This window comes from uncultured Modestobacter sp. (assembly GCF_947486615.1).
In the GTDB taxonomy this organism is placed as follows: domain Bacteria; phylum Actinomycetota; class Actinomycetes; order Mycobacteriales; family Geodermatophilaceae; genus Modestobacter.
In genome coordinates, this window is the sequence record NZ_CANKUD010000004.1 from 394,322 (window position 1) to 449,623 (window position 55,302).

Annotated in this window: 56 protein-coding genes (2 of these 56 only partly in view); 28 read left to right on the forward strand and 28 right to left on the reverse strand. The window is 74.6% G+C overall.

The window, feature by feature from the left end:
* On the reverse strand, positions 1-2,721 hold the 5' portion of the coding sequence (locus tag Q1A09_RS10580; RefSeq protein ID WP_299954449.1) for a nitrate reductase subunit alpha. It extends 993 nt beyond the left edge of the window; 2,721 of the gene's 3,714 nt are visible here — the first part of the coding sequence; it begins with the start codon at positions 2,719-2,721; its stop codon lies off the left edge, out of view.
* Positions 2,722-2,950: 229 nt separating this feature from the next.
* Here Q1A09_RS10580 and Q1A09_RS10585 point away from each other — a divergent pair, with 229 nt between their 5' ends.
* On the forward strand, positions 2,951-3,307 hold the full coding sequence (locus Q1A09_RS10585) for a LuxR family transcriptional regulator (RefSeq protein ID WP_299954452.1): 357 nt from the start codon (positions 2,951-2,953) through the stop codon (positions 3,305-3,307).
* A gap of 99 nt (positions 3,308-3,406) precedes the next feature.
* Here the strand turns inward: Q1A09_RS10585 and Q1A09_RS10590 are convergent, their stop codons facing one another.
* The 3 genes from Q1A09_RS10590 to Q1A09_RS10600 all read right to left on the reverse strand — a co-directional run bounded on the left by Q1A09_RS10590 (position 3,407) and on the right by Q1A09_RS10600 (position 5,186).
* Positions 3,407-3,742: a carboxymuconolactone decarboxylase family protein gene (locus Q1A09_RS10590; protein WP_299954455.1), complete on the reverse strand. Its 336-nt coding sequence runs from the start codon at positions 3,740-3,742 to the stop codon at positions 3,407-3,409.
* 94 nt (positions 3,743-3,836) lie between these two features.
* Complete coding sequence (locus tag Q1A09_RS10595) at positions 3,837-4,331, reverse strand: hemerythrin domain-containing protein (protein WP_299954457.1); 495 nt, start codon at positions 4,329-4,331, stop codon at positions 3,837-3,839.
* A 159-nt stretch (positions 4,332-4,490) separates the two neighbouring features.
* Complete coding sequence (locus tag Q1A09_RS10600) at positions 4,491-5,186, reverse strand: SDR family NAD(P)-dependent oxidoreductase (RefSeq protein WP_299954460.1); 696 nt, start codon at positions 5,184-5,186, stop codon at positions 4,491-4,493.
* Positions 5,187-5,287: 101 nt separating this feature from the next.
* On the opposite strand from Q1A09_RS10600, the gene Q1A09_RS10605 reads away from it, so the two are divergent.
* A complete protein-coding gene (locus tag Q1A09_RS10605) occupies positions 5,288-6,130 on the forward strand; it encodes a helix-turn-helix transcriptional regulator (protein WP_299954463.1) in 843 nt (280 codons plus the stop codon).
* An 18-nt stretch (positions 6,131-6,148) separates the two neighbouring features.
* Here the strand turns inward: Q1A09_RS10605 and Q1A09_RS10610 are convergent, their stop codons facing one another.
* The gene (locus Q1A09_RS10610; RefSeq protein WP_299954466.1) at positions 6,149-7,855 is read right to left on the reverse strand and encodes a SpoIIE family protein phosphatase; all 1,707 of its coding nucleotides are present in this window, start codon (positions 7,853-7,855) and stop codon (positions 6,149-6,151) included.
* Between the two features lie 86 nt (positions 7,856-7,941).
* Here Q1A09_RS10610 and Q1A09_RS10615 point away from each other — a divergent pair, with 86 nt between their 5' ends.
* The 12 genes from Q1A09_RS10615 (at position 7,942) to Q1A09_RS10670 (ending at position 18,980) form a co-directional block, all read left to right on the forward strand.
* On the forward strand, positions 7,942-8,337 hold the full coding sequence (locus Q1A09_RS10615; protein ID WP_299954469.1) for a helix-turn-helix transcriptional regulator: 396 nt from the start codon (positions 7,942-7,944) through the stop codon (positions 8,335-8,337).
* A gap of 409 nt (positions 8,338-8,746) precedes the next feature.
* A complete protein-coding gene (locus tag Q1A09_RS10620; protein ID WP_299954472.1) occupies positions 8,747-10,522 on the forward strand; it encodes a lytic murein transglycosylase in 1,776 nt (591 codons plus the stop codon).
* Between the two features lie 122 nt (positions 10,523-10,644).
* Positions 10,645-11,127 (forward strand): class I SAM-dependent methyltransferase, encoded by a 483-nt coding sequence (locus tag Q1A09_RS10625; RefSeq protein ID WP_299954474.1) that lies wholly within the window; start codon positions 10,645-10,647, stop codon positions 11,125-11,127.
* A 93-nt stretch (positions 11,128-11,220) separates the two neighbouring features.
* Positions 11,221-11,919: an A24 family peptidase gene (locus Q1A09_RS10630; RefSeq protein WP_299954475.1), complete on the forward strand. Its 699-nt coding sequence runs from the start codon at positions 11,221-11,223 to the stop codon at positions 11,917-11,919.
* A 146-nt stretch (positions 11,920-12,065) separates the two neighbouring features.
* Complete coding sequence (locus Q1A09_RS10635; RefSeq protein WP_299954478.1) at positions 12,066-12,287, forward strand: Flp family type IVb pilin; 222 nt, start codon at positions 12,066-12,068, stop codon at positions 12,285-12,287.
* 72 nt (positions 12,288-12,359) lie between these two features.
* Entirely contained in the window at positions 12,360-12,773 is a 414-nt protein-coding gene (locus tag Q1A09_RS10640; RefSeq protein WP_299954480.1) for a TadE/TadG family type IV pilus assembly protein, read from the forward strand.
* Complete coding sequence (locus tag Q1A09_RS10645; RefSeq protein ID WP_299954482.1) at positions 12,764-13,735, forward strand: pilus assembly protein TadG-related protein; 972 nt, start codon at positions 12,764-12,766, stop codon at positions 13,733-13,735. Before Q1A09_RS10640 ends, Q1A09_RS10645 begins: the two co-directional genes overlap by 10 nt.
* 5 nt (positions 13,736-13,740) lie before the next feature.
* Positions 13,741-14,445, forward strand: a complete 705-nt coding sequence (locus Q1A09_RS10650) for a Flp pilus assembly protein CpaB (protein WP_299954485.1) — start codon at positions 13,741-13,743, stop codon at positions 14,443-14,445.
* Positions 14,442-15,620 (forward strand): AAA family ATPase, encoded by a 1,179-nt coding sequence (locus Q1A09_RS10655; RefSeq protein WP_299954488.1) that lies wholly within the window; start codon positions 14,442-14,444, stop codon positions 15,618-15,620. The genes Q1A09_RS10650 and Q1A09_RS10655 overlap by 4 nt, the downstream gene beginning before the upstream one ends.
* Positions 15,617-17,158: a CpaF family protein gene (locus Q1A09_RS10660; protein ID WP_299954490.1), complete on the forward strand. Its 1,542-nt coding sequence runs from the start codon at positions 15,617-15,619 to the stop codon at positions 17,156-17,158. The genes Q1A09_RS10655 and Q1A09_RS10660 overlap by 4 nt, the downstream gene beginning before the upstream one ends.
* Positions 17,155-18,093: a type II secretion system F family protein gene (locus tag Q1A09_RS10665; RefSeq protein WP_299954493.1), complete on the forward strand. Its 939-nt coding sequence runs from the start codon at positions 17,155-17,157 to the stop codon at positions 18,091-18,093. The genes Q1A09_RS10660 and Q1A09_RS10665 overlap by 4 nt, the downstream gene beginning before the upstream one ends.
* The gene (locus Q1A09_RS10670; RefSeq protein ID WP_299954495.1) at positions 18,093-18,980 is read left to right on the forward strand and encodes a type II secretion system F family protein; all 888 of its coding nucleotides are present in this window, start codon (positions 18,093-18,095) and stop codon (positions 18,978-18,980) included. The genes Q1A09_RS10665 and Q1A09_RS10670 overlap by 1 nt, the downstream gene beginning before the upstream one ends.
* 98 nt (positions 18,981-19,078) lie before the next feature.
* On the opposite strand, the gene Q1A09_RS10675 is transcribed toward Q1A09_RS10670, so the two are convergent.
* The 4 genes from Q1A09_RS10675 to Q1A09_RS10690 form a co-directional block, all read right to left on the reverse strand.
* Positions 19,079-20,209 (reverse strand): Cache 3/Cache 2 fusion domain-containing protein, encoded by a 1,131-nt coding sequence (locus Q1A09_RS10675; RefSeq protein WP_299954497.1) that lies wholly within the window; start codon positions 20,207-20,209, stop codon positions 19,079-19,081.
* A gap of 332 nt (positions 20,210-20,541) precedes the next feature.
* Complete coding sequence (locus Q1A09_RS10680) at positions 20,542-20,937, reverse strand: PPOX class F420-dependent oxidoreductase (protein WP_299954499.1); 396 nt, start codon at positions 20,935-20,937, stop codon at positions 20,542-20,544.
* A gap of 84 nt (positions 20,938-21,021) precedes the next feature.
* Entirely contained in the window at positions 21,022-21,978 is a 957-nt protein-coding gene (locus tag Q1A09_RS10685; protein ID WP_299954502.1) for a sensor histidine kinase, read from the reverse strand.
* A 119-nt stretch (positions 21,979-22,097) separates the two neighbouring features.
* A complete protein-coding gene (locus Q1A09_RS10690; RefSeq protein ID WP_299954503.1) occupies positions 22,098-24,200 on the reverse strand; it encodes a SpoIIE family protein phosphatase in 2,103 nt (700 codons plus the stop codon).
* 230 nt (positions 24,201-24,430) lie between these two features.
* On the opposite strand from Q1A09_RS10690, the gene Q1A09_RS10695 reads away from it, so the two are divergent.
* Positions 24,431-26,059, forward strand: coding sequence for an APC family permease (locus Q1A09_RS10695; RefSeq protein ID WP_299954505.1), 1,629 nt, complete (start codon positions 24,431-24,433; stop codon positions 26,057-26,059).
* Between the two features lie 82 nt (positions 26,060-26,141).
* Here Q1A09_RS10695 and Q1A09_RS10700 read toward each other — a convergent pair whose 3' ends face one another.
* Positions 26,142-27,701: a DHA2 family efflux MFS transporter permease subunit gene (locus tag Q1A09_RS10700; RefSeq protein WP_299954507.1), complete on the reverse strand. Its 1,560-nt coding sequence runs from the start codon at positions 27,699-27,701 to the stop codon at positions 26,142-26,144.
* Between the two features lie 90 nt (positions 27,702-27,791).
* On the opposite strand from Q1A09_RS10700, the gene Q1A09_RS10705 reads away from it, so the two are divergent.
* Positions 27,792-28,388: a TetR/AcrR family transcriptional regulator gene (locus Q1A09_RS10705; RefSeq protein ID WP_299954509.1), complete on the forward strand. Its 597-nt coding sequence runs from the start codon at positions 27,792-27,794 to the stop codon at positions 28,386-28,388.
* A 146-nt stretch (positions 28,389-28,534) separates the two neighbouring features.
* On the forward strand, positions 28,535-28,717 hold the full coding sequence (locus Q1A09_RS10710) for a hypothetical protein (protein WP_299954511.1): 183 nt from the start codon (positions 28,535-28,537) through the stop codon (positions 28,715-28,717).
* Between the two features lie 120 nt (positions 28,718-28,837).
* On the opposite strand, the gene Q1A09_RS10715 is transcribed toward Q1A09_RS10710, so the two are convergent.
* Positions 28,838-30,052 (reverse strand): DUF2786 domain-containing protein, encoded by a 1,215-nt coding sequence (locus Q1A09_RS10715; RefSeq protein WP_299954514.1) that lies wholly within the window; start codon positions 30,050-30,052, stop codon positions 28,838-28,840.
* A gap of 122 nt (positions 30,053-30,174) precedes the next feature.
* Positions 30,175-31,365 (reverse strand): formate-dependent phosphoribosylglycinamide formyltransferase, encoded by a 1,191-nt coding sequence (gene purT / locus Q1A09_RS10720; protein WP_299954516.1) that lies wholly within the window; start codon positions 31,363-31,365, stop codon positions 30,175-30,177.
* Positions 31,366-31,463: 98 nt separating this feature from the next.
* Between purT and Q1A09_RS10725 the strand changes: the two genes are divergently transcribed.
* From Q1A09_RS10725 to Q1A09_RS10750, 6 genes are all read left to right on the forward strand, one after another.
* Positions 31,464-32,246: an isocitrate lyase/phosphoenolpyruvate mutase family protein gene (locus tag Q1A09_RS10725; protein WP_299954518.1), complete on the forward strand. Its 783-nt coding sequence runs from the start codon at positions 31,464-31,466 to the stop codon at positions 32,244-32,246.
* Positions 32,247-32,302: 56 nt separating this feature from the next.
* Positions 32,303-32,830 (forward strand): DUF6226 family protein, encoded by a 528-nt coding sequence (locus tag Q1A09_RS10730; RefSeq protein WP_299954521.1) that lies wholly within the window; start codon positions 32,303-32,305, stop codon positions 32,828-32,830.
* Between the two features lie 23 nt (positions 32,831-32,853).
* Positions 32,854-33,210, forward strand: a complete 357-nt coding sequence (locus tag Q1A09_RS10735; RefSeq protein ID WP_299954523.1) for a hypothetical protein — start codon at positions 32,854-32,856, stop codon at positions 33,208-33,210.
* Between the two features lie 375 nt (positions 33,211-33,585).
* Positions 33,586-34,224, forward strand: a complete 639-nt coding sequence (locus tag Q1A09_RS10740; protein WP_299954525.1) for a bifunctional 2-polyprenyl-6-hydroxyphenol methylase/3-demethylubiquinol 3-O-methyltransferase UbiG — start codon at positions 33,586-33,588, stop codon at positions 34,222-34,224.
* Between the two features lie 127 nt (positions 34,225-34,351).
* Complete coding sequence (locus tag Q1A09_RS10745; protein ID WP_299954527.1) at positions 34,352-35,530, forward strand: acyl-CoA dehydrogenase family protein; 1,179 nt, start codon at positions 34,352-34,354, stop codon at positions 35,528-35,530.
* A 116-nt stretch (positions 35,531-35,646) separates the two neighbouring features.
* Positions 35,647-36,351 (forward strand): response regulator transcription factor, encoded by a 705-nt coding sequence (locus Q1A09_RS10750; RefSeq protein ID WP_299954529.1) that lies wholly within the window; start codon positions 35,647-35,649, stop codon positions 36,349-36,351.
* 113 nt (positions 36,352-36,464) lie between these two features.
* On the opposite strand, the gene Q1A09_RS10755 is transcribed toward Q1A09_RS10750, so the two are convergent.
* From Q1A09_RS10755 to Q1A09_RS10795, 9 genes are all read right to left on the reverse strand, one after another.
* On the reverse strand, positions 36,465-37,283 hold the full coding sequence (locus Q1A09_RS10755) for a response regulator (protein ID WP_299954532.1): 819 nt from the start codon (positions 37,281-37,283) through the stop codon (positions 36,465-36,467).
* Positions 37,277-37,747: a hypothetical protein gene (locus tag Q1A09_RS10760; RefSeq protein WP_299954534.1), complete on the reverse strand. Its 471-nt coding sequence runs from the start codon at positions 37,745-37,747 to the stop codon at positions 37,277-37,279. Before Q1A09_RS10760 ends, Q1A09_RS10755 begins: the two co-directional genes overlap by 7 nt.
* Positions 37,744-38,394, reverse strand: a complete 651-nt coding sequence (locus Q1A09_RS10765) for a signal peptidase I (RefSeq protein WP_299954537.1) — start codon at positions 38,392-38,394, stop codon at positions 37,744-37,746. The genes Q1A09_RS10760 and Q1A09_RS10765 overlap by 4 nt, the downstream gene beginning before the upstream one ends.
* A gap of 47 nt (positions 38,395-38,441) precedes the next feature.
* Complete coding sequence (locus Q1A09_RS10770) at positions 38,442-39,074, reverse strand: TasA family protein (protein ID WP_299954540.1); 633 nt, start codon at positions 39,072-39,074, stop codon at positions 38,442-38,444.
* A gap of 335 nt (positions 39,075-39,409) precedes the next feature.
* Positions 39,410-40,855 carry a cell wall metabolism sensor histidine kinase WalK gene (locus Q1A09_RS10775; protein ID WP_299954542.1) on the reverse strand — a complete coding sequence of 482 codons (1,446 nt, stop codon included), beginning with the start codon at positions 40,853-40,855 and terminating at the stop codon, positions 39,410-39,412.
* Entirely contained in the window at positions 40,852-41,256 is a 405-nt protein-coding gene (locus Q1A09_RS10780) for a response regulator transcription factor (protein ID WP_299954544.1), read from the reverse strand. Before Q1A09_RS10780 ends, Q1A09_RS10775 begins: the two co-directional genes overlap by 4 nt.
* 180 nt (positions 41,257-41,436) lie before the next feature.
* Positions 41,437-42,069, reverse strand: a complete 633-nt coding sequence (locus tag Q1A09_RS10785) for a DUF3618 domain-containing protein (RefSeq protein ID WP_299954546.1) — start codon at positions 42,067-42,069, stop codon at positions 41,437-41,439.
* A 34-nt stretch (positions 42,070-42,103) separates the two neighbouring features.
* On the reverse strand, positions 42,104-42,772 hold the full coding sequence (locus Q1A09_RS10790) for a phage holin family protein (protein WP_299954548.1): 669 nt from the start codon (positions 42,770-42,772) through the stop codon (positions 42,104-42,106).
* The gene (locus tag Q1A09_RS10795; protein WP_299954551.1) at positions 42,769-43,596 is read right to left on the reverse strand and encodes a hypothetical protein; all 828 of its coding nucleotides are present in this window, start codon (positions 43,594-43,596) and stop codon (positions 42,769-42,771) included. Before Q1A09_RS10795 ends, Q1A09_RS10790 begins: the two co-directional genes overlap by 4 nt.
* A gap of 369 nt (positions 43,597-43,965) precedes the next feature.
* On the opposite strand from Q1A09_RS10795, the gene Q1A09_RS10800 reads away from it, so the two are divergent.
* Positions 43,966-44,829: a siderophore-interacting protein gene (locus Q1A09_RS10800; RefSeq protein ID WP_299954552.1), complete on the forward strand. Its 864-nt coding sequence runs from the start codon at positions 43,966-43,968 to the stop codon at positions 44,827-44,829.
* 17 nt (positions 44,830-44,846) lie between these two features.
* Here the strand turns inward: Q1A09_RS10800 and Q1A09_RS10805 are convergent, their stop codons facing one another.
* Genes Q1A09_RS10805 through Q1A09_RS10815 form a run of 3 tightly spaced genes read right to left on the reverse strand, consistent with a single transcriptional unit; the run spans position 44,847 to position 47,127 of the window.
* Positions 44,847-45,512 (reverse strand): NADPH-dependent F420 reductase, encoded by a 666-nt coding sequence (locus Q1A09_RS10805; RefSeq protein WP_299954553.1) that lies wholly within the window; start codon positions 45,510-45,512, stop codon positions 44,847-44,849.
* Positions 45,513-45,553: 41 nt separating this feature from the next.
* A complete protein-coding gene (locus tag Q1A09_RS10810; protein ID WP_299954554.1) occupies positions 45,554-46,480 on the reverse strand; it encodes a neutral zinc metallopeptidase in 927 nt (308 codons plus the stop codon).
* Positions 46,477-47,127, reverse strand: a complete 651-nt coding sequence (locus Q1A09_RS10815; protein ID WP_299954557.1) for an SIMPL domain-containing protein — start codon at positions 47,125-47,127, stop codon at positions 46,477-46,479. The genes Q1A09_RS10810 and Q1A09_RS10815 overlap by 4 nt, the downstream gene beginning before the upstream one ends.
* Before the next feature lie 127 nt (positions 47,128-47,254).
* Between Q1A09_RS10815 and Q1A09_RS10820 the strand changes: the two genes are divergently transcribed.
* Both Q1A09_RS10820 and Q1A09_RS10825 read left to right on the forward strand, forming a co-directional pair.
* Positions 47,255-47,701 (forward strand): nitroreductase family deazaflavin-dependent oxidoreductase, encoded by a 447-nt coding sequence (locus Q1A09_RS10820; RefSeq protein ID WP_299954560.1) that lies wholly within the window; start codon positions 47,255-47,257, stop codon positions 47,699-47,701.
* Positions 47,605-48,522, forward strand: coding sequence for an SDR family NAD(P)-dependent oxidoreductase (locus Q1A09_RS10825; RefSeq protein ID WP_299954561.1), 918 nt, complete (start codon positions 47,605-47,607; stop codon positions 48,520-48,522). The genes Q1A09_RS10820 and Q1A09_RS10825 overlap by 97 nt, the downstream gene beginning before the upstream one ends.
* A gap of 11 nt (positions 48,523-48,533) precedes the next feature.
* Here the strand turns inward: Q1A09_RS10825 and Q1A09_RS10830 are convergent, their stop codons facing one another.
* On the reverse strand, positions 48,534-50,081 hold the full coding sequence (locus Q1A09_RS10830; RefSeq protein WP_299954563.1) for an FUSC family protein: 1,548 nt from the start codon (positions 50,079-50,081) through the stop codon (positions 48,534-48,536).
* 112 nt (positions 50,082-50,193) lie between these two features.
* Here Q1A09_RS10830 and Q1A09_RS10835 point away from each other — a divergent pair, with 112 nt between their 5' ends.
* Positions 50,194-51,159 (forward strand): ABC transporter substrate-binding protein, encoded by a 966-nt coding sequence (locus Q1A09_RS10835; RefSeq protein WP_299954566.1) that lies wholly within the window; start codon positions 50,194-50,196, stop codon positions 51,157-51,159.
* A 38-nt stretch (positions 51,160-51,197) separates the two neighbouring features.
* Here Q1A09_RS10835 and Q1A09_RS10840 read toward each other — a convergent pair whose 3' ends face one another.
* Positions 51,198-52,169, reverse strand: coding sequence for an aldo/keto reductase (locus Q1A09_RS10840; RefSeq protein ID WP_299954568.1), 972 nt, complete (start codon positions 52,167-52,169; stop codon positions 51,198-51,200).
* A gap of 37 nt (positions 52,170-52,206) precedes the next feature.
* Complete coding sequence (locus tag Q1A09_RS10845; protein ID WP_299954569.1) at positions 52,207-53,256, reverse strand: winged helix DNA-binding domain-containing protein; 1,050 nt, start codon at positions 53,254-53,256, stop codon at positions 52,207-52,209.
* A 244-nt stretch (positions 53,257-53,500) separates the two neighbouring features.
* Here Q1A09_RS10845 and Q1A09_RS10850 point away from each other — a divergent pair, with 244 nt between their 5' ends.
* Entirely contained in the window at positions 53,501-55,120 is a 1,620-nt protein-coding gene (locus Q1A09_RS10850; RefSeq protein ID WP_299954572.1) for an ABC-F family ATP-binding cassette domain-containing protein, read from the forward strand.
* 47 nt (positions 55,121-55,167) lie between these two features.
* Here Q1A09_RS10850 and Q1A09_RS10855 read toward each other — a convergent pair whose 3' ends face one another.
* Positions 55,168-55,302 carry the 3' end of an oxidoreductase gene (locus Q1A09_RS10855; protein WP_299954574.1) on the reverse strand. 756 nt of this gene lie beyond the right edge of the window, so only the last 135 of its 891 coding nucleotides appear in the window; its start codon lies beyond the right edge, outside the window; it ends in the stop codon at positions 55,168-55,170.

Consider the following 55,302-nt stretch of genomic DNA (forward strand, 5'->3'; position numbering starts at 1 on the left):
GCCCAGCGCCGCCCACTTCTCGGCCACGGCCGCGTAGTCCCGCTCGATCACGGTGATCTTGGGCATCGTCTTGCCGGGCACCGGCGCGCACTCGCCGGCCTTCCAGTCGCGCACCACCCCGCGGGGGTTGGCCATCTCGTCGGGGGTGTCGTGCATCAGCGGCAGCGCGACGAGGTCCTTGCGCACGCCGAGGTGGGTGGCGGCCAGCCGGCTGAACACCTTGGCGATCGACCCGAAGGCGGCGAAGTCGCTGCGGGTCTCCCAGGGCGGGGAGATCGCCGGGTTGAACGAGTTGACGAACGGGTGCATGTCGGTGGTGCTGAGGTCGTACTTCTCGTACCAGGTGGCGGCCGGGAGCACGACGTCGGAGAACACCGTGGTGCTGGTCATCCGGAAGTCCAGGGTGAGCAGCAGGTCGAGCTTCCCCTCGGGCGCCTCGTCCCGCCAGACGACCTCGGCCGGGCGCATCTCCGGTGGCGCCTCCTCCGCCCGCAGCGAGGAGTCGGTGCCCAGCAAGTGCTTGAGGAAGTACTCGTTGCCCTTGCCCGAGGAGCCCAGCAGGTTCGCCCGCCAGACGGTGAGCACCCGCGGGAAGTTCTCCGGTGCGTCCGGGTCCTCCCCGGCGAAGCGCAGGCTGCCGTCGGTCAGCCCGTCCACCACGTGCTGCCCGGGCTCCTTGCCGGCCGCCTCCGCCTCGTCGGCCAGGTCCAGCGGGTTGCGGTTGAAGGTCGGGTAGGACGGCATCCAGCCCATCCGGGCCGACTGGGCGAGCACGTCGGCCGGGGACTTCCCGGCGAACCGGCCCGTGCCGAGCGGGGAGGCGAAGCCGTCCAGGTGGGTCTGGTCGTAGCGCCACTGGTCGGTGTGCAGGTACCAGTAGGCGGTCTGGATCATCTGCCGCGGCGGCCGCGCCCAGTCCAGCGCCGAGGCCAGCGCCTGGTAGCCGGTGATCGGGCGGACCTTCTCCTGGCCCACGTAGTGCGCCCAGCCGCCGCCGTTCACGCCCTGGCAGCCGGTGAGCGTGGTCAGGGTCAGGAAGGCCCGGTAGATGGTCTCGGAGTGGAACCAGTGGTTCGTGCCCGCGCCCATGATGATCATGGAGCGGCCGCCGGAGTCCTCCGCGTTCTGCGCGAACTCCCGGCCGATCTTGGTCGCGACCGCCGCCGGGACGCCGGTGTGCTGCTCCTGCCAGGCGGGCGTGTACGGCTGCGAGGCGTCGTCCAGCCCGGTCGGCCACTCACCCGGCAGCCCGTCCCGGCCCACGCCGAACTGGGCCAGCAGCAGGTCGAACACGGTGGTCACCAGGTGCTCGCCCACCTGCCGGACCGGGACGCCGCGGCGCAGCACGGCCCCCTCGCCGCGGGGGGTGTCGAAGCGGGTCAGGTCGACCGGCACGGTCGGCGCCCCGTCGGCGTAGAGGCTCAGCCGCGGGTCGACGTCCCCGAGGTCGAGGTTCCAGTTGCCCTTGCCGGCCTCGGTGAACCGGTGGCCCAGCGACCCGTTGGGCACGTGCGGGGAGTCGGTGACCGCGTCGACCAGGACGGTCCTGAACTCCGCGCCCTCCGCGGTGTCGCCCAGGTCGGCGGCGGTGAGGAACTTGCCCGGCACGTAGCCGTCGCCGCGCGGGGTCAGGGTGAGCAGGAAGGGCAGGTCGGTGTAGCGCTTCACGTAGTCGATGAAGCGGGGCACCTGCCGGTCGAGGAAGAACTCCTTGAGCACCACGTGGCCCATCGCCATCGCCAGGGCGCCGTCGGTGCCCGGGTGCGGGGCCAGCCAGTCGTCGGCGAACTTCGTCGCGTCGGAGTAGTCCGGGCTCACCACCACGACCTTCTGGCCGCGGTAGCGGGCCTCGGTCATCCAGTGCGCGTCCGGGGTGCGGGTCACCGGGACGTTGGAGCCCCACAGCATCAGGTAGGAGGCATCCCACCAGTCGCCGGACTCCGGGACGTCGGTCTGGTCGCCGAACACCTGCGGGGAGGCCACCGGCAGGTCGGCGTACCAGTCGTAGAAGGACAGCATCGGGGCGCCGATGAGCGACATGAACCGGGAGCCGGCCGCGTGCGACACCATCGACATCGCCGGGATGGGGGAGAAGCCGGCGACCCGGTCGGGGCCCCACTTCTTGATCGTGTGCACGTGGGCGGCGGCGACCATCTCGGTGGCCTCGTCCCAGCTGGCCCGCACCAGGCCGCCCTTGCCGCGCTGGGACTTGTAGGTCCGCGCCTTCTCCGGGTCGTCGACGATGTCGGCCCAGGCGAGCACCGGGTCACCCAGGCGCTTCTTCGCCTCGCGGTACATCTGCAGCAGCGAGCCGCGGACGTAGGGGTAGCGCACCCGGGTGGGGGAGTAGGTGTACCAGGAGAACGCCGCGCCGCGCGGGCAGCCGCGGGGCTCGTACTCCGGCCGGTCCGGCCCGGTCGTCGGGTAGTCGGTCTGCTGCGCCTCCCAGGTGATGATCCCGTCCTTGACGTAGACCTTCCACGAGCACGAGCCGGTGCAGTTCACCCCGTGCGTGGAGCGGACCACCTTGTCGTGCGCCCAGCGGTCCCGGTAGAAGGCGTCGGCGTCCCGGCCGCCGATCTGGTGCAGGGAGCGCAGGTCCGGGCTGACGTCCCCCTTCCGGAAGAACCTCGACGTCTTGACCAGCGCCTCGGAGAGGTCGCCGTCCAGTCGTGCCGGCCCACCGGTGGTGCTGGTGCTGCCCTTGCGTGCGGGGGTCACGGTTCTCCTCGATCGAGCGGACGCGGCTCCCCACCCGTCGAGCGGGGGACCGCCGGTGCGCAGCGGCTCAGCGCGGGACCAGCTCTGATCTCACGCTGTCGGGCGCCGCCCGGGCAGGGTCGGAAGTCCCTGGCCCGGGACCGTGCGACCCGAGCAGCGTCGGGAGCCCCGGGTACGCCGAGGAACGGGCGCCGCCACGGTGGCGGGGCCCGGAGCGGAGGAGGCAGGGATGCACGGAACGGACACGCACGGATCGGGCACGGACCTGGGGGCGCTGGTCACCGAGCTGCTCGGCACGGCGGGGACCGCCGGCAGCGGCCGGGCCGCAGCCACGGTGCACGGCGGGCACGAGGCGACGTTGCGGCAGACGGTCATCGCGCTGCGCGCGGGCGCCGAGCTGGCCGAGCACGAGAACCCCGGTGAGGCGACGCTGCTGGTGCTCACCGGGCGGGTGCGGCTCACCGCCGCGAGCGGTGCGGTGGAGGCGGGCGAGGGGGTGCTGGTCGTCGTGCCCGGGGAACGGCACGGGCTGACCGCGCTCGCCGACGCCGCGGTGCTGCTCACCGTCGCCAAGCTCGCCGGCTGACCGGTCCTGGGGCCTGCGGGCGCGATCGGGTACCGCGGGGCCGAGTGCCGGACGGCGGGGTCGGGGGCCTGCGGGGTCGCTCCGGCAGGCCCCCGCGGCTCAGTCGGTGCGGTCGTCGTCCTCGGCGGTGAGCACCTCGTCGATCCAGCGCAACCCCGCCATCGCGGTCGGGAAGCCGCAGGTGGTGATGGCGGCCAGCGCCACCGCCTGGATCTGGTCCGTGGTCGCCCCGTGCTCCCGTGCCTTGCGCACGTTGGAGCGCACCGCGCCCTCGGCCTGGGCGCCGATGGCCAGCGCGAGGGTGAGCAACCGCTCGGTGCGCTCGTCGAACGGGCTGCGCTCCCGGATCGCCCGCGCCAGCGTGCCCTGGGCCTCGGCGACGTCGGGGAACTGTTCGGTGAAGTCGAGGTAGACGCGCGGCAGGTGGGTGCTCATGGGGTCTCTTCTCGTTCGGTGCTCCGGGACGGTGACGCCAGGCGTCAGTGTCCGCCGCCGGTCGGGCGGTGCGCCGCGCGACCGGGTTCGACCGTCACGCCCGGGACTGGACCGGGGTCGTCGCGGTGCCGCCGTGCTCGCGCTCCCAGCGGTCCACGGCGTCCCAGTCGTCGCCGTCCAGGGTGGCGATCGCGGCCGGGAACAAGCCGAAGTCCTCCTTGAACATGTGCTGGTCCAGGTGCCGCAGCAACTCCAGCACCCCCGCCCGCCACGCCGGGAGGTCCGCCTCCGCCGCGGGGTCGGTCAGGTCGTCGACGGTGTCGTAGAGGTCGGCGTGCTCGCCCTCGAGGACGTCGACGTGCTCGGCCAGCTCCTCCTCCCCGCGCAGCATCGGGAACAGCGCGCGGTCCTCCTTCGCGGTGTGCGGCCCGAGCACCACCAGCACCTCGGAGAAGAGGCTGCGCGCCGTCGCGTCGTCCTGCCGGGCCAGCGCGTGCTGGATCCGGCCGGACAGCTCACGGAGCTGGTCGTGCTCGGCCATCAGCCGGGCGACGGGGGTCAGGGTCCGGCAGCCGCAGTGGTCGCACATGGTCGGTCTCCTCTCGCCGGGGCGGGCGCTCCGTCACCGGCTCCTCCCATGAACCACCTCCCCGGCTCGCGCATCCAGAGGCGAACGTCCTCCGGTGCCCGGCCGAGGACCGGCTCCGCGGCTGTCAGCAGTCCCAGGGCCTGAGCCCGCGCCCGAGCATCACCAGCCGACGGCGCCGTGCCGGTCGGTGAAGGTGCCGGTCGGGCCGTCGGCGCCGATGGTGGCCATCACGACGATCGCGTCGGTGCCCTCGGTGACGGTCTGCGGGCCGGAGTGGCCGTTGAAGTCGGTCGCCGTGTAGCCCGGGTCGACCACGTTGATCCGCACGTCCGGGACGAACTGGGCGTAGACCGACGTCAGCATGTTCACCGCCGCCTTGCTGGCCGAGTAGCCGACCGTGGGCAGCGTCGACTCGATCCGCGAGGAGTCCCCGCGCACGGTGAACGAGCCCAGCCCGCTGGTCACGTTCACGATCACCGGCGCCGCCGACTCGCGCAGCAGCGGCAGGAAGGCGTGCGTCGTCCGGACGATGCCCACGGTGTTGGTGTCCAGCACCGCCAGCACGCCCGGCCCGTCGAACTCCTCGATCGCGGCGAACGGTCCGGAGATCCCGGCGTTGTTGACCAGCACGTCCAGCCCGCCGAACCGCTCGCGCACCGCCTTCGCCGCCATGGCCACCGACTCGTCGGAGGTCACGTCGATCTCCACCCACTCCACGCCGAGTTCCTCGGCCGCGCGCTGCCCGCGGCCGGCGTCGCGTGCCCCGATGACCACCCGGTGCCCGTGCTCCTTCAGCCGCCGGGCCGTCTCGAAGCCCAGGCTCTTGTTGCCACCAGTGATCAATGTCGTCGTCATGGCACCGACCCTGCGCCCGTCCGGGCGACGTCGGCTGGTGCTCGTCGACCGTATGACCGGCAGTACCACCCATCCCGGCCGCGGTGGACGACGATGAGCCCATGACCGATCGAGGCGACTTCGCGGCGCTGCTGCGCGCATGGCGGGAACGCCTCCAGCCGGCCGCGGTCGGCTTCCCCACCGGGCAGCGCCGCACCAAGGGGCTGCGCCGCGAGGAGGTCGCCCTGCTCGCCGGCGTCTCGGTCGACTACCTGGTGCGGCTGGAGCAGGGGCGCGCCGACCACCCCTCGGCGCAGGTCGTCGCCTCCCTCGCCCGGGTGCTGCAGCTGTCCGACTTCGAGCGCGACCAGCTGCACCTCGCCGCCGGCCTGCCCGCGCCCCTGCCGCACGCCGTCCCGACGCACGTCCCGGCCAGCGTGCAGCGGCTGCTGGCCCGCCTCCCGGACGTCGCGGTCGGCGTCTGGACGGCGCACTGGACCCTGCTCACCGCCAATGCGACCTGGCGTGCGCTGCTGGGTGACATGCCGGCCGGCCTGAACCTGGTCGCCGCGGAGTTCGCCGGCCGCGCCCCGCAGGTCGTGTGGAGCGACGGTGACCTGGAACGACACCAGCGGGCGCTGGTCTCCGACCTGCGCAGCGCCCAGATCCGCTACCCGGACGACCCGTCGGTGCGGGCGCTGCTCGCCGATCTGCAGACCAACGCCCGGTTCGCACAGTTGTGGGCCGAGGGCACCGTGGCCGAGCACCGGTTCCAGGCGAAGACCTTCGTGCACCCGCAGGTCGGTCAGGTGACGCTGGACTGCGACGTGTTCACCGTGATCGGCACCGACCTGCGCATCGTCACCTACACCGCGGAGCCGGGCAGCGAGGACGCGTCCCGGTTCGACCTGATCCGCACCCTCGGCACGGTCGAGGTGGCGTCCACCGGGCCGGCCGGGGACTGAGCGCGGTCGGAGCGGGCGTCAGCTGCTGGCGGGGTCTGCCGGCACGGTCGGCGGCACGGTCCTCGGACCGGCTTCGTCCGGTCGCGGCCGGTCCTGCCGGTGCAGGCGGATGGCGACCAGGGCGACGTCATCCTCGGGCGTGGTGTCCACCAGCCGGTCGATGAGCTGGTCGCACAGCTCGGCCAGCGGCCGGTCCGCGAACTCCGCGGCGGCGGCGCGCAGCCGGCCCATGCCGTCGTCGAGGTCGGCGTCCCGGCGTTCGATGAGCCCGTCGGTGTAGAGCAGCACGGTGGTGTCGCGGTCGAGGCTGACGACCGAGTCGTCGCGCCGCGCGGTCGGGTCGACGCCCAGCATCAGGTCACCCCGCCAGCTCGCCAGCTCGGCGATCGTGCCGTCGGGGTGGATGACCAGCGGTGGCGGGTGGCCGGCGTTGGCCCAGCGCATCCGGGTGACGCCGCGCTCCAGGTCGGCCGGGCTCTGCTCGAACCGGGCGAGCGCCGCGGTGGCGTAGGTGTGCAGCTGCAGCTGGGTCATCGCGGCGTCCAGCTGGCCCAGCAGCTGCGCCGGGCTCGCGTTCCCGCTGACGGCGATGCCCCGCAGCATGCTGCGCAGCTGCCCCATGGACGCCGCGGCGATCGTGTCGTGGCCGACGACGTCCCCGATGACCAGGACGGTGGCGCCGTCGGGCTGCAGGAACGCGTCGTACCAGTCCCCGCCCACCCGGGCGGCCTCGGCGGCCGGCAGGTACCGGACGACGACCTCGGCGTGGTCGGGCTCCGGGGGTGCGGTGAGCATGCTGCGCTGCAGCTCCTCGGCCAGCCGTCGCTGCTGCTCGTACAACCGGGCGTTGTCCAGCGCCAGCCCGGCGCGCTCGGCGACCTCGGTCGCGGTGGCGACGTCGGCGGGGTCCACCGGCCGGTGCCGGTCGTGGCCCAGGGTCAGGGCGCCCAGCACCCGGTCCCGGCCGGGGATCGGCAGCACGGTCATCGCGCCGGGGGCGAGCACCTGCAGCATCTCGCGGGCGGCGCCGGTGGCCACCGTGCCCAGCACCGGGCCGGTCAGCTCCGCGCCGGTGACGTGGACCGGGGTGCCGGTGGTCAGCGCGCGGAGCACCGGCGCGGTCGTGGGGGACGATTCCTGGGCGGCGCTGCCGTAGCGGCGCACCAGCGGCGTCCGCGCCGGGTCGGTGTGCCAGCCGCTGGCGTCCCGCAGCCCGCCGTCCTCGCCGAGCAGCGTGACCGTCGCCCAGCTGGCCAGCCCGGGCACCAGCACCCGGGGGATGCGCCCGACGGCGGTCGGCGCGTTCAGCGTGCCGACCAGCTCGTGGCTGACCCGGGCCAGCAGGGCCAGCCGCTCGCTGGCGCTGCGCCGCGCGGTGACCTCGGTGACGTACAGCCACAGGCCCTGGGGGGTCGGTACGGCCTGCACCTCGAACCACTGGTTCAGCGGCTCGGGGTAGAAGGCCTCCACGCTCTGCGGCTCGCGGGTGTCGACCGCCCGCCGGAAGGCGCGGCCGAACTCGTTGTCCACGTTGGCCGGGAACGCCGCCCAGTAGGAACGGCCGAGCAGGTCGTCGCGGGAGTACCCGACCATCCGTTCCGCCGCGGCGTTGACGAACCGGACGGTCCACTCGGGGTCGAGCTCGATCAGCCCGATGGGCATGGTCTCCAGCGTCTGGGCGTCGTCGTCCTCGACCTCGCCGCCTGTGCGCCACCAGCGCGCCATCGCACCTCGTCACCCGATCGCGTCGTGTTGCGTACTTGATGAACTTATCAAGTCGTTCTCTTCGTGTTCGCTCGTACGATGACGGCATGCCGTTCACTCCCGGTCGACCACTGGCCGAGGCCAAGGCGGACCTCTTCAAGGCACTCGCTCACCCCGCCCGGATCCGGGTGCTCGAGCTGCTGGCAGAGGGGGAGCAGACGGTGGGCGCGCTGGCCGAGGCCACCGGTCTGGAGCTGTCCCACCTCTCGCAGCAGGTCAGCGTGCTGCGCAGGGCCGGCATCGTGGACAGCCGGCGAGTGGGCAACAACGTGTTCTGCACGCTGTGCGACCCGCAGACCGCGGAGCTCCTCGGGGTCGCCCGCCGGATGCTGACGGTCCACCTCCGGCAGGGGCAGGCGCTGCTCCAGGCGCTGGACGGCGCGGACGACGCGGTGGCACTGGCCGACTCCGGTCGGGGGACGTCGCCCGCGGCGCAGGTCTGACCGGCCTCGCCGGTGCACGGGACTCCGGGGATGGTGCGCATCGACCGCTCTGGCCGACTGCTGCCTTCCCAGTCGCCCGCTTCGACTGACTGGTGCAGCCCGCTGTCCGATGCGGGCAGCCGGTCACCGGAGGCGGGACGGGGGCGGCGCCTGGGCCGGGCTGCGCGGCGACACGCCGTGCCGACGGCGACGGCGGCCGATACGCCTGGAGTTCACCGGCTGGGCATGGTGCTGAGGGGGCCGGCGGCCTAACGTTCCCCTCGTCCGCGGTCATCGGCGCCCTCGGGTCCCGAGCGGCGCGGGCGTGGACAGCTCGACGGCCACAGGGGGAACTGGTGCCTGACCCAGCGTTGCGGCGACAGCCACGCACGCGAGAGAGCCGGCGGACAGCGTGCCGGGGAGCCGGGGCATGAGCCCGCGGCACCGTCGTCCCTTCCCGAGCGGCCGCGGGATCGCCGTGACCGCCGGCGTCACCACCGCGCTGGTCGCCTTCCTGCCCGCCGCCGCTGCCGCCCCCGGCATGCACCCCGACTGGGAGCCCGTGGTGGCCGGCGCCGAGGTCGACGAGTCCCAGGGCTCGATGTCCCGGTTGTCCGGCGGATCCACCCGGGTCGCCGGCCCCGCCGACCCGGACCTGGACACCATGAGCTCGACCCCGAACGGTGACGACGACGGGTACGGGAGCACCGACCTCGATCAGGACCCGTCGGCCTTCGACCGGTCGGGCTCGCGATCGGGCGCGAGCTCCCCGCTCGCGTCCAGCGGCATCCCGTCCACGGCGATGGAGGCCTACACCGCCGCCGCCGAGGCGAACGCCGACTGCGGCATCTCCTGGACGCTGATCGCCGCCATCGGCCGGGTCGAGTCCAACCACGGCCGCTTCGCCGGCGCCACCCTGCACACCGACGGGCTGTCGAGCCCGCCGATCATCGGCATCGCGCTGACCGGCAGCGGTGACACCGCCCGGATCACCGACTCCGACGGTGGTCGCCTCGACGGCGACACCGTGCACGACCGCGCCGTGGGCCCGATGCAGTTCATCCCGACCACCTGGGCGATCTACGCCGCCGACGGGAACGGCGACGGACGCCGCGACCCGTTCAACATCCACGACGCCGCCGCGGCCGCCGGGGAGTACCTGTGCGCCGCCGGGAAGGACCTGTCGACGCCGGCCGGGCAGGCCCGCGCCGTCTTCGCCTACAACCACTCCGACAGCTATGTCGCGTCGGTGCTCTCGCTGGCCGCCACCTACGCCGGGACGACGCCGCCGCGGGTGCCGACCCCGGCGGGACCGGCGCCCGCTCTGCCGCCGGTCGACCCGTCCCGGCCGCCGGCACTGCCCAGGCCGCCCGTGTCCGCGGCCGAGCGGCCACTGGTGCCGGCACCGCAGGCACCGGCCCCCGTCCCGCAGCGGCCGGACGTCGAGCAGCCTGCGCCGGAGAAGCCGGCCGCCGAGCAGCCCGCGCCGGAGAAGCCTGCGCCGGAGAAGCCGGCCCCCGAGCAGCCCGCGCCGGAGAAGCCTGCGCCGGAGAAGCCGGCCCCCGAGCAGCCGGTGCCGGAGCAGCCGGTGCCGGAGCAGCCGGTGCCGGAGCAGCCCGTCCCCGAGCAGCCTGCCCCGGAGCAGCCGGTCGAGGAACCGGCTCCCGCGCCGACCCCGTGCGAGACCGCGGACCAGTCGGCGGCGGCGCTCACCGTCGACGTGGTCAACGGCACCGGTTCGGCGGAGGCCGGCGCCGAGGTGGTCGCCCGGCTGACGGACGGCGGCCTGACGATCGGCGAGGCACGCGACTCCGCGGACGGGCCCGCCTCCGGCATTGCGTACCCGGAGAGCGCAGCCGCCGACGCCCGGTCGCTGGCCGAGGCGCTGGGCATGGCCGACCTGCTGCGGGTCGAGCCGGTCGGGCGGATCACCGTCGTGCTGGGCAGCGCCGACTCCGCCGCGCTGGTCGAGGCCGTCCGGGCGTTCACCGGCCTGCCGTGCCCGACCGCCGAGCCGGCCGCTGAGGGCGAGGCGGCGACCACCGAGGAGACCGCAGCCACCGAGACAGAGACCGCCGAGGCAGCCACCACGGAGGCAGCGACCGCCGAGGCAGCGACCACGGGGGCAGCGACCACCGAGTCGGCGACCACCGAGCCGTCGACCGCACCGGCCACGGACGCCGAGCCGGCCGGCGCGAACGGCTGACCGGCATCGGGCCGGCGACGGCGGGGGAGAGCCGGGCGTTCTTCGGTACTCGCGCCGCCTCGTGGGAGGAGAGGTTCCCCGACGACGGGCCGCGGTTCGAGCGGGCGGTCGGTGAGCTGGGCGTGCGGCCGGGCGACGTCGTCCTGGACGCCGCCTGCGGCACCGGCCGCGCGCTGCCGGTGCTGCGGGCCGCCACCGGACCTGCGGGCGCCGTGGTGGGCCTGGACCTGACCCCGGAGATGCTCGCCGAGACGCAGCGCAGGGGCCGCGACCGGCTCGCCGCGCTGGTGCAGGCGGACGTGACCGAGCTGCCGTTCGAGCCCGCGACGTTCGACGTCGTCTTCGCCTCCGGGCTGGTCTCGCACCTGCCCGACCCGGCCGCGGGCCTGCGGGAGCTGGCGCGGGTCGCGACCCCCGGGGCGCGGCTCGGGCTGTTCCACCCGGTCGGCCGGGCGGCGCTGGCGCGGCGGCACGGCCGCGAGCTGACCCCGGACGACGTCCGGGCCGAGCCCCGGATCCGGGCGCTGCTGGCCGACGCCGGCTGGACGTGCAGCGACGTCGACGACGCCGAGGACCGCTGGCTGGTGCGCGCCGTCCGAACCTGACGAAGGGTGAGACTCCACCCGGACCTGCCCGGCTGGGCGGCCGCTGCGTGTCACCCTGTCCGGCGTGCGCCCCCCGATCGACCCCCGGCTGACGTGACCGGCGCCCTGCTGGCTGCGCTGGTCGCCGGGCTGGGCGGTGCCGTCGCCGGCCGCGTCGTCGACTCGCTGGCGCTGGTCGCCCCGCGGCGGCCGGCCCCCGAGGGCGGCGGAGTCGCGGTGCGCCTCGACTGGCGGGCACGGGCCGCCGGGGCTCCGTGGCCGGAGGTGGCCGGGGCGCTGTGCGCGGCGGCGGTCACCCTCCGGTTCGGCGCGAGCGTGCAGCTGGTCGCCTGGCTGTGGTTCGTCGCGGTCGGCCTGCTGCTGGCCGTCGTCGACCTGCGCGAGCAGCTGCTGCCCAACCGGGTGCTGCTGCCGGGCGTGGCCGGTGGGGTGGCGCTGCTGGCGCTGGCTGCCGCCGTCGACGGCGACTGGCCGGCGTGGGGGCATGCCCTGCTGGCCGGGGCAGCCGCCTTCGCGGTGCTGCTGGTCATGGCGCTGATCAGCCCGAGCGGCCTGGGCATGGGCGACGTCAAGCTGGCCGCGTTCCTCGGCCTCTTCCTGGGCTGGCTGGGGTGGCCCGTCGTCCTGGCCGGGTTCTTCCTCGGCTTCCTGCTGCAGGCGCTGGTCGGGCTGGGCCTCCTCGCCGCCCGGCGGGTGGGGCGCAGCACCGGGCTGCCGTTCGGGCCCGCGCTGCTCGCCGGCGCACTGTTCGCCGCGCTGCTCGCGGGGGAGTGGGCGCTGCCGTTGTCCTGACCAGCGGAGGCGGGCGTCACCCGGGCGGGTGACGCCCGCCCTGCTGGCCTGGTCAGCCGGTCGTGCCCGGCCGATCAACGGGGGGAAGACCGCGACCCGGGTCAGCCGACCCGACCAGCCGACGGTCGGTCCCCCAGGAGATCACGTTGGTCAGCCTGTTCCAGACGCTGCACACCCTGTCCTTCGTCACCGCCGACCGGCTGCGGAGCGTCAAGGAGGAGAAGGGTGCCTCCGCCGTCGAGTACGCGATCCTCGTCGGCGCCATCGCGCTGGCCGTCGTCATCGCCGTCGCCTTCTTCAGCGACAACCTCAGCGACCTCTTCAAGAGCATCACCCTCAACCCGACCGCGCCCGCCAAGGCGAGCTGACCGGAGCCACCGTGGGCGGCGACGCCGTCCCTCGTCGCTGACCTTCTCCGCCCCCAGGACAGGAGCACCTCCGTGCCCGGACGCCCCGCCCGGCTCCGTCGCCGTCCCGTTCGCCGGCTCCTCGGCGAGCGGGGCGCTGCGGCGGTCGAGTTCGCGCTGGTCGTGCCGGTCCTGCTGCTCCTGCTCCTGGGGATCATGGAGGTCAGTGCCGCCTTCAACACCCAGGCGACGCTGTCGGCGGCGGCCCGGGAGGGCGCCCGCTCGATGGTCTCCTCCGGCACCGTGGCCTCGGCGCGGTCGGCCGTGCAGACCGCGGCCGGCTCGCTGTCGCTGACCTCGGTGAGCATCACCCCGGCCAGCTGCGTGGGCGCCGCGGCCGGCACCACGGTCACGGTGACCGTCACCGCCCGCCGCACGTTCGTCGCCGGCGTCCTCGGGTCGGCCGGGGTCACGCTCACCGGGACGGCGGCCATGCGATGCGGCTGACCGCCCGGGTGCTGCGCCGCCTCGGCCCGCGGCGGCTGGCCGACGAGCGCGGCGCCGTCGCCGTGCTGGTGGCGCTGATGCTCGTGCCGCTGCTCGGCTTCGCCGCCATCGCGGTGGACGTCGCCTCGCTGTACGCCGACCGCGAGCAGCTCCGCAACGCCGCCGACTCCGCGGCGCTCGCCGTCGCCACCGACTGCGCGCGGGGTGCCTGCGCCAACCCCGTCGCGACGGCGAGCTCCGCGCTGACCGCGAACGCCGGCGCCGCCGACGCGGCCGGCGCCACCCTGCGCACCCCCGACGTCGCCCTCACCGGGAACACGGTCACCGTGACGGTGAGCGCCGACCAGGCGCACTGGTTCGCCCCGGTGCTCGGCATCGACTCAACCCGGGTCACCGCCACCGCCACGGCCACCTGGCGGGCGATGTCCACCGGTGTCGCCCAGCTGCCGCTGGCGATCTCCTGGTGTGAGTACCGGGAGCAGATCGCGAAGTACCCGCTGACCAGCACGGTCTCGCACCGGCTGGAGTGGGAGCCCGGCTGGCTGAACCTGTGCACCGGCCCGAACGGCGGCATCTCCTTCGGCGGGCACGCGCTCACCGGCACCGACTCCTCGACCGTGTGCCGGTCGACGTCCTCGGTGGGCCAGTACATCGACATCAGCATCTGGAGCAGCGTGCTGCCCAACCGCTGCTCGGCGACACACCTCGACAGCCTGGTCGGCAGCGACCTGCAGATCCCGGTCTGGGACGACGTCCAGATCCGGATCTTCAGCGCCAGCCGCGCGCACGTCTACGGCTACGCGCTCTTCCACCTCACCGGCTACCAGCTGACCTCCAGCGAGCCGGTCTTCTACGGCTACTTCACCCGCGCCGTCGTCCCGGGCGCCCCGGCCAGCAGCACCGGCACCGCGCCGGCGGCCGACCTGGGCGCCACCTCCATCAGCCTCTCTCCTCAGGGATGACCACCATGCGTCGTGTCCTCGCCGCTCTCGCGGCCCTCGCTCTGGCGGCCTTCGGTGCCGTCGTTCTGATCAGCTACGTCCGGGGCGCCGACGCCCGCGCGGAGGCCGGCGCCGTCCTGGTCCCGGTGCTCGTCGCCGCCGACGTCATCGAGGCCGGTACACCGGTCGAGGAGGTCGCGGACCTGGTGACGACCGCGGAGGTGCCCAGTCGGCTGGTCGTGGGCGGTTACGTCGAGGACCTCGCCGACGTGGCCGGCCTGACCACCACCACCAAGATCATCAAGGGTGAGCAGCTGGTGTTCGACCGCTTCGCCGACCCGTCCGTGCAGGCGGCCGTCGACGGCGAGGTCGAGCTGCCCGAGGGCACCGAGGAGGTCAGCCTCACCCTCGAGCCGCAGCGCGCGGTCGGTGGGGTGCTGGCCGCCGGAGACCTGATCGGGGTGTTCATCAGCCAGGGCGACCCGACCACCACCGACCTCGCGGTCGGCGAGGTGCTGGTGACCCGGGTGGACGGCGGCGACGCCGGGACGGCGGCACTGACCGGTGCCGCGCAGACCGTCACGGTCACCCTCGCCCTCACCCCGGCAGACGCCGCCGTGGTCATCGCCGGGATGGAGCGGAGCGCCGTGTGGCTCTCGCTCCAGGAGTCGGTCGCACCTGCCGACAACTCCCCGGACAGCAGCGCCACGACCACGGGAGCAGACCAGTGAGCACCGTCCTGACCATCGGTGCCGACGCCGACCTCGTCGCCCGGTTCGCCGAGGCCGGCGGCGGCGACGTCGTCGCCCTCGGGGTCGACGCGCTGGCGCAGGGCGCCCTGCTCCGCCACCTGGCCGGCCCGGATGCCCCGCAGCTGGTCGTGCTGGGGCCCGAGGTCCCGCTGGAGGAGTCCTTCGCCATCGCCGGGCAGGTCGACGGCGCGGCCCCGGACACCAGCGTCGTCGTCGTCGCCTTCGCCGACCCCGAGCTCTGGCTCGAGGCCATGCGCGCCGGCGTCCGCGACGTCCTCTCCCCGCACGCCGGGCCCGCCGACGTCGCCGCCGTCCTGGAGCGGGCAGCCGCCCGGGCCGAGACCCGCCGGGTGGCGTCCACGGCCGTGAGCAGCCTGCCCGACCGCCGGGTGGTGGTCGTCGCCTCGCCCAAGGGCGGGGTCGGCAAGACCACCGTCGCCACCAACCTGGCCATCGGCCTGGCCGCCGCCGAGCCGGGCTCGACCGTGCTGGTCGACCTGGACGTGCAGTTCGGTGACGTCGCCAGCGCACTGGCCCTGGCGCCGGAGTTCACCCTCCCGGACACCGTGCGCGGCGCGGCCGGCAACGACCCGCTCGTGCTCAAGACCTTCCTCACCCGGCACTCCTCGGGCCTGCACGTCGTCGCCGGCAGCGACTCACCGGCAGCAGGCGACGCGGTCACCCCGGCCGAGGTCGCCCGCCTGGTCGACATGCTCAGCGGTGAGTTCCGGTACGTGGTGCTCGACACCGCCCCGGGGCTGACCGACCACACGCTGACCGCCCTGGAGCGGGCCACCGACCTGGTGCTCATCGGCAGCATGGACGTGCCGGGGGTGCGCGGGCTGCGCAAGGAGCTCGACGTGCTCGGCGAGCTGCAGCTCGTGCCCGCCGGCCGCCACCTCGTGCTCAACGGCGCCGGCTCCTCCGGTGGCCTGGCCCTGGCCGACGTCGAGCGGACCGTCGGTGCCCCGCTGGACCTCGTCCTGCCCCGGCACGACGCCGTCCCGCTGTCGACCAACACCGGCGTCCCGCTGCTGGTCAAGGGCGGCAAGGACCCGGTCACCCGCGGCCTGCAGTCCCTGGTCGCCCGGCTCGCACCCCAGACCGCGGCCGGGCAGGGCCGGCGCGGACGCCGCCGGGCCGGTGCCCGGTGAGCCTCAGCGCCCGCCTCGCCCTGGTCCGCGGTGCGGCCGCGGGGCAGCCCGACGACGCCGGGGCCCGGCCCGAGGACGACGTCGTCGTCCGGGTCGTGGGCCGCCCCGCCCCGCCGCCCACGGGGCTGGCGTCCCGGCTCGCCGGCACGACCGGCAGCCACGCCGACGCCGCCGCCCGCCCGGCCGGCGTGGACACCCTGACCCAGCTCAAGGACCGGGCCAGCCGCGCCCTGTTCGAGCGGCTCGGCGGCAAGCTGTCCGACGCCGACATCCCCGACGAGCAGCTGCACGCCCTGGTGCGCGCCGACCTCCAGCGGGTCATCGCCCACGAGCCGACGCCGCTGTCGGCGGAGGACCGGCGGCGGCTGATCCACGAGCTCACCGACGAGGTGCTCGGCTACGGGCCGCTGCAGCCGCTGCTGGACGACCCGGACGTCACCGAGGTGATGGTCAACGGCCCGGACACCGTCTACGTCGAGCGCAGCGGCCGCATCGTCCGCACCGCCGCCGGGTTCGCCGACGAGCAGCACCTGCGCCGGGTCATCGAGCGCATCGTGTCCCGGGTCGGGCGGCGGATCGACGAGTCCTCGCCGCTGGTCGACGCCCGGCTGCCCGACGGCTCCCGGGTCAACGCGATCATCCCGCCGCTGGCCTTCAGCGGGTCGTCCCTGACCATCCGCAAGTTCGCCCGCCGGCCGCTGGAGATCGGCGACCTGATCGCCGGCGGCACCCTCAGCGCGGACCTGGCCGAGCTGCTGCGCGCCTGCGTGGCCGCCCGGCTCAACGTCATCGTCTCCGGTGGCACCGGCACCGGGAAGACGACGCTGCTCAACGTGCTCTCCTCGTTCATCCCCGAGGGCGAGCGGATCATCACCATCGAGGACGCCGTCGAGCTGCAGCTCCAGCAGGAGCACGTCGTCCGGCTGGAGTCCCGCCCGGCCAACATCGAGGGCAAGGGCGCGATCAGCATCCGCGACCTGGTGCGCAACTCCCTGCGCATGCGCCCGGACCGGATCATCGTCGGCGAGGTCCGGGGCGGGGAGAGCCTGGACATGCTGCAGGCGATGAACACCGGCCACGACGGCTCGCTGTCCACCGTGCACGCCAACTCCCCGCGCGACGCCGTCGCCCGGCTGGAGACGCTGGTGCTGATGGCGGGCATGGACCTGCCGCTGCGCGCCGTGCGGGAGCAGGTCACCTCCGCCGTCGACGTCATCGTCCAGGTCTCCCGCCTGCGGGACGGCAGCCGGCGGATCACCCGGGTCACCGAGGTGCTCGGCCTGGAGGGCGACACCGTCACCCTGCAGGACGTCTTCGTCTTCGACCACACCGCCGGCAGCGACAACGCGGCCGGCAGGGACTCCGCGGCCGGCAGCGAGCAGGACGGCCGTGAGCAGGACGGCCGGGAGCCCGGCCGGGCGGTGCCCACCGGCATCCGGCCGCGGTTCCTCGAGCGGTTCGCCGAGCGCGGGGTCACCGTGCCGCCGCGGGTGCTCGGGGTGCCGCACCTGGCGCCGGTCCGGGGGAGCGGGCGGTGACCCCGCTGGTCTGGGCCGGCGTCGCCGCCGCCGCCCTCGCCCTCGCCCTGCTGGTCGTGCTGGTCGCCGTGCCGCGGCGCCCCCGGGTGGAGATCACCCGGCTCGACCCCACCGCCGCACCGGCGCTGCGCGGCCGGCCGGCGCTCGCCGCAGCGGGGCACCGGCTCGGTGACCGTGCGCTGCGCCGGCTCGGACGCCGCGACGCGCTGGCTGCCGCGCTGGAGCGGGCCGGCGTCCACCGCTCACCGGCGCAGGTGTTCGGCCTGGTCGTCGCCGGCGCGCTGCTGGGCGACGTCGTCGGTGGCCTGGCCTCCGGCCTGCTGGGCGGGCTGCTGCTCGCCCTGGTCGCCCCGCTGGCCGCCGTCCTCACCCTCGAGGTGCGCAGCCGCCGCCGGCGGACCGCCTTCGCCGAGCAGCTGGACGACACGCTGCGGCTCATGGCCAGCAGCCTGCGGGCCGGGCACAGCGTCCTCCGGGCGCTGGAGGCCGTCTCCCACGACGGCGCCGTGCCCACGTCCGAGGAGTTCGCCCGGGTGCTCAACGAGGTCCGGGTCGGCCGGGACGTCGTCCTCGCGCTGGACGAGGTCGCCGAGCGGATGCGCAGCGACGACTTCGGCTGGATCGCCCAGGCCGTGGCCATCCACCGCGAGGTCGGCGGCAACCTGGCCGAGGTGCTCGACCGGGTCGGCGCCACCGTTCGCGACCGCGGCCAGCTCCGCCGCCAGGCCCAGGCGCTGTCGGCGGAGGGGCGCGCCTCGGCCGTCGTCCTGCTCACGCTGCCGGTCGTCGTGGGCGGGGCGATGGCCCTGGTGTCACCGACCTACATCGGCCGGCTCGTGGACGACGCCACCGGGCTGGCGCTGCTGGGCACGGCCGCGCTGCTCATGGTCGTCGGCGCGCTCTGGGTGCGCCGCGTCGTGACGGTGACGTTCTGATGCCCGCGCTCGTCTGGATCGCCGTCGCCGCCCTCGTCGTCCCGGTCGCCGCGCTGGCACAGGTGACGCTGACCCGGTCCGGGAAGGCCGGGGTCGTCGCCCGGCAGAACCTCACCCGCGGCCTGGTCACACCCGCCTTCGAGGTCGGCACGCTGGAGGCGCGGGGCACCGGCGCCGGCGCCGTCCTGCGCGCGCTGACCCCCGAGTCGGCGGCCCGCCGGATCCGCCGCATGATCGACGTCGCCGGCCGCCCGGCGACCTTCACGATGACCCGCGTGCTCTGGGCCAAGCTGGTGCTCGCCGCCGCGGCGGCGCTGATCGGCGGCCTGGTGCTGCTCGAGGCGCCCGGGCTCCCGGCCGGCCTGGTCGGCGTGCTGGCGGTGGTGGCCGCCTACCACCTGCCCCAGGCCGCGCTGTGGGGCCGCGGTCAGGAGCGGCGGCAGGTGATCGGCCGCGAGCTGCCCGACGTGCTGGACCAGATGACCATCGCCGTGGAGGCCGGGCTCGGCTTCGAGGCCGCGCTGTCCCGGGCGGCGACCACCGGCCGGGGCGCGCTCGCCGAGGAGCTGGTGCGCACCCAGCACGACATCGCCGCCGGCCGGCCGCGGCGCTCGGCCTACGAGGCGCTGGCCGCCCGCACCCGGGCCCCCGACCTGCGGCGCTTCGTCGGCGCGGTCAACCAGGCCGACGTCTACGGCATCCCGCTGGCCGACGTGCTGCGGGTGCAGGCCGACGAGATGCGGGTGAAGCGCCGTCAGCGCGCCGAGGAGCAGGCGATGAAGGTGCCGGTCAAGGTCACCTTCCCGCTGATGGTGTGCATCCTGCCGGCGCTGATGATCGTGGTCGTCGGTCCCGCCGTGCTCGGGCTCATCGAGTCCTTGGGCTGAACCGCCCGGGTGGCGACTGGGTCCTCGGGTGGCGATTGGGTCCTCGGGTGGCGACTGGGTCCTCGGGTGGCGACTGGGTCCTCGGGTGGCGACGCTGGTCAGAGCGCGTCGATCGGCAGGCCCACGTAGAGCATGCCGATCAGCTCGCCGGTGGGGGACTGCACCCCGGCGTAGGCGGTGAAGTAGGGCTTGCCGGCGACGGTGGCCGGGCCGGTGTACATCTGCCCGCCCAGCACCGTGGCCAGCACCGGGTTGGGCGAGCCGGTGACGTCGGTGCGGGCCAGGTACGTGCCCACGTTGCGGCGCCCCTGCGGGTTCACCACGGTGGTCGCGACGCGCACCATGCTGCCCTCGGCGTCCAGCCGCTGGAACAGCGTGCAGCTGCCGCCGACCGCGGCCACCACGTCGTCGACCAGCCGTGAGGGGCGGTTCGGGTCGTCGTTCCAGGGCAGCGCCGCACCGCCCAGCAGCAGCTCGGGCAGCTGCGCGGAGTGCGCAGCACCGCTGACCTGCTCCTTCACGGTGTGCGCGCGCAGTTCGCCGCCGAGCTCGGCGCCGCCCTCGTCGTCCAGCAGGTCCTGGGCCAGGGTCAGCGCGCGGCGCACGTAGACCAGCCGCTGGCTGTCGGCCAGCTGCGCGACGGCCTCGGTGATCCGGGCCGAACCGCTGGCCGCCCGGTCGACGCTGTCCACCACCCGGTCGGCGGCGTCCCGCTGCTGCTCGACGGCAGCGGCGATGGAGTCCTGCGCCTCGGCGATCGAGCCGAGCGTGCCGCTGATCCGCTGGATGACCTCGACGGCCTGCCGGGTCTCGGCCTGCACGGCGCCGATCTGGGCGCCGATGTCCTCGGCGGCCTGCGCCGTCCGGCCGGCCAGCTGCTTGACCTCGTCGGCCACCACGGCGAAGCCGCGGCCGACCTCGCCGGCCCGCGCGGCCTCGACGTAGGCGTTCAGCGCGAGGAACCGGCTCTGCTGGCTGATCGCGGAGATCAGCTGCACGATCTCGGTGATCGCCGCGCTGGCGTTCTGCAGTGCGGTGATCCGCTCGTCGACGGCCTGCGCGTCCTGCACCGCGACCTCGGCGATCGAGGAGGCGCGGCTGGTGCTGGCCGAGATGTCACCGATCGCGGCGCGCAGCTCGGCGAGGGACTCGGCCGCCTGGCGCGAGGTGTCGGAGACCTCCCGGCTGGCCTGGGACAGCACCCCGGCCTGCTGGGCGGCGGTCTCCATGCTGGCGTCCTGCTCGACCCGCCGGTGCGGCCGCGGCGCCGATGCGGAGCGCTGCTGCGGCACCTCGACCGGCCCCACCGGCTCGGGAACCGCAGGGGCAGTGCTCCGTGTGGCTGGCCAGCGCACGAATCGACTCCTTCTCCGGGCACGCACCGCGAGCGACGCCCGACGTGGGGTGCGGGCCGCCGGGGCGTCGTTGCCGGCCGGCGGGCGCCGGGCGATCGTAAGCGGGTTCCGCCGGTGAAACCGCAGGTGAGCCGGGACTCGCCGGGAGCGCATCCCCCGAGGGGGGCGGTACGCGGCCGTGGGAACGATGCCGCGCGGATCCCGCGTCAGCCCTGCGGCGAGCTGACCCGATCGGCGGCGATGGTGACGACCAGCCGGGTCTGGTCCCGTCCGCCGAACCACGGGTAGGGGCCGCCGAGGTACTTCTGCGCCAGCCGGTCGATGTGCTCGGCGGCGCCGTCCGCGGTGATCGAGACGACCCGTCCGCGCACCGCGTAGTACCGAGAGACGTCGTCCGGGTCGGCGACGTTGAGCGCCACCCGGGCGTCCCGCTCCATGTTCCGCACCTTCTGGAAGCCGGCGACGGTGTTGATCACCAGGTGCGTGCCGTCGGTGTCCACCCAGGTCTGGGTCATCTGCGGGGCGCCGTCGGGCATCAGGGTCGCCACGAAGCAGGGGCTGGGGCGGCGGAGCAGGTCGAGCAGTCCGGCAGGCAGGTCCACGGTCGTCCTCTCGGGAGCAGATCGGTCGCGGACGACCCTGTCACGCCCCGCTGTCCAGCGTGCGTGCGCCGCACGGGAGCGGGGTCAGTGCAGGGCGGTGGTCAGCCGGACCGTCAGCCCGGCACCGTCGTCGACGACGTCCACGTGGTCGCACAGCTGCCGGGCCAGCCACAGCCCCATGCCCCCGCGGGAGAGGTCCTCGCCGTGGGCCGGGCCGTAGCCGGCGAAGGGGTCGTCCATCCCGGTGCCGCCGTCGCTGATCGTGCAGACCACCCGGTCGGCCGACGCCCACAGCCGCAGCTGCACCGGCGGGCCGCCGTGCCGGACCGCGTTGGAGCTCATCTCGTCGATGGCCAGGTGCAGGTCCTCGAGCCGGTCCCGGTCGCCGCCCAGTGCGGCCAGCCGCTCGCCCACCGCATGCCGCAGCCCGATGTAGTCGCGCACGTCGACGACGTCCAGCAGCGGCTCGGTGCGCTCCAGTGGCTCCTCCGGCGTGGGGAGGCCGCGCAGGAAGCCGGCCGGGTCGACGAAGTCCGGGTTGGCCAGCCGGCCCGCACCGGTCACCAGGTGCGGGTGGGTGCGCAGGCCGGTCGCGACCACCTCGTCGGGGAGCACCCCGGTGTCGTAGGTGCACAGCCCCCAGATGCCGCACGGGCGCAGCACCTCGTTGACCGCGGCTTCGTAGCGCTGCCACTCCAGCCAGTCCCGCGGCGTCGCGCCGAAGTCGGTCTGGCCGACGATGCGCACGTGCTGCGGCTCGTCCCCGCCCCACCGGTCGGCGAGCCGGCGCAGTGCGGTGATCGCGGCCGGCGTCCGGCCGGGGTGGACGTCGGCCTGGCTGAGCACCTGCAGCCGGTCGTGCGGGCCCAGCGCGTCCTGCAGCAGCGCCGCCGTGGGCTCGTCGGTGGCGATCACTGCGACCTCGCCGGCGTCCAGCCCGGCGCGCAGGAAGGGCACCGCGCCGGCGGCCAGCTCCTCGGGGCTGCTGTGCAGGATCAGGTCGTGGACGTACCGCGAAGGGCCCCGCTCGGTCGTGGTCACGGTGGAGCTCCCTCCGGTCGTCGTGGTCCGACCTGTGCCGGAGTGCCGGGCCCACGGTAGGCCGACCGGTCGCGGCACGCTGAGCGTGGCTGCCGGTGGACGTCCGCCGGGCCGTCCGTTCACGGGGTGGCCGGGTCCGCCGGCACGCCATCGGGCACCCGGTTCGGGCCCGCCTCGGCCGGCCGCGGCCGGTCCTGGCGGTGCAGCCGGACGGCGACCAGGGCGACGTCGTCCTCGGGCCGGCCGTCGACCAGCCGCTCGATCAACGAGTCGCACAGCTGCTGCAACGGCAGGCCGGCCAGGTCGGCCAGGTGGGTGCGCAGCCGGGCCAGACCGGCGTCCAGGTCGCTGTCCCGGCGCTCGATCAGCCCGTCGGTGTAGAGCAGCACCGTCGTCCCCCGGTCGAGGGTGACCACCTGCTCGGTGCGGGTGACCGTCGGGTCGACGCCCAGCAGCAGGTCGGCCTTCCAGTCGGCCAGCACCACCACGTCGCCCGCCGGGTCGATCGCCAGCGGGGGCAGGTGACCGGCGTTGGCCCACACCATCCGGGTCACTCCGCGCGCGAGCTCGTCCTCGGTCTGCTCGAACCGGGCGATCGCCGCGGTGGCCAGGGTGTCCAGCTGCAGCACGGTCATGGCGGCGTCCAGCCCGCGCAGCACCTCGGCCGGGCCGGCGTCGCTGTAGGCGGCGATCCCACGCAGCAGGCCGCGCACCTGGCCCATCGCGGCGGCCGCCGCGGTGTCGTGCCCGGCCACGTCGCCGATCACCAGCATCGTCGCGCCGTTGGGCTGCAGGAAGGCGTCGTACCAGTCGCCGCCGACCCGGGCGGCCTCCACGGCCGGCAGGTAGCGCACCACGATCTCCGCGTGGTCGGGCTCCGGCGGGTCGGTGAGCAGGCTGCGCTGCAGCCCCTCGGCCAGGGCCTGCTGCTGGCCGTAGAGGCGGGTGTTGTCCAGCGCGAGCCCGGCGCGGTCGGCGACGTCCTGGGCGGTGGCCAGCTCCTCATCGGTGGGCTCCCGGCCGTCCTCGAAGTAGAAGGTCAGCAGGCCCAGCGTCCGGCTCCGGCCGCGCAGCGGCAGGGCGACCACCCGGTCGGGGGCCAGCTCGGTCAGCAGGTCGCGGGCCTCGCCGGGCTGCAGCATCTGCAGCAGTTCGTCCCGGGTGGCGGTCGCGCGCTCACCGTGCCGCATCGACCAGACGGCCGGTGCGGACGCCGGCAGGGCCTGCAGTCGCAGTGTCGAGTACCGGGCGACCCGGGCGGCGACCGGCGGGTCGGGGTGCCACGAGCCCACGTCGGTCGGTGACCCCGTCGACGGGTCGAGCACCGAGACGATGCACCAGTCGGCGAGGGCGGGGACCAGGATCCGGGGGAGGGTCGCGACCGCGGCCCCGGCGTCCAGGGTGGAGGCCAGTTCGGAGCTCACCTGGGCCAGCAGCGCCAGCCGGCGGGCGGACCGCTCGGCCTGCTCCTGCGCCCGGCGCCGCTCGGTGACCTCGATGAAGTAGACCGACAGCCCGTCCGGCGTCGGCCAGGCCCGCAGCTCGTACCAGCCGTCCAGCGGCGCCGGGTAGTGCGCATCGAAGGCGACCGGCTCACCGGTGACCACGGCCTGCCGGTAGCTGTCCTCGAAGACGCTGTTCACCGCGGCGGGGAAGGCGTCCCAGATGACCTGGCCCAGCAGCTCGTCGCGGTGCCGGCCCAGCAGTCGCTCCGCCTCGGCGTTCACCGCGGCGAACCGCCACTGCGCGTCCAGGGAGTAGAAGCCGGCCGGCATCGCCTCCAGCACCCGGCTGACCCGCGCCTCCTCGGCCACCTCCGCGGTGACGTCGTAGGCGACCCCGATCACCCGGGTCGCCCCGCCCTCCGGGCCGCCGAGGGCCTTGCCGCGGGCGGAGATCCACCGGGTGTGCCCGCCGGGCAGCACGATCCGGTACTCGGCCTCGTACTCACCACACGTGTCGACCGCGCCCTGCAGGGCGTCGGTGACCCGGGCCAGGTCGTCGGGGTGCAGCCGGGTGTTGAACGCCTCGATGCTCTGCGCGAAGGTGCTCGGGTCGTAGCCGAACATCGTCATCAAGCGCTCGTCCCAGACCAGCCGGCCACTGCGCAGGTCCCAGTCGAACGTGCCGATCCCGGCGGCGTCGACGGCCAGCTGCGCGCGCAGTCGAGCACCCTCGAGGTCCTCGTCCCCCAGGCCGCCGACCGATGTCGGCTCCACCACGGCCACCCACTCCACGCATCGCCCGGCTGCTGCGCCGGAGGTAGACGACCGCTGACTGCTGAACGGCCCGCAGGGAGTTATGTCACGCGCAACAGGGTGGCGGCAAGCACCTCGACGCAGATCACGTCGCCGTTTCCCGGCTGGTGGAGGTCCGGTGCGCGGGTGGTCACCGGGCTGTGCGATAAACCGTGCCATGACTGCGCGTCCGGTCCCCGCATGACCACCACCCCATGAGCACCGCGTCCTCCGCGCCGGTCCGGGTCGAGGGCGCCGCCGTCGACAAGGGCCTGAAGAGCGGCGCGCTCGGGTTGGTCTCCTCGATCGTGCTGGGCGTCTCGTCCACCGCGCCGGCCTACGCCCTGGCGGCGACGCTGGGCTTCGTCGTCATCGCCGTCGGGGTCGACGCGCCGGCGATCATGGTGCTCGCCTTCGTGCCGATGTGGCTGATCGCGGTCGCCTACTCCGAGCTGAACAAGCGCGAGCCCGACTGCGGGACGACGTTCACCTGGGCCGCCCGCGCCTTCGGGCCGCGCACCGGCTGGATGGGCGGCTGGGGGATCATCGCCGCCGACGTCATCGTGATGGCCAACCTGGCCCAGATCGCCGGCTCCTACGGCTACCGGCTGCTCGGGCTGGACGGGCTGGCGGAGAGCACCTTCTGGACGACGGTCGCCGGCGTCGGCTGGATCGCCCTGATGACCTGGATCTGCTACCGCGGCATCGAGCCGACCGCGCGGCTGCAGATGGTGCTGCTGGCCATCGAGGTCGTCGTCCTGGTCGCCTTCGCCGCCTACGCGCTGGTCAAGGTGTACGGCGGGACGGCGCCGGCGGGCTCGCTCACCCCGTCGCTGTCCTGGCTGTGGCCCTCGGGCGTCAGCTGGACGGCGATGACCGAGGCGGTGCTGCTGGCGATCTTCATCTACTGGGGCTGGGACTCCGCGGTCGCGGTCAACGAGGAGACCGCCAACCCGACCCGGTCCCCGGGGCGCGCGGCGATCATCTCCACGGTGCTGCTGGTCGGCATCTACACCGTGGTGTCGGTGGCCACCGTCGCCTTCGCCGGGGTCGGCACCGAGGGCATCGGGCTGGGCAACGAGGCCAACGCCGAGGACGTGTTCGCCTCCCTGGGGGCCACGGTGTTCGGTGGTGGCGTCTTCGGGCACACCTTCGAGGCGCTGCTGATCATCTCGGTGCTCACCTCGTCGGCGGCGTGCACCCAGACGACGATCCTGCCCACCGCCCGCGGCTCGCTGTCCATGGCCGCCTACGGTGCGCTGCCCCGGTCCTTCGCCCGGATCCACCCGCGGTACTTCACGCCGACGGTGTCCACGGTGTGGATGGGCATCGTGTCGATCGCGTTCTACGTCGGCCTCACGCTGGTCAGCGAGAACGTGCTGATCGACTCGATCACCGCCACCGGCATGCTGATCGCCTTCTACTACGGGCTCACCGGGTTCGCCTGCGCCTGGGAGTTCCGGCGTTCACTCCACTCGGTCCGCGACGTGCTGATGCGGCTGGTGCTGCCGCTGCTGGGCGGGCTGTTCATGCTCGCCGTCTTCGTGCTCGCCTGCCTGGAGTACGCCGACCCCGAGTACGGCGAGACGGTGCTGTTCGGCGTGGGCGGGGTGTTCGTGGTCGGCGTCGGCTCGCTGGTGCTGGGCCTGGTGTTGATGGTCGTCTGGAACGTGGTGGCCCCGGCGTTCTTCCGCGGCGAGACGATGCTGCGCGGTACCGGCGACCTGGTGCTGGACCGGGCCACGGCGACCGTGGCGCTGCCGGACTCGCAGGAGGGCACGGTCATCGCCCCCGACCGGTCGAACCTCCCGCCGGGCCGCGAGCCCTGGGACCCCCGCGCCTGAGGACACCGGGTCACCTGATCACCGGCTGTCCCCCGCACCAACGCTGGTGCGGGGGGACGGTCGTTGCTGCGGGAGGACGTCGTCAGGCGAGGGACGCCGCGGGCTCGTCGCTGGCCGCGGGAGCCGGCTCGGCGGTGCGGTGCTGGGCGGGCAGGAACGCCAGGACGACGGCCGCGCCGACCGCGCTCGTCGCGGCGCACACCCACGAGCCGGCCGTCACGCCGTCCAGGAAGGACTGCTGGACCGCCGCCAGTGCGCCGTCGGGCAGCCGGTCGGCCACCGCCAGCCCGGCGAAGACCGAGTCCGCCGCGCTCTCGGCGGCCTGCGCGGGGGCGCCGGCAGCGGTGAGCCCGTCGACGACGGCCGGGCCGTAGACCGTGCTGAGCACCGAGCCGACGACGGCGACGCCGAGCGTGCCGCCCACCTCCCGCACCGTGTCGTTCACCGCGGAGCCGGCGCCGGCCTGGTCGCCGCGCAGCGCGCCCATCACGGCCTCGGTGGCCGGGCTGGTGACCAGGCCGAGGCCGGCGGCCATGAGCACCATGGAGAGCACGATCCGGCCCCAGTAGTCCGACTCCAGCGTGGTGCCGGTGGCGACGACGAACCCGGCGGCCATGGTGGCCAGCCCGGCGGCGACGACGAGCTTGGTGCCGACCGCCCGCATCGCGACGATGGCCAGCGGCGCGGTGACGCCGATGACGGTGGCGAAGGGGAGCGTGGCCAGGCCGGCGGTGAGCGTGCCGTAGCCGCGGACCGACTGGAGGTACTGGGTGATCATGAAGATGAACCCGAACAGGCTGAAGAAGGCCAGCGCGATGGCCCCGCTGCCGACCGACACCCGCGGGTCGCGGAACAGCCGGACGTCCAGCAGTGGCTCCGCGGTGCGCAGCTCGTGGACGACGAAGCCGGCGAGCACCAGGGCCGCGACGGCGTAGCCGCCCAGGGTGGTCACCGAGCTCCAGCCGTGGCCGGGTGCCTCGATCGTCGTCCAGACCAGCAGGCCGATGCCGAGCACGGAGGCCGCGGCGCCGACCAGGTCGAAGCCGTGCGCCCGGGCGGAACGGGACTCCGGCACGAGCAGGCGGCCGGCGACCAGGGCGACCGCGGCGATCGGCAGGTTGACCAGGAAGACCGAGCCCCAGGCGAAATGCTCCAGCAGCAGGCCGCCGGTGACCGGGCCGATCGCCACCGACAGGCCGGTGACCGCGGACCAGACGCCCAGCGCGGTGGCGCGCTCGCGGCGGTCGGTGAACGTGGTGACCAGCAGGGCCAGGGTCGCCGGGTAGATCGCCGCGGCGGCCACGCCCATCGCCGCGCGGCCGGCGATGAGCTGGTCGGTGCTGGTGGCGGCCGAGGCCAGCGCCGAGGTCAGCGCGAAGCCGACCAGCCCGGCCTGCAGCACCCGGCGCCGGCCGAACCGGTCACCGAGCGCCCCGCCGAGCAGCAGCAGCGCGGCGAAGGCCAGCGTGTAGCCGTCGACCACCCACTGCAGGTCGCTGGTGCTGGCCGACAGCTCGCGGCTGAGGGTCGGCAGCGCGACGTTGACGATCGTGTTGTCGATGCTGACCAGCAGCACGGACAGGCAGAGCACGGCGAGCACCCACCACCGACGGGTGGCGGGTGCGGGCGGGGGAGTGGTCATCACGGCCTCCGAGACGTAGAACGGTGTGCCACAACAGTAGAACGACGTTCTATGAACGGGCAAGCCTGATCGGTGCAGGAGGATGAGGTCGTGACGGATGTCAGGCCCGGTGCCGGGCGCACCCCCAGCCGCGCGGTCGAGCAGGCACTGGTCGACGCGGCCGAACAGGTGCTCGTCCGCGACGGACTGGGCGCGGTGACCGTGCGGGCGGTCGCCACCGAGGCCGGGGTGGCGCCGATGGGCGTCTACAACCGATTCGGCAGCAAGGACGGCCTGATCTCCGCGGTGCTGGTGCGCGGCTTCGACGGGCTGCGTGCGGCCGTCAGCCGGGACGACGACCCCGACCCGGTCGCCCGGCTGCTGGCCAGCGGGCGCAACTACCGGCGGTTCGCCCTGGGCCGGCCGCAGCACTACGGCGCGATGTTCGGCGGGCGGCCGCTGCCCACCGAGGGCGCCGAGGAGCTGCTCGCGCACGCGACGGCGGCCTTCGAGGCGCTGGTCGACCACGTCCGGTACGGCATGGCCCGCGGCGCGCTGCGCGAGGGCGACCCCCTGGAGACCGCCCAGGTCATCTGGAGCTCGGTGCACGGGGCGGTGAGCCTGGAGCTCGGCGGGGCGGTGCTCACCCCCGACCCGGCGGCCACCTACGAGTCGTTGCTGCAGCTGATCGTCGCCGGCCTGCGCTGACGCCCCTCCCGCGAGGGCGGTGCCGGCCTGCGTCCCCGATGGCGAGGGCGGGGGGACCTCCCTCGTCCGGGGTGGGTGCGGCCCCGCCGGTCACTTCAGGAACTCATCCGTCCTGCCGACCCCTGGAGAGACGAAAGGGGCCGGTCATGATGACTCTGGCGTGCAGTGCGGTGGCTCAGGCGGCGATGGCGGCGACGACGGCGTCGCTGGACGACACCTCGGCCGAGTCGCTGATGTTCGTGGCCGGGTGGCTCACCACCGCCACCGACCTGACCCAGCAGGCGATGCTCATCCGCGAGCTGGGCTCCACCTTCGACGTCCTGATCTGAGGAAGGACCCCCTTCCTCCCCACCCCTCGCAGGCTCGGGGCGGGGCCCTGGAAGGGGGCCGGGGTCAGCGGCGCTGGGCAGCGCTCGCGATGAGCCCATGCAGGGGGCCGTTCCAGCCCCTCACCCGGGCAGTGCCCGGCGGCCGGAGCCGCTGCCGAGGTCGGCGTCGTCGGCGGCCCGCCGGCCGGCGTGCCAGCCGGCCGGGTCGACCGTGCTGCCGCCCCGGCGGCGCAGTGACGGGAACAGCTCCTCGACCGCCCGGTCGACCGCGGCCGACCGCTCGGCGAGCACCGGGGCGAGCTCGGCGCCGTAGTCGGCCCGCGCCTCGGCGGTCGCCGCGTCGCGGGCCTGGGTGAGCCGCTCCTCGACCCGCTGCGCGTAGGAGTACAGGAAGCCCCGCCGGAACGGGGTCGAGCGGGCCCGTGCGCCGCCGGCGCGCGCGGCCTCGGCCAGTGCCCGGGCGGCCTGCAGCAGCAGCGAGGTGACCAGCAGCTCCACCAGGTCCACGTCGTCCCGGAAGCCGACCAGCGTGGCGATGCCGACGGAGGGCAGCAGCACCACCCGCACCCCGTTGGCGTTGCCCACGGCCTGCACCACCGCCGCCTTCGCCTCGGTGTGCGGGTCGTCCAGGTGCAGCCGCCGGGCCGCCACCCCGCCGGAGGACGCCCGGCCCTCCCGCTGCGCCAGCACCGCGGTGTCGATGGCGTGCCGGGCCATCAGCGACTGCGCCTTGGCGGTCAACGCCTCGGCCTCCTCGGTGAACTCGGTCGACTCCGCCTTGGCCAGCAGCGAGCGGATCCGGTGCAGCACCTTGCCGTCGGCCTCGCTGCCCGGCGCCTCGACCGGCCACGACAGGGCTGACCAGCCGCTGGGCGGGGGCACCAGCTGCTCCAGCCGCGGCAGCGAGCGGAACAGCCCGATCACCCGCAGCACGTCCCGCCAGGCGGCGGCCGGCTGCACCCGCTCGCCCTGCCACCACGCGGTGACCGACCGCGGCCCGGTCGGCAGGGCGGCCAGCTGGGCGGCCCAGGCCTCCGGTGCCGCGCCCGCCGCGGCGGCCGCCTCCGCGGCGACCACCGCCGCCACCAGCCGGGCGCCGCGCTGGCTCACCCGGCGGCGGGCGGCGTGCACGACGTCCGCCGGCTGCCAGCCGCCCTCCCAGAGCCGGGGCAGCGCCTCGGTGAGCACCTGCTGGGCCTGGCCGTCGCTGTCCACCCCGTCGTCCCGGCGGACCAGCCGGGCGACCACCGGGTCGAGCTCGGCGGCCTGCACACCGGGCTCGGCGGCGAGCCGGCCACCGGCCAGCAACAGCATCCGCACCTCGTCGGCGGTCATCGGTGGTCCTCTCCTCGTGCGTGCGGGGTGCCCGACCAGCCTGACGGCGGCACGGGACGGCCGCGCCGGTGACCGGTCGGCTGTGGACCGGACGCCCCGTTGTGGACGCCGGCGCCCGCGCCTCAGGCGCGGGGGCGCACCCGGGAGGCCGCCTCGCGGGCGGTGGCCCGGGCCGCGTCGACGTCCTCGGCGCGGGCCAGCGCCACGCCCATCCGACGGCGGGTGAAGCTCTCCGGCTTGCCGAAGAGCCGCAGGTCCACGCCGGGGAGCGCCAGCGCCTCGTCGACCCCGTCGAAGACGACGCCGGTGGCCTCGACCCCGCCGTAGACGACCGCGGACGCACCGGGGTTGCGCAGCGACGTGTCCACCGGCAGCCCCAGCAGGGCGCGGGCGTGCAGCTCGAACTCGTTCTGCCACTGCGTGGTCATCGTGACCATGCCGGTGTCGTGCGGCCGCGGGCTGACCTCGGAGAACCACACGTCGTCCCCGCGCACGAACAGCTCCACGCCGAACACCCCGAGCCCGCCCAGCTCGGCGGTCACCGCTGCGGAGATCGCCTGCGCGCGGTCCAGCGCCACCGGCGACATCGGCTGCGGCTGCCAGCTCTCCACGTAGTCGCCGGCCTCCTGGCGGTGCCCGATCGGGGCGCAGAAGCCGGTGACGGTCTGCCCGTCGCGCACCGAACGCACGGTGAGCAGGGTGATCTCGTAGTCGAAGTCGACGAAGCCCTCGACGATCACCCGGGTGCCGGCGACCCGGCCGCCGGCCATCGCGTACTGCCAGGCGGTCTCCACGTCGTCCGGGCCGTCGAGCTTGCTCTGCCCCTTGCCGGAGCTGGACATCACCGGCTTCACCACGCACGGGAAGCCGACCTCCCCGGTGGCCGCCCGCAGCTCCTCCAGCGAGTCGCAGAAGCGGTACTCGCTGGTGGGCAGCCCGAGCTCCTCGGCGGCGAGCCGGCGGATGCCCTCGCGGTCCATGGTCAGCCGCGCCGCCCGGGCGGTCGGCACGACGCGGGTGCCCTCGGCCTCCAGCTCGACCAGCGTCTGCGTGGCGATCGCCTCGATCTCCGGGACGACGACGTCGGGCCGCTCGGCCTCGATCAGCGCCCGCAGCTGCGCCGGGTCGCTCATGGTGATCGTGCGGGCGTGGTGGGCGACCTGGTGGCCGGGGGCGTTCGCGTAGCGGTCGACGGCGATGGTCTCCACCCCGAGGCGCTGCAGCGCGATCAGCACCTCCTTGGCCAGCTCACCGCTGCCCAGCAGCAGCACGCGGGTGGCCGAGGGAGACAGCGGGGTGCCCAGGGAGACCATGCGGACAGGCTAGAGAGGCGCCGGCGGGAGCACGGAGCGGCCACCGTCACGGCCGGAACCCGCCGGTCAGCGCGCCGTCCCGTGGCTACGTTGCTCCCGTGACCGACCTCGCCACCCGCGCCCGCACCCTGCTCGACCTGCACACCGCACCGGAGCCGCTGGTGCTCGCCAACGTCTGGGACGTCGTCTCGGCGACCGTCGTGGCCGGCAGCCCCGGCGTCCGGGCGCTGGCCACGGCGAGCCACTCGATCGCCGCGACCTTCGGCCACGAGGACGGCGAGCAGCTCCCGCTCGACGTGCACCTGGACATGATCGCCCGCATCGCCCGGGCCGTGGACCTGCCGCTGTCGATGGACATGGAGGCCGGCTACGGCGACCCGGGGGAGACCACCCGCCGGGCGATCGGGGTGGGCGTCGTCGGCGGCAACCTGGAGGACCAGCTGCGGCCGCTGGACGACGCGGTCGCCGCCGTCGAGGCGGTGCTCCGCGCCGGGCGGGACGCCGGGATCGACTTCGTGCTCAACGCCCGCACCGACGTCTTCCTGCTGGCCGACGCCGCCGCCGACCGGGGCGCGCTGGTCGCCGAGGCGGTGCGCCGCGGGCAGGCCTACCTGGCGGCCGGCGCCCCGGTGGTGTTCGTGCCCGGCGCGGGGGACCGGGCGGAGATCGCGGCCCTGGTCGACGGGCTGGGCCGCGGGCGGGTCTCGCTGATGAGCGTCCCCGGGGTGTCGCCGTCGGTGCGGGAGCTGGCCGAGCTCGGCGTCGCCCGCGTCTCCACCGGGCCGTTCACCCAGCGGGTGGCGCTGACCGCGCTGCAGGACGCCGTCGTCGAGCTGGTCGCCGGCGGCACCCTCCCGGCCGGCACCCGTTCGCTCAACTGACCGCACCGCTGGGAAAGGGCAGGACGGCTCGGCCGCGAGAGCCCTACCGTGCCGGCATGGGTGATCGCTGGGGGCCGGACGGACCTCCGCCGGAGGCGTACAGCCGGGTCACCGATCCGCAGCGGTACGCGGGCCTGCACGACGTCGCCGACCGGTTCGTCACCGTTCTCGCCGAGCGGTACGACGTCGCGGTGACCGACGAGCCGGCGTCCGGGGCGCTCGGGGTGCGCGCCGTCCGGTTGCACCCCCGGTCCGGTGGGGGCGCCGATCTGGTGGTCGTGCACACCGAGTTCGGGGTGCGGCTGCGGGCCGGGCGCTGGGTGGAGGAGTCGTTCCCGCACTGCGGCTGCGACGCCTGCGACGAGGAAGCCGAGGACCTCGCCGAGGAGCTGGGGGACTTCGTCACCGACGTGGTGCGCGGCCGGCTCGCCGAGGAGCTGACCAGCGGATTCCGGAAGGGCACGCTCGCGGTAGGGCGGCCGCGATCGGCCGGGAACCGGTCGCTGAGCCGCGACGATGTCCGGCGACTCGGACCCCCGGGACGCCACGAGTGGTCGCCCTGGCCGGAGCGGGGCGGTCGGTGACGCCGCCGTCCACGGGTGGGCCTGTGACGGTCGTCGGCAGCCGGGAGCGCCGGCTGCCCGCACCGCCCGCCGTCGTCCGGCGGTCGCTGGCCGAGCCGCACCAGCCGGGCGCCCGGCCCTGGCTGGCGCTGACGGACGACGAGGTGGAGCCGGTGGTCATCGACGACGGGACGCCGGATCGGCTGGCGTGGCGGTCGTTGTGGCCCCGCCGTCCCGATCTGGTGCTGGCTTTCGAGCTGCGGGCGGCGGGCGCGGAGACGGCGCTCCGCTGGACGCTGACCGCCGTGGGGGAGCCGCCCGACGCGAGCCTCACCGGGCACCTGCGGCACCGGGTCAACCACCTGCTGTGGTCCGACCTGCGCCTCTCCTACGGACAGTGAGCCGCAGCGAGCCGTCCGTCGAGTGACAGCCCAGCGGGCTCCCCGGCGCGCGGACCCCCGCTGAGCCGTCACTGGGCGAGTGCTGCCCCTCCCACCCCGCGCGGTGCGCGGCGAGGTCCCTTCGAGTGACAGCTGAGCGGGCTCATCCGGTCCGCGTGTCCCCGCTGAGCTGTCACTCGGCGACGGGCGGCAAGGGGCGAGGTGGGACACGCTCGGTGGCTGGGGTGGGAGCTCGGGCGGAAGATCGGGGGCAGGGCGTCGATGACGACGAGAGAGAAGGCGCCGCCGACATGAGGGACTGGCGGCGGTGAGGGCGCGCACCGGTGACCCGCCACCCCGCCCGTCCCTCGCCGCCGAACGGAGGGCTGATGCCGGGTGAGCGGGACGAGCTGGGATCACAACGCCTGGTATCACCGGACGCTCCTAGGGCAGCTGCCACCGGGCAGCCGGCGGGTGCTGGACGTGGGCTGCGGTGCCGGTGCGCTGGCCCGAGAGCTCGCCACTCGGGTGCCCCAGGTCGATGCGCTGGACGCCGACCAGGCGATGGTGGCGCTGGCGCGGCGCAGCGCCCCGGCCAACCTCGATGTCTTGCACGCCGACGTGCTGGCGGCCGAGCTGCCGGCGGGGAGCTACGACGCAGTGCTCAGCTCCAGCGTCCTGCACCACCTGCCGTTGTCCCCGGCACTGACCACGATGGCCGGCTGGCTGCGGCCGGGCGGCGTGCTCGCCGCGGTGACCCTCCCGCGGGTCGACCTGCCGCGCGACCTCCCCGTGGAAGCGGCCGCCGTCCTCGGGCACCACGGCCTCGGCGCCGTCTTCGCGGCAGGACGGAGGCTGACCGGGAGACCACTGTTCGACCACGAGCCGATGGGCAGCGACATGCCGATGCGCGACCCGGAGCTCACCACCCGGCAGGTGCGGGCCGCGGCGGCCGCCGTGCTGCCGGGCGTCCGCGTGCGCCGGCTGTTGTTCTGGCGATTCGTCCTCACCTGGACCAAGCCGTTCACCGGGTGACGGCCGATGTCCGCCGCACCTCACTCGGCAAGGGGTGAGGTGGGCCACGCTCGGTGGCTGGGGTGCCGGATCGGGCGGAGCATCGGGACCACGACGTCGACGACGACCGAGGAAAGGCACCGCCGCCATGACCGACCTGCTCCTGCCCGCTGACTTCTTCGCGTTCCAGAGCCTGCTGCCCGACGACGAGCAGAAGGAGCTGATGGCGCTCCGGGAGTTCCTGGAGTCGGAGGTCAAGCCGCACGTCAACTCCTCGTGGGCCGCCGCCGAGTTCCCGCACGACCTGATCCCGAAGTTCGCCGAGGCCGACATCGTGGGCCGCTCCTACGACTGGGACGGCCGCCCCCGCGCCTCCCGGCTGTTCACCGGCTTCCAGGCGATGGAGCTCTCCCGGGTCGACCCGTCGATGGCCACCTTCCTGGGCGTGCACAACGGCCTGGCGATGGGCTCGATCATGATCCTCGGCTCCGAGGAGCAGCGGCAGCGCTGGATCCCCTCGATGATGCGGATGGAGACCATCGGCGCGTTCGGGCTCACCGAGCCCGAGGGAGGCTCCGACGTCGCCCGCGGCATGCGCACCACCGCGCGCCGGGACGGCGACGAGTGGGTGCTCAACGGCGCCAAGCGCTGGATCGGGAACGGCACCTTCGCCGACGTCGTGGTGGTCTTCGCCCGCGACGAGGCCGACGACCAGGTCAAGACCTTCGTCGTGGAGAAGGGCACCCCCGGCTTCACCGCCACCAAGATCGAGGACAAGTTCGCGCTGCGCACCGTGCAGAACGCCGACCTGACCTTCGCCGACTGCCGCATCCCGGCGGGCAACAAGCTCGAGGACGGCAACTCCTTCAAGGACGTCAACAAGGTGCTCAAGGTGACCCGCGGAGGGGTGGCCTGGAGCGGCGTCGGCTGCCAGCTGGGCGCCTACGAGGTGGCGGTGGCCTACGCCAAGGAACGGCACCAGTTCGGCAAGGCGATCGGTTCGTTCCAGCTGATCCAGGACCTGCTGGCCCGGATGCTGGGCAACGTCACCGCCAGCCTCGGGATGACGGTGCGGATCGCCCAGCTCCAGGAGACCGACGACCTGCGGGACGACCAGGCCGCGCTGGCCAAGCTCTACGTGACCAGCCGCGGCCGGGAGACCGTCGCCATGGCCCGGGAGCTGTTCGGCGGCAACGGGATCGTGCTGGAGAACGACGTCATCCGGTACTTCGCCGACGCCGAGGCGCTGTACTCCTACGAGGGCACCCGCGAGATGAACACCCTCATCGTCGGCCGCTCGATCACCGGGATGAGCGCATTCGTGTAGCTCACCCCTTCGGGGCGGTGCACCCGCCCACGGCTGGAGAGACGACCACCGGTTGACGATCACCAGGAGGTACGCCGGAGTGGCGTGCCTGCTGTGATCAGTCGTTGGGAGGGGTCGTGTCGGGTCAGTCCGTGCTCGTCGTCGAGGACACCGACGAGATCCGTGAGCTCGTCGTCACGGTGCTCCGCCGCGCCGGGATGGACGTGCGGGAGGCCACCACCGGTGCCTCCTGCCTGGCCGAGGTGCGCCGCGAGGCGCCCGACGTCGTCGTCCTGGACCTCGGCCTGCCCGACGCCGACGGCACCGAGGTGTGCCGACAGCTGCGCTCCGAGACCGACTGCTACGTGCTGATGCTGACCGCGCGGGCGGAGGAGGTCGATCTGCTGATCGGTCTCGCCGTCGGGGCGGACGGCTACATGGCCAAGCCGTTCTCACCGCGCGAGCTGGTGGCCCGGGTGCAGACGATGCTCCGCCGGCCGCGCACCGTCGCGGTCCCGGAGCCGCGCACGCCCCTGGAGGACACCGTCCAGCGGCTGGCCGACCTCGAGGTCGACCCGGACAGCCGCGAGGTGCGGGTGGACGGCGCGGCCGTCGACCTGACCCGCACCGAGTTCGACCTGCTCGCCGCCCTCGTCTCCCGGCCCGGCCGGGTGCTGCAGCGGGAGACGCTGCTGCGCGAGGTCTGGCAGACCGACTGGGAGGGCAACCTGCGCCTGGTCGAGGCCCACATGTCCAACCTGCGGCGCAAGCTCGCTGCCGCAGGGTTGAGCCACCCCGAGATCAAGACCGTCCGGGGGGTCGGCTACCGCTTGGTGGCCTGAGGAAGGTCAGGACCGAACCTGGTCCTGAGAGGGACAGCTGCATCCGACGACGAGGCCCGGCCCCCCACACGGGGAGCCGGGCCTCGTTGTCGTCGCCCCGTGCGGGGCCGTCGTCAGGCGGCCAGGTCCCGCCGGCGGGCGAGCATCCGTCCGGTCGCGGCGTCCACCGCGTGCAGCATGCCGGCCAGCTCGGCGCGCCCGCCCCACGCGTCGGCGGCGAAGGCCAGCTGGCCGTGCCGGTGGACGTCGTCCCGGCGGCGGGCCGGGCGGGCCAGCCCGCTCAGCTCGGCCAGCCGGCCGTGGGCCATGATCCCGCGCCGGGCGTCGGCGGCGATCGCCTGGCAGAGGTCGGCGACCGCCGGGTGCCCCAGCTGGCCCGAGGGGCCGGCGAGGGCCTGGGCGGCGCTGGCCACGGCGCGGGGGTCACCGGACCGCACGCCCCGGGCGATGGCGGACAGCCGGGTCGGCAGCGCGTCGTCGTACATGCCCTGCAGCCGGTCCATCAGGTCGGCGTCCTGGTCGGCGTCCTCCAGGTCCTCGACGTCCACGAGGTCCAGCGGCGCGGCGACCGGGGCGGCGCTCCGGTCGCGCAGCAGGTCCAGCACGAGGCGGACGTCGAACGGGGCGGTCAGGCAGGCGAGGGCGCCGGCGGCCGAGGCGGCGGCGCGCAGCTCGTCGGTGGGCTCGGGGGTGACCATCAGGAAGCGGGCGGTGCTGCCGGCGGCGCGCAGCTCGCTCAGCAGGGCCGGGCCGCTGTCGGCGCCGGTGACGCCGGCGGCGGTGACCACCAGGTCCACCGTGAGGGAGGCGCTCAGCCAGCGGGCGTCCTCGGCGTCGCCGGCCTCGTGGACGCCCCAGCCGGCCAGCTCCAGCAGGCCGGTGACCTGCTGCCGTGCGGCGGGGGAGGCATCGATGACGAGGGCGGTCAGCACGTCACTGGTCCTGTCTCTGCGGGGACGGAGGTCCAGCCGTAGCTGGTGAGGGTGGTGATGCGGATCCGGATGCCCTGGTCGGCGTAGGAGCCGTCGATGTCCTGGGCGAAGCTCGTCGTCCCGGGGCTCAGGGTGGCGATCGGCTGGGTGCTGCCGTCGCGGAAGACGGCGGTCAGCTGGTAACCGGTGACCCCGCGGGTGGTCGCGCTCGGCCGCCAGGAACCCCGTCCGTGCAGGGTGCGGGTGGTGTACGAGCGACCGTCCCACTGGTTGTAGTAGGTGGTGGTGGTGCAGTAGGTGCCGGCGGTCGACAGCCGGGTGACCGGCGCGACGGTCAGCGTGCTGGCGTCGACGGTGGTGGCGGCCCGGGCGGTGAAGGAGGCCTGGGCGGGGGAGATGGTCAGCCCCAGCACGGTGGCGAGGGCGACGGCGAGGAGCAGCAGGCTGCGGCGGATCCCGGTCATGCCCGGACACCCTCGGTGTCGTCGTTCTCGTCGACCTTCACCGGCCGCCAGATGGAGAGCAGCAGCCAGCCGGCCAGCAGGGCCGGGGCCCCGTAGACGAGCGCCTGGCTCACCACGGGGGTGCGCAGCACCTGGATGGCGTTGCCGATCTCGGGGATGACCGCCTGCACCTGGTAGGCGGTGTCACCCTGCAGCGTGGCCTTCCACGGGTCGACGGCCTCGTTCGCGTCGCCCTTGGTCTCGACCGTGACCGCCCCGTCGGCGCCGTGCTCGACGGAGACCACGCGGTGGCTGACCAGACGGTGGTCGTCGATCGGGATGTGGTAGGCGATGATCATGCCCACGGCGACCTCGTCGACCGGCAGCGGCGTCACGATCGTGACGTCACCCGGGTCGATGGCCGGGGACATGCTGCCGGTGAGCATCGTCATCGTCCGGTAGTCCAGGACGTGCGGCCCGACGGCCAGGACGCCGAAGGCCAGGACGGCGACGGTGACCACGAGCCGGAGCAGCCAGCGGCCCACCAGGCGAGCCGCACGCGTCCCGAGACCCGCGGTGCGGGGCTCCAGGACCAGCTGACGTGCGGGACGGTGCGCGATCGCGATGTCCGTGGTGCGGGCCAGCGGTGCGAGCAGGGCGGTGGTCATGGCGGGTCCTCCGGTCAGGGGTCAGTGGGTGGGCGGACGGCGCCGGATCAGCGGTTGGTGCCGGTCTGCTGCGCCCCGACGAAGTTGATCGACATCGCGGCGGTCTTGCCCTGGAAGGTGTTGTCCGCGCTACCGGGGAGCGTGACGGTGACCAGCAGGTGGTCCGTGCCGCCGGCGGTCATGCTGGCGAGGTCACGCAGGCTCGTGCCGGCAGTCACAGCACCGGAGCCCTGGGCGTACCGGCGCGCGGTGGAACCGGAGCAGGTGTAGGTGGCGACGCCGTTGGCCCCGATCGTCTCGGTCCACTTGACCGAGCAGGAGTCGACGCCGAGCTGCAGGCCGTTGACCTTGTCGGTCGTCAGGACGCTCTGGGTGGTCGCCGTGGACACGAGCGAGATGCTCGACATGTTGAGGTTGCCGTTGTTGACCAGCTCCACCGAGCGGCTGATCGAGTCGCCGGGCACGAAGCCGGCAGCGTTGATGGTCATGCCGGCCGCGCCGCCAGCGGCGAGGTCCAGGGACAGGGTCCCCGAGGTGACCGAGGCGTTCAGCGGGGCGGTGCTGTCGGTGAAGGTGCCGAAGGTGCCCATGCCGGCGACGGCGGCGGCGGCACCGACGATGCCGAGCGAGCCGATGATCTTGCGGGTGGTGCGGCTGCGGTTCGTGGCGGTGGCGGTCATGGCTGCGTCTCCCTGGTCTGTCCCGTGTCGGCGGGTGTTCCCGGCGACAGACACGACTCTGGAGGCCCATCCGCAGGGCACCCGCCAGCGATCCGCAAGAGAACCGCAAGAAGAGGTCGACGGACCCTGCGGTCCCCACGCACCGGTGCGCGGTCGGACTCTGCGGTCCCGGCCGCGCCGCGCACGGCCGCATCCTGCGGTCATCGCCGCGCCGGCGCACGGCGGACCGTGCGGCCCGTGGCGCCACGGTGTCGGCCCGTGCGAGGGCCGGCTGCGGAGACGGCGACGCCCCCGCCGGGCGGACCGGCGGGGGCGTCGTGGGGGAGCGGGGGCGGTCAGGCCGCGGGGACGCCGTCCAGGGGCAGGGTGAGGGTGAACGTCGTCCCGCGGCCCTCGACGCTGGAGACGTCCAGGGTGCCGCCGTGCGCGGTGGTGATCGCCTTGGTGATGGTCAGCCCGAGCCCCACCCCGGGGACGGCGTTGCGCCGGGCCGTCGAGGCGCGGAAGAAGCTGGTGAACAGCTGCCCCTGCTCGCCGGAGGGGATGCCCACCCCGGTGTCGCTCACCGAGAGCAGCGCCACCGGCCGCCCGCCGGGCACCTCCTGTTCGCCGACCGTGCCGTCCTCGTGCTGCCACCCCTGCCGCAGGCGCAGGGTCACCTGGCCGCCGCCGGGGGTGAACTTGACCGCGTTGGAGACCAGGTTGTCGCAGGCCTGCCCCAGCCGGAGGGCGTCCCCGCGGACGACCGGTCCGGTGGCCGGGGCCTCCACCGAGACCGCCACCCCGCGGGCCGCCGCCGTCACCCGGGCGGTCTCCTCGGCGGCCCGGACGACCCCGGCCAGGTCGACGTCCTCGGGCTGGAGGGTGAAGCGGCCGGCGTCCACCTGAGCGGTGAACAGCAGGTCGCCGACCAGCCGCAGCAGCCGCTGGGCGTTGCGCTCGACGGTGCCGAGGTACTGCCGCTGCTCGGCGGTCAGCGGCTGCTCCTCGTCGTCCATGACCAGCTCGAGGTAGCCGAGGATCGAGCTGAGCGGGGTGCGCAGCTCGTGGGAGATCAGGCTGACGAACTGGTCCTTGAGCCGCTCGGCGGCCCGGGCCTCGGTCATGTCGGTGCCCACGAAGTTCCAGCCGGCCTGCTCGCCGTCGTCGTCGGTGCGCGGGGTGATCGCCACCGAGACGGTGAGCCGGCGGCCGTCGGCGGTGAGGTACGTCCAGTCCCGGACGTCGCTGCCGTGCTCCCGCGCCCCCTGGACCAGGCTGGTGAACCGCTCCGCGGGCGTGCCCGGGGACTCCTCGAGGCCCAGCTCCTCGGGCGCGTGGAAGTCGGTGATCGACCGGCTGCGGACGACGTCGGCGCGAGGGAGCCCGAGCATCCGTTCCGCGCCGGGGTTCCACACCCGGATGAGCCCGTCCGGGTCGGTGCCGATGATCGACTGCTCGGTCACCGCGTCGATCACGCTGGTCATGGTCTGGGCACGGGCCCGCATCATCCGGGTGGCGACCTCGAGCTCGTCGGCGGTCGACCGGCCGCGGGAGACCAGCTCCAGCCGCTGCGCCTCCAGCTCCTGCGCAGCGGCCAGCTGGCCGCGCAGCCGGCGGGTCAGCTCCAGGACGGCGCCGAGGACGGTGACCGCAGCCAGCACGGGGACCGGCGCGGGCGGGCGGGACAGCAGCACCGCCAGGCCCGCGACGGTGGCCACGGCGAGCGCGATCGGCAGGGCGTGCGAGGAGGTGGGTCGCTGCACGGCCGCTGGCTGCGCCGGGGCGACGACGGCGCTCATGCCCGGCTCCCGGCCGCCGCGAGCGAGCGCACCTGCCCGACGAGGGCCGCCACGGTGAACGGCTTGGGCAGGTAGGCGTCGGCACCGGCGGCCAGACCGCGGGCGACGTCGTCGGGAGAGGCGCCGGCGGAGAGCAGCAGCACCCGGCAGCCGGCGGTCACCGGGTCCTCGCGGAGCGCGGCGCACACCTCCAGCCCGGTGGCGCCGGGCATCGACACGTCCAGGACCACCAGGTCGGGGCGTTCGGCCCGCGCCGCAGCGAGGGCCTGGGGGCCGTCGGCGACGGCGGCGACCACCGTGCACGCGGCCTTGCGCACGGCGAGGGTGACGAGCAGGCGGATGTCCTCCTCGTCGTCGGCGACCAGCACGCGTGCGGCTGCCTCTCCGGTCTCGCGGTCCACCGTGTCGCGCTCCTCTGCGGGCGTGGCCCGCCCCCGACCGGGACGGACTGCGTCAGGTCGGGCAACGGCAGGTGTGCGGCGGTGCTGGAGCCGGGCCTCACCCGGGGGAGCGAGCCGGCCGCAGACACACGTCGGGCCCCGGTGCAGCTGCACCGGGGCCCGACGGGGTGTCGCGGTCGATCAGGAGGAGGCGTGCCCCTGGACCGTCTGGCGGGACTCCTGGGCCTGGCCCTGGACGTCCTTGGCCGCGCTCTGGCCCTCGGACCTGACCGTCTCCACGCCGTCCTGCGCGGTGGTCTTGACCTGCTCCACGGCGTCCTGGGCCATCGGCTTGAGGTTGTCGCCGATCTCCTGGGCCACGTTCTTGGCCTGGTCGACCAACGGCTGGGAGTTGTCCTTGACCGCGGACTCGGCCTGCGCGGCGAGCTGCTTCTCCTTCTCGCTGGTGGGCAGGAGGGAGGAGACGAGCCAGCCGACACCGAAGGCGATCATGCCGGCGGCGAGGGGGTTGCCCTGCGCCTGACGCTGGATGGTGTCGGGAGCCTGCTGGATGGCGCCCTTGGCGTTCTGCGCCGCGTCCTGCGCGTTGCCCTGGGCGTGCGAGGCGTGCTGGCCCACCTGGTCACGGGTGTCGTGTGCGGCCCCGAAGACCTTGTCCTTGAGCCCGGTCATCCCGCTCTTGGCCTTGCCGACGCGACGGTCCACCACCCGGGTCGGGTTGACCTTCTCGTTCAGCGCGTCCACGTCGTAGCTGAGGTTGGAGCGGGTGTCCTCGATCTGGCGGCGGATCACATCCGGGTCACTGCTGGTCATGTCGATTCTCCTTGGGGAGTAGCTGAGGGGTGGGTCAGGAGGGCTTGAGCGCGCCGGGGACCTGCTGGAGCGTGTCCACCGTCTGCTCGGGCTTGGGGTCGAGCCGCTTGAACCGGCTCGTGTCCACCTGCGTGACCCGCTTGGGGTCGACCCGCTTGAGCTGCTTGCGGCCCATCGAGTAGAGGACCGCGCCGACGATCGCCCAGAGCACCCCGACGATCAGCGCGGCGAGGCCGGCGTCCATCAGGTTCTCCAGGCCCCACCAGAGGGCGAAGCTCAGGAACAGCGCGACCATGTAGCCGGCGAACCCGGCGCCGCCGAGCATCCCGGCGCCCTTGCCGGCCTTGGCCGCCTCTTCCTTCGCGGCGCTGCTGGCCTTGTTCGCCTCGTCCTTGGCGATCCCGATGGCCTCGTCCGCCTCGGCCCGGATCTCGGCCTTGGCGAGCTCGAGCTCCTGGCGCATCAGCGTGGACAGGTCCTTGCTGACCTCGCCGAGCAGCTGACCGACCGAGATGTCCTCGACCACGGGGTGGCCCTCGTCGGTCATCGGCTGCGCGGTGTTGCCATAGGCGGCATTGGTGGGCTGCTCGCCGTACGGCTCGGTGGTGGGGGGCGGGGCGTACCCGGTCGTGCCGCCCGCGGCGTACCCGGTGCCGGGCTCGCCGTACGGCTGCGCGCCGGGGGCGCCGCTCGGATGGCTCACTGCTGGCCCCCGCCGGGGGTGCGCGCCGGGTCGTCCCAGCCGGAGGTGGTGTCCGTGGTCTCCGTGGTGTCGACCGGCGGGACCGTGCCGTACGGCGGCGGCGGGACCGAACCGGTGGTGCCGGTGGTCGCGTAGCCGGCGGTACCGGTGGTCTCGTACCCGGTGGTCTCGTACGCCGCCGTCGTCTCGTAGCCGGTGGCCGCGTACCCGGGGGTCGCGGTGCCGGCGACGTAGTTGGTGCCGGCGTAGTCGGAACCGGTCTGCGGGCCGTTGCCCGAGGGGCCCTGGTCCTTGTGCGAGGCGACGACGCCGGTGGTCAGCCGGCCCGCGGCGATGCCGGCGATGGCGGCGCCGAGCAGGAACACACCGGGCTTGCGGCGGGCGAAGCGGCGGACCTCGTCCACCAGCTCACCGGGCTCGCGGTCGGAGACCCAGCCGGCGAGCTGCTCGACCTTGTCCCCGGCCTGGCGGACCAGGTCGGCGGCGGGGCCGGACGGCGTCTGGTCGCTGCCGTCGACCATGATGCGGAGCTGCTGGGCGATCTCGTTCAGCCCCTGGCCGGCCTTCTGCTGGCCGTTGCGGGCCTGCTCCTGGAGCTGCGAGCGACCCTGGGCCACCATGTCCTGGGCCTGGCGCTTGGTCTCCTGGGTGACCTGCTTGGCCTGGTCGGCAGCGGTCGAGGCGACCTGCGACCCGGCGTGCCCGGCGCTCTGGCCGACGTTGCGGGCCTGGTCCTTGGCGACGTCCTTGGTGGACGGGCTGTCGGACGGAGAGGACGCGCCGCTGGGCGGGGACTGCGTCGGGGTGTCGATGGAGTGAGTCATCGTTCCTCCTCGTCGTTCGTGGGCTGTCCGGAGAGTGCTGGTGTGTGCGTGTGCTGGGCATCCGTGCCCGGGCCGGCCCTCACCGGGCACGCCGCATGACCAGCCGAGGAGGCCGGCACGACATGCCAGGTGACGGGACGACGTTCGGACACTCATGTGCCCTGGACGTGACGCTCCGGGGGGCCCACCGTGGTCTCGGTGGGGCGCCGTTCCGTTGGTGGGCTTGTACCCCTCGCCGGGACGGATGCAAACGACGATCTACGGAAATGCCGGGTCTCATTTGGGTGTCCGGATCCGCACGGAGGTCCCGCGTAGGCTCGCCGGCAAGAGGGAAGGCAAGCCTTCCCTGACTCGGTCGAGGAGGTCCTGGTGAGCAGTCCGGCGAGAGGTGGGGGCGGTCGGCGTCCCCGGGTCGCGCGGGTCGGCGAGGTGCTGCGCACCTCGCGGGTGACCCCGCACATGATCCGGGTCGTGCTGGGCGGTGAGGGGCTGGCCGACTTCCCGGCCGGGGAGTTCACCGACCACTACGTGAAGCTGCTCTTCCCGCCGCCGGGGGCGCCCTACTCGGCGCCCTTCGACGTGGAGCAACTGCGGGCGGAGCTGCCCGCGGAGCTCTGGCCGGTCACCCGCACCTACACCGTGCGGGCCTGGGACGCGGCCGCCGGCGAGCTGACCATCGACTTCGTGCACCACGGGGACACCGGCCTCGCCGGCCCGTGGGCGGCGAAGGCCGCTCCGGGGGACCGGATCCAGTTCTTCGGGCCCGGTGGTGCCTATGCCCCGAGCCCGGACGCCGACTGGCACCTGCTGGTCGGGGACGAGAGCGCGCTGCCGGCCATCGGCGCGGCGCTGCCCCGGCTGCCGGACGGGGCGCCGGCCCTGGTGTTCGTCGAGGTCGAGGGCCCGGCGGAGCAGCAGTCGGACCTCGTGCTCCGCGAGGGAGTCTCGGTGGTGTGGGTGCACCGCGGCGACGGCGCCCCCGGGGAGGCGCTGGTGACGGCGGTCAAGGCGGTGGAGCTGCCCGCCGGCACCGGGCACGTGTTCGTGCACGGGGAGGCCGGCCTGGTCAAGGACCTGCGCCTGCACCTGCGCAGCGAGCGCGGGCTGGACCCGGCCTTCAGCTCGGTCTCCGGTTACTGGCGGGCGGGCCGCACCGAGGACCGCTGGCAGGCCGAGAAGCCGGAGTGGAACGCCGAGGTCGAGGCGGCCGAGCAGGCGCTCGCGGTCGGCTGACCGCGAGCGCCTGCGGGTCACATGTCGCGGTAGCGCTTCGCCGCCGCGGTGGCCGCGCGCAGGCCCTCGGCGTCCAGGCGGGCGCCGTAGCCGGGGGTGTCCCGCTGGATGCGCCAGCCCTCGGCCAGCGGGCCGAGGTCGACGGTGTCGAAGCCGATCGCGTCGATGAACGCGACCACCTGCTCCTTGGCGGCTGCGTCGTCCCCGGCCACGGCCAGCGCGCGCCGGTGCGGGGTGCCGGCGGGGGTGGCGTCCCCGGTGATGTCGGCGGCACCGATGTGGTTGAACGCCTTGACCACCCGGGAGGTGGGCAGGTGGGCCTGCAGCAGCTCGGCGGTCGTCGTGGACTCGTCGTCCAGCTCGGCCACCTGCCCGTCCCGCTGGGGGTAGTAGTTGTTGGTGTCGATCACGACCTTGCCGGCCAGTGGCTCGACCGGGACGTGCGGCACCGCCTTCAGCGGGATGGTGACCACGGCGAGGTCGGCGGCGGCCGCCGCCCCGGCCGCGGTGTCGGCGCGCACCTGACCGCGGCGTCCCGGCCGGGCCTCCAGCGCGGACACCAGTTCGGTGAGCGTCTCCGGACCGCGGGAGTTGCTGATCACCACGTCGTGGCCGGCGGCGAGTGCTGCCTGGGCGAGCGCCGTGCCGATGTGGCCGGCGCCGATGATCCCGAGAGTCGTCATGCCGGTCGACAACCCGGCGGGCGCGGCGGGGCTTCCCCGGTTCAGCCCAGGTCGTCGGTGGCGAAGGTGTCGCACTGCGCCGGGTCGCCGGTGGCGTAGCCGGTGCTGAACCACCGCTGCCGCTGTTCCGAGGAGCCGTGGGTGAACGACCCCTCGTCCACGGTGCCCCCGCCCAGCTCCTCCTGGATGAAGTCGTCACCGATCCGGCCGGCGGTGTCCAGGGCGCGGGCGATGTCGTCGTCGGTGATGTCGACGATGAGCGGCTCGCCCGTCTCGTCGGGCACCGTCTCGGCGTGATCGGCCCAGGCGCCGGCGAAGCAGTCGGCCTGCAGTTCCAGGCGCACGCTGCCGCTCGTCGGGCCGGCGTCACCGGGCTGCACCTGCTCGTTGATCCCCAACAGGTTCTGCACGTGGTGGCCGTACTCGTGGGCCAGGACGTAGGCGTTGACGAAGGCTCCGCCCTGGGCCCCGAACCGGGTCTGCAGGTCGTCGAAGAAGGTCAGGTCGATGTAGACCTGCGCGTCGGCCGGGCAGTAGAACGGGCCGCTGCCGCTGGTGGCCCCGCCGCACGCGGTCTGCACCTGGTCGGCGAAGAAGACGGTGTCGGCCGGCTGGTAGTCCGCGCCGAGGGTGGCGCCCCAGTAGTCCTGGATCGAGTCGATGCTGGCGACGACGGCGCACTCGGTGGAGGTGTTGGCGTCGGCCACCTCGTCGCAGGAGGCGGCCAGCTCGCTGTTGTCGAACGTCTGCCCGGGGCCCTGACCAGCGCCCAGGCCGTCGAAGCCGCCCACCGGCGAGGTGCCGCCTCCGCCACCGCCGCCGAGCACCTGGAACAGGACGACGACGACCAGCCCGACGAGGCCGAGGCCGCCACCGCCGACCGCCAGCCCGCGCCCGCCACCGCCTCCGCGGCCCCGCCGGTCCTGGACGCCGGAGGTGTCCAGCCGGCCGCGCTCCCGGAACCTCATCGCGCGAAGACCTCCGGGTCCGGGACCGACATGGTGAAGGTGACCTCGACCTGGCCGGTGACCTCCTGCGGAGCGGGCTGCAGCTCCAGCGCCGGGGCGCCGCCGGGCACCGCGAAGGCCGCCATGGCCATGCGGCCGCCCCGGCCCCCGACGTCGCGCACCTCCACCAGCCCGGTCAGCCGGCCACCGAGGGCGGTGGCGTAGGCCCGGGCCCGGCCGATCGCGTCCTGCACGGCTGCGGTGCGCACCTGCTGGTGCACCGGGTGCTCGCGGCTGACCCGCCAGTGCGGCCCGTGCACCGAGACGTCGGACAGCGCGGCCACCGCGACGGCGAGCTCACCGGCGGCGCCGACGTCGGCGATCCGGGCGCGGGTGGTGGTCGTCGCCACCGACCCGTTGATCCGGCCGCCCTCCCCGGCCTCGGGGAAGGCCGCGACGGCGTCGGTCGAGACGGTGCCCAGCGCGGCCCGGTGCGCCTCCAGCAGCGCCGTGAGCTCCAGCTGGCGCCCGGTCAGCCGCTCCAGCGCGCGCTCCCGGCGGCGGTCGTGCACCTGCACGGTGACCACGAGGTCGGCGGCGTCGGGCAGCACCTCGGCCACAGCCTCGCCGAGGACGACGACGCGGGGGCTCTCCGGCGCGGGCTGCATGGGCGCTGCTCCTGGTGATCGGTCGGGTCGGACGGTCGATCAGGTCCGGGAGCACTCTGCCGCCGTCCGGCCGCCCCCGCACCCCGGCGGGTCAGCGGCCACCCGGTCGCCGTCCTAGGGTCGGGGCATGCCCCTGGAAGGTGAGTACGAGCCGAGTCCGGAGAAGTGGGTCCGCGACCAGGTGGAGGTGTACGAGCGCACCGGCGGGCGGGAGGGCAACACGCTGCCCGGCCGCACCGAGCCGGTCGTCGTCTTCACCACCCGCGGCGCGAAGAGCGGCAAGGTCCGCAAGAACCCGCTGATGAAGGTCGAGCACGACGGCGTCTACGCCATGGTCGCCTCGCAGGGCGGGGCCCCGAAGCACCCGACCTGGTACTTCAACCTCAAGGCGCACCCCGACGAGGTCACCGTGCAGGACGGCGACCGGGTCTGGGACGGGGTGGCCCGCGAGGTGAGCGGCGAGGAGAAGGCGGTCTGGTGGGAGCGCGCGGTCGCCGCCTTCCCCGACTACGCCGAGTACCAGCGCAAGACCGACCGGGAGATCCCGGTCGTCCTGGTCGAGCCGAAGCGCTGAGCGGGGACGGCCCGGTCGTCGTCGTCACCGGTGCCAGCGACGGCATCGGTGCGGCGGCGGCCCGCCGGCTGCACCGCGGCGGCGCCCGGGTCGTGCTGGTCGGCCGGTCCCCGGAGAAGACCGCCGCGGTCGCGGCCGACCTGCCCGGTGCGCGCTGGACCACGGTCGACCTGGGCCGGCTGGACGACGTCCGGCGGTTGGCCGCGGAGTTGGCGGAGCTATCGGGGATCGACGTGCTGGTGCACAACGCCGGCGCCTCGTTCGCCCGCCGGGAGCTGACCGTCGACGGGCACGAGCGCACCGCCCAGGTCGACCACCTGGCGCCCTACCTGCTCACCCGACTGCTCGAGGAGCCGTTGCGCGCCTCGCGCGCCCGGGTGGTGACCACCTCGTCGTTCATGCACTGGGTGGGCGGGTCCCGGCGGGGCCATCTGCTCGACGGCACCGGCCCGTACCTCGCCACCCGTGCCTACGCCCGGGCCAAGTGGTGCAACGTGCTCTTCACCCGCGAGCTGGCCCGCCGGTGGGCGCCGGAGGTCACCGCCACCTGCTTCGACCCCGGCGCGGTCGCCACGTCGTTCGGGGCGGCGTCGGGCGGGATCACCGGCCTGGCGTTCCGGACGCCGCTCACCGCGTTCATGCGCACCCCGGCCCAGGGCGCGGACACCCTCGTCTGGCTGGCCACGGCCGAGGAGGGCTGGCGCAACGGCCGGCACCACGCCGACCGTTCGCCCACCTGGACCGCCCTCTCCGCCCGGGACGACGTGCGGGCCCGAGAGCTGTGGAACCGGTCGGCCCGGCTGGTCGGCCTGCCCAGCTGACCCTGGCGGGCTCAGGCCAGCTCGGCGACGATCCGGGCGGCGACGGCGTCGGCGAGGGCGGCGTCGCCGCGGGCCCGGGCGCCCAGCAGCGCCCAGCCCAGGTCGCCCACCTGGCGCGAGCGGCGGCGCCAGGCGTCGGCCCCCGGCGCCGGGAACAGCTCCGCCCGGGCGGCGGTGGCCACCTCGTTCAGCTCGATGAGCACGTGGTGCAGCGCCCGGTCGGCCGGTGAGCCCGGCACTGCCCGGGCGGCGGCCACCGCCCGCTCGGCGGTCCCGGTCACCGCGGCCGGCAGCCGGCGGCTGCCGGCGCGGGCGAGGAGCAGCAGGCCGGCGGCCAGGGCCACGGCGATGCCCACGACGGTCTCCTCGATCCGCGCCACGATCAGCGCACTCCCCGGGAGGTCGGGCACCCCGAGGTGGACCAGCAGCAGCGACACCGGCGTCAGGCAGGCGACGGAGACCACGTACTGGTGGGCGATGAACAGCTCCACGCCGACCAGCAGCAGCCCGACCAGGCCCACGGTCACGGCGGTCGGCGGGTCGACCGCGAACACCACCCCGGCCAGGGCGGTGCCCACCAGCGTCCCGGTCACCCGGTGGACGGCGCGGGCGCGGGCCTGCCGCCGGTCCGCGCCGAGCAGCACGGCGACCGCCGCGGTCGCGGCCCACCAGGGACTGGGCAGCCCGGTGACGACGGCGACCAGGCCGGCCGAGGCCACGCCGAGACCGGTCCGCGCCGCGGTGGTGACCCACAGCGGCGTCCGGTGCCCTGCCGGACGGGCCGGTGGGAGCGGTCCGGGGCCCTCCGCCGTGGCGTCGATCGTGGGCAGCGCCCGGGAGAACCGGGCCTCGACGCCGGCCAGCTGCGGCCGCAGCGACGGTCGCCGGCGGCTGCCCTCGGCCACCGCGGTGTCGGCCGCCCACACGGCCCGGGCGATCGCGCCGGGGCGGGTGGTGCGCAGTGCGCCGTCCTCCGCGTCGCGCACCGCGGCGTCGGCGGCCTGCAGCGCCCGTCTCTCCGGGCCGGCCGGGTCCCACAGCCAGGGCAGCATGACCACGACCCAGCTGAGCACCGCCGCACCGGCGGCCGCCGCGACGTGCTGGGCGACGACGTCCGGCGCCGAGCCCAGCGCGCTGGCGCTGCCGCCCACCAGCACCGGCGGCAGCGCCCCCGGCGGGCCGATCCGCCAGACCGCCGTCGCCGCGGTCGCGGCAGCGGCGATCGCGCCGAGGGTGAGCACCAGCAGCAGGGGGTGCCCGCCGGTGATCCCGCCCAGGCCGATCGCACCCACGACCGCCGCGCCGACACCGGCGGCGACCACGGCCCGGCGCCGGTAGGGCATCGAGTGCCCGTAGACCGCGGTGAACCCGCCGAGCGCGGCGGCCGAGCCGATGCCCGGCTCGCCGAGGGCCAGCCCGACGGTCAGCGGGGCGGCGACGCTGAAGCCGGCCGACAGCGCCCGCCGGCGGTTCATCGACCACAGCTCCGGCAGCGGTGGCAGTCGCGGCCCGAGGACGTGTGGGGCCACCCGGCGCAGCGGGGAGGTGGAGCCGGACACGGGCTCCATCGTCGCCTGCGCCGGCCGGGGCGTCGCCGGCGACCCGCGACGTCGACCAGCTGGCGATCAGGTTAGCCTGCCCTTACTTCTGGCTCGATGAGGGTGGGGCGACATGGCAGTGGGACGTGCACGTCGATGGGTGGCCGGGGGCCTGGCGCTCGCCGCGGGGCTGGCCCTGGCCGGTTGCGGCGGCGGGGAGACCGACGCCGCGCAGGATGCGCCGGCCGCAGAGACCCGCACGGTGGTGCACGCGCTGGGCGAGGCCGAGGTCGACGGCGTCCCGGAGCGGGTCGTCGTCCTGGACACCGGTGAGCTGGACACCGTGCTCGCCCTGGGAGTCACCCCGGTCGGGGCCGTGCGCACCGACGTCAGCTCCGGCCTGCCCGGGTACCTCGAGGAGGGCGGCGCCGACCCGGCCGAGATAGCCGAGGTCGGCACCATCGGAGAGCCGGACCTGGAGGCGATCGCCGCACTCGACCCGGACCTCATCCTGTCCAACACCGCACGGCACACCGAGCTGTACGACCAGCTGACCGCGATCGCCCCCACGGTGATGGGGGAGGGCGTGGGAGAGACGTGGAAGCAGAACGTGCCGGTCTACGCCGAGGCGCTCGGCCGGCAGAACGAGGGCGAGGAGCTGCTCACCGCGTACCGGGAGCGGGCCGCGGAGGTCGGGGCGCTGTTCGGTGACCCGGGGGCGCTCGAGGTCAGCATCGTGCGGTTCGTGGGCACCGGTTCGGCCCGGCTGTACGGGGAGGGGTCGTTCATCGGCACCGTGCTGGCCGACGCCGGCCTCGCGCGCCCGGAGGTCCAGCGGACCGCGGAGACCTTCGTCGAGGTCGGTCCGGAGGAGATCACCCAGGCCGAGGGCGACCTGCTCTTCTACGCCGCCTACGGGGCCGAGGGCGAGACCGAGCTGGCCGAGCTGACCTCCGGGGGGCTGTGGCAGTCGCTGCCCGCCGTCCAGCGGGGCGATGCCGTGCCGGTCGAGGACGACCGGTGGTTCCTGGCGATCGGGCCGCTGGGCGCCGGGCTGGTCCTCGACGACCTGGCCGAGGTCGCCGAGCAGCGGGTCTGACCGGGTGGGCCCGGCTCGCGCCGGGCCCACCCGCCGGCTCAGGAGAAGCCGACGACCTCGTGCGGGGTGTAGGGCTCCTCGAGTCGGGCGACCTCCTCGGCGGTCAGCTGCAGGTCGACCGCGGCGACCGCGTCCTCCAGGTGCCGGGCCTTGGTGACCCCGACGATCGGCGCGGTGACCACCGGCTTGCCCAGTACCCACGCCAGTGCGACCTGCGCCCGCGGCACCCCGCGGGCCTGCGCGACCTCGGCCACCCGCTCGACGACCACCCGGTCGGCGTCGTTGTACAGCTTCTTGCCGAACTCGTCGGTCTCCGAGCGGTTGGTCGCCTCGTCCCAGTCGCGGGTGAGGCGGCCCCGGGCCAGCGGGCTCCACGGGATGACGCCGATGCCCTGGTCGGCGCAGAGCGGCAGCATCTCCCGCTCCTCCTCGCGGTTGAGCAGGTTGTAGTGGTCCTGCATGGAGACGAAGCGGTGCCAGCCGCGCTCGCCGGCCAGGTGCAGGGCCTTGCTGAACTGCCAGGCCCACATGCTGCTCGCGCCCAGGTAGCGCACCTTGCCCGACCGGACGACGGAGTCGAGTGCCTCCAGCGTCTCCTCGATCGGGGTGGCCGGGTCCCAGCGGTGGATCTGGTAGAGGTCGACGTGGTCGGTGCCCAGCCGGGTGAGGCTGGCCTCCAGCTCACGGATGATCGCGGTGCGCGACAGCCCGGCGCCGTTGGGCCCGGGCCGCATCCGGCCGTGCACCTTGGTGGCCAGGACGACGTCGTCCCGGTCGGCGAAGTCGCGGACAGCCCGGCCGGTGATCTCCTCGCTGGAGCCGGCCGAGTAGACGTTGGCGGTGTCGAAGAAGGTGATACCGGCCTCGATCGCCTGCTTGATCAGCTCCCGGCTCTGCTCCTCGGGCAGGCTCCACGGGTGACCGCCGCGGGCGGGGTCGCCGAAGCTCATCATCCCGAGGCAGATCCGGGAGACCTGCAGGCCGGTGGTGCCCAGACGCGTGTACTCCATGGCCCGCTCCTTGCCCCGGCCAACGACCCGCGGAACCTCAGGGCAGGGCGGCGTACCGATCGCTCACCGCGGCGGTCACCTCGGCGCTCAGCTCCTCGAACGGCTCCAGCTCCAGCGCCCGCGCCTTCGTCCGGCCGGTGCGCCAGACGGCGACGACGGTGCCGCCGTGCACAACCGTGGCCCGGAACATCCCGTTGTTCCCGGGCACGATGCGCTGGGCGTGCTCGGCCGGCACGGTGCAGCTCCGGTCGGCGTAGCCCAGCACCAGCTCGTCGAAGCCAGGCAGCAGCAGCACCCCGCCGGCCTCCGCCCGGGCCGCGGTCAGCCGGTCGGGGGTCTCGGGGTCCATCAGGTGCTCGACGCCGTCGACGGTCAGCGGCTCCAGCTGTGGCCGGGCCAGTGCCAGGCCGGCCTTCACGTCGCCCACCGTGCAACCCGCCCAGCGCACGAGGTCCTTGACCGTGGCCGGCCCGTGGCCGCGGAAGTAGCGCAGCGCGAGCTCGCCGAGCGCCTCGTCGCGCTCCGGCCGCCGCGGTGCGGGGACCCACTCGTCGAGCAGCACGAACTGCTGGTCGCCCTCGGCGGTCGGGCCGAGCACGAGCGTGCCGGTCTGGGCGAGGTACCAGAGCACGTGGTAGCCGCGCTGGCCGGCGGTGGGCACCCCGGCCGCGGTCAGCTCGGCCAGCAGCTCGGTCCGGCCCAACCGCCGCCCGCCGGTCAGCGCGGCCACGGCCACCTCGCGGGCCCGCTCGACGTCGGCCTCGGTCAGCTCCAGGTACGCCCGGCGGCCGGCCGCCCCGGCCAGCACCCGGGGGCCGAGCAGCTCCAGCAACCAGAGCAGGTCCTCGGCGGCGGTCAGGTGCAGGGTGCCGCGCATCGGCCAGGAGCGCACGACCTCGCCGGCGTCCAGCGCGGCGGTGACCGCTGCCCGCGAGCCGCCGCTGCGCAGCGCCACCGACAGCAGCGCGCCCGGCAGGTCCTGCCCCTGCGCCGCGGTCAGCCAGCGGACTGCCTCCGCCGGGGTGGCGCACCGTGGGCCGACCAGCCGCTGGGCGGCCATCCGCAGCAGCGACAGCTCTCGGGTCATGCCGTCACCTTGGCACCGGGGTCCGACGGTCCGCCGGCGGCAGTACCGTCGCCGCATGATGGGGATGGGCAACCTCGGTCCGGACGGTCGGCGTCGTCAGCGGATCGTCGCCGGCGTCATCGTCGCCGCGATGCTGCTGGCCGCCGGGGCGGTGCTGATCGGCTCGGTGCTCTGAGGGCCGCACCGCCCGCGCGCGGCCGGGTGCGCCGGGGAAGCCGGTTGCCCGACCCGGGAGGATGGCGGCATGGGCTACCTCGACGTCACCGGTGTCCGGTTCACGCTGCCGGACGGGCGGGTGCTGCTCGACGACGTGGCCTTCCGGGTCGGTGAGGGCGCGATCGCCGCGCTGGTCGGGGAGAACGGCGCGGGCAAGACCACGATGCTGCGGATCATCAGCGGTGACCTGACGCCCGACGCGGGCTCGGTCGCGCTCGTCGGCGGGCTGGGCGTCATGCGCCAGTTCATCGGTTCGGTCCGCGACGACACCACCGTGCAGCGCTTCCTCGTCGACCTCGCCCCGCCCGCCGTCCGGGCCGCCTGGCACGCCGTCGAGGCCGCGGAGCTGGCGATGATGGAGGACGACGACGAGCCCACCCAGATGGCGTACGCCAACGCGCTGGCCACCTGGGGCGACGTGGGTGGCTACGACGTCGAGGTCACCTGGGACACCGTGACCGTCGCCGCCCTCGGCGTCCCGTACGAGCAGTGCAAGTACCGCGAGCTGAACAGCCTCTCCGGCGGCGAGCAGAAGCGCCTGGCCCTGGAGAGCCTGCTGCGCGGCCCCGACCAGGTGCTGCTGCTCGACGAGCCGGACAACTACCTCGACGTCCCGGGCAAGCGGTGGCTGGAGGAGCGGCTGCTGGAGACCCGCAAGACCGTCCTGTTCGTCACCCACGACCGGGAGCTGCTGGACCGGGTCGCCGACCGGGTGGTCACCGTCGAGGGCGGGACGGCGTGGGTGCACGCCGGCACCTGGGCGGCCTACCCCGCGGCGCGCGCCGCCCGGCACGAGCGGATGGCCGACCTGCGCCGCCGCTGGGACGAGGAGCACCAGCGGCTCATCGACCTCACCCGCACGATGCAGCAGCTGGCCAAGAACTCACCCGACATGGCCGCGCGGTACCACGCCATGCAGACCCGGCTGGCCAAGTACGAGGCCGCCGGGCCGCCGCCGGAGCGGCCGCCGGAGCAGCAGGTGCAGATGCGGCTGCGCGGCGGGCGCACCGGCGTCCGGGTGGTGATGGCCGAGCAGCTGGAGCTCACCGGACTGATGAAGCCCTTCGACGTGGAGATCGAGTACGGCGACCGGGTCGCGGTGCTCGGTTCCAACGGCGCGGGCAAGTCGCACTTCCTGCGGCTGCTGGCCGGCCAGGACGTCGCGCACACCGGCGGCTGGCGGCTCGGTGCCCGCGTCGTCCCCGGCTTCTTCGCCCAGACCCACGCCCATCCGGAGTGGCTGGACGAGACGCTGGTCGACCTGCTGTGGCGCGGGGACGGCGAGCGCCCCGGCGTCGACCGCGGCCGGGCGATGGCCACGCTCCGGCGCTACGGGCTGGCCCCCTCGGGCGACCAGCTGTTCCGGTCGCTGTCCGGTGGGCAGCAGGCCCGGTTCCAGGTGCTCCTACTGGAGCTGTCCGGGGCGACCCTGCTGCTGCTCGACGAGCCGACCGACAACCTCGACGTGCTCAGCGCCGAGTCGTTGGAGGCCGCGATCGGCGCGTTCGACGGCACGGTGATCACGGTGACCCACGACCGCTGGTTCGCCCGAACCTTCGACCGGTTCCTGGTGTTCGGCTCCGACGGCCAGGTGCGCGAGACCCCCGAGCCGGTCTTCGACGAGGGCCGCGTCCAGCGGGTCCGCTGACCCACCCGGGCGGCCATGTTCGCCACCATGGCCGCCCGGGCGCTGCCTCAGAGGTCGGGGTCGGGGGTGCCGTCGCCGCCGATCCGGTCCAGCTCCTCGAGCTCTACCGGGCCGAGCACCCGGGCGGCCGCCTGCAGGTTCTGCTCCAGGTGCGCGACCGAGCTCGTGCCCGGGATCAGCAG

Bases quoted from the DNA above. Each gene is read 5' to 3' on its own strand.
- Q1A09_RS10700 (WP_299954507.1), bottom strand. From the start codon at position 27,701: ATGACCACTCCCCCGCCCGCACCCGCCACCCGTCGGTGGTGGGTGCTC.
- Q1A09_RS10670 (WP_299954495.1), top strand. From the start codon at position 18,093: ATGCCCGCGCTCGTCTGGATCGCCGTCGCCGCCCTCGTCGTCCCGGTC.
- Q1A09_RS10645 (WP_299954482.1), top strand. From the start codon at position 12,764: ATGCGGCTGACCGCCCGGGTGCTGCGCCGCCTCGGCCCGCGGCGGCTG.
- Q1A09_RS10585 (WP_299954452.1), top strand. From the start codon at position 2,951: ATGCACGGAACGGACACGCACGGATCGGGCACGGACCTGGGGGCGCTG.
- Q1A09_RS10590 (WP_299954455.1), bottom strand. From the start codon at position 3,742: ATGAGCACCCACCTGCCGCGCGTCTACCTCGACTTCACCGAACAGTTC.
- purT (WP_299954516.1), bottom strand. From the start codon at position 31,365: ATGGTCTCCCTGGGCACCCCGCTGTCTCCCTCGGCCACCCGCGTGCTG.
- Q1A09_RS10695 (WP_299954505.1), top strand. From the start codon at position 24,431: ATGAGCACCGCGTCCTCCGCGCCGGTCCGGGTCGAGGGCGCCGCCGTC.
- Q1A09_RS10745 (WP_299954527.1), top strand. From the start codon at position 34,352: ATGACCGACCTGCTCCTGCCCGCTGACTTCTTCGCGTTCCAGAGCCTG.
- Q1A09_RS10840 (WP_299954568.1), bottom strand. From the start codon at position 52,169: ATGGAGTACACGCGTCTGGGCACCACCGGCCTGCAGGTCTCCCGGATC.
- Q1A09_RS10805 (WP_299954553.1), bottom strand. From the start codon at position 45,512: ATGACGACTCTCGGGATCATCGGCGCCGGCCACATCGGCACGGCGCTC.
- Q1A09_RS10835 (WP_299954566.1), top strand. From the start codon at position 50,194: ATGGCAGTGGGACGTGCACGTCGATGGGTGGCCGGGGGCCTGGCGCTC.
- Q1A09_RS10795 (WP_299954551.1), bottom strand. From the start codon at position 43,596: ATGACTCACTCCATCGACACCCCGACGCAGTCCCCGCCCAGCGGCGCG.
- Q1A09_RS10770 (WP_299954540.1), bottom strand. From the start codon at position 39,074: ATGACCGCCACCGCCACGAACCGCAGCCGCACCACCCGCAAGATCATC.
- Q1A09_RS10675 (WP_299954497.1), bottom strand. From the start codon at position 20,209: ATGGAGACCGCCGCCCAGCAGGCCGGGGTGCTGTCCCAGGCCAGCCGG.
- Q1A09_RS10760 (WP_299954534.1), bottom strand. From the start codon at position 37,747: ATGACCGGGATCCGCCGCAGCCTGCTGCTCCTCGCCGTCGCCCTCGCC.
- Q1A09_RS10815 (WP_299954557.1), bottom strand. From the start codon at position 47,127: ATGCAGCCCGCGCCGGAGAGCCCCCGCGTCGTCGTCCTCGGCGAGGCT.
- Q1A09_RS10820 (WP_299954560.1), top strand. From the start codon at position 47,255: ATGCCCCTGGAAGGTGAGTACGAGCCGAGTCCGGAGAAGTGGGTCCGC.
- Q1A09_RS10605 (WP_299954463.1), top strand. From the start codon at position 5,288: ATGACCGATCGAGGCGACTTCGCGGCGCTGCTGCGCGCATGGCGGGAA.
- Q1A09_RS10785 (WP_299954546.1), bottom strand. From the start codon at position 42,069: ATGACCAGCAGTGACCCGGATGTGATCCGCCGCCAGATCGAGGACACC.
- Q1A09_RS10615 (WP_299954469.1), top strand. From the start codon at position 7,942: ATGCCGTTCACTCCCGGTCGACCACTGGCCGAGGCCAAGGCGGACCTC.
- Q1A09_RS10810 (WP_299954554.1), bottom strand. From the start codon at position 46,480: ATGAGGTTCCGGGAGCGCGGCCGGCTGGACACCTCCGGCGTCCAGGAC.
- Q1A09_RS10600 (WP_299954460.1), bottom strand. From the start codon at position 5,186: ATGACGACGACATTGATCACTGGTGGCAACAAGAGCCTGGGCTTCGAG.
- Q1A09_RS10850 (WP_299954572.1), top strand. From the start codon at position 53,501: ATGGGCTACCTCGACGTCACCGGTGTCCGGTTCACGCTGCCGGACGGG.
- Q1A09_RS10730 (WP_299954521.1), top strand. From the start codon at position 32,303: ATGGGTGATCGCTGGGGGCCGGACGGACCTCCGCCGGAGGCGTACAGC.
- Q1A09_RS10710 (WP_299954511.1), top strand. From the start codon at position 28,535: ATGATGACTCTGGCGTGCAGTGCGGTGGCTCAGGCGGCGATGGCGGCG.
- Q1A09_RS10650 (WP_299954485.1), top strand. From the start codon at position 13,741: ATGCGTCGTGTCCTCGCCGCTCTCGCGGCCCTCGCTCTGGCGGCCTTC.
- Q1A09_RS10610 (WP_299954466.1), bottom strand. From the start codon at position 7,855: ATGGCGCGCTGGTGGCGCACAGGCGGCGAGGTCGAGGACGACGACGCC.
- Q1A09_RS10595 (WP_299954457.1), bottom strand. From the start codon at position 4,331: ATGTGCGACCACTGCGGCTGCCGGACCCTGACCCCCGTCGCCCGGCTG.
- Q1A09_RS10845 (WP_299954569.1), bottom strand. From the start codon at position 53,256: ATGACCCGAGAGCTGTCGCTGCTGCGGATGGCCGCCCAGCGGCTGGTC.
- Q1A09_RS10765 (WP_299954537.1), bottom strand. From the start codon at position 38,394: ATGACCACCGCCCTGCTCGCACCGCTGGCCCGCACCACGGACATCGCG.
- Q1A09_RS10620 (WP_299954472.1), top strand. From the start codon at position 8,747: ATGAGCCCGCGGCACCGTCGTCCCTTCCCGAGCGGCCGCGGGATCGCC.
- Q1A09_RS10775 (WP_299954542.1), bottom strand. From the start codon at position 40,855: ATGAGCGCCGTCGTCGCCCCGGCGCAGCCAGCGGCCGTGCAGCGACCC.
- Q1A09_RS10715 (WP_299954514.1), bottom strand. From the start codon at position 30,052: ATGACCGCCGACGAGGTGCGGATGCTGTTGCTGGCCGGTGGCCGGCTC.